48 protein-coding genes and 3 pseudogenes (1 of these 51 cut by a window edge) are annotated in these 55,375 nt (G+C 74.0%); 32 read left to right on the forward strand and 19 right to left on the reverse strand.

The annotated features are described in order from the left end of the window. Positions 1-93 precede the first annotated feature (93 nt). From ACZ4WV_RS23425 to ACZ4WV_RS23435, 3 genes and pseudogenes are all read right to left on the reverse strand, one after another. Positions 94-402, reverse strand: a complete 309-nt coding sequence (locus ACZ4WV_RS23425) for a cupin domain-containing protein (protein ID WP_465749737.1) — start codon at positions 400-402, stop codon at positions 94-96. Between the two features lie 69 nt (positions 403-471). Next, a complete protein-coding gene (locus ACZ4WV_RS23430; protein ID WP_465749739.1) occupies positions 472-1,347 on the reverse strand; it encodes an aminoglycoside phosphotransferase family protein in 876 nt (291 codons plus the stop codon). A gap of 60 nt (positions 1,348-1,407) precedes the next feature. After that, positions 1,408-2,144 (reverse strand): annotated as a pseudogene (locus ACZ4WV_RS23435) (SDR family NAD(P)-dependent oxidoreductase). A 69-nt stretch (positions 2,145-2,213) separates the two neighbouring features. Here ACZ4WV_RS23435 and ACZ4WV_RS23440 point away from each other — a divergent pair. Beyond that, positions 2,214-3,032, forward strand: a complete 819-nt coding sequence (locus ACZ4WV_RS23440; protein WP_465749741.1) for a LysR family transcriptional regulator — start codon at positions 2,214-2,216, stop codon at positions 3,030-3,032. A gap of 32 nt (positions 3,033-3,064) precedes the next feature. Here the strand turns inward: ACZ4WV_RS23440 and ACZ4WV_RS23445 are convergent, their stop codons facing one another. Next, the gene (locus tag ACZ4WV_RS23445) at positions 3,065-3,919 is read right to left on the reverse strand and encodes a helix-turn-helix transcriptional regulator (protein WP_465749743.1); all 855 of its coding nucleotides are present in this window, start codon (positions 3,917-3,919) and stop codon (positions 3,065-3,067) included. 102 nt (positions 3,920-4,021) lie between these two features. Between ACZ4WV_RS23445 and ACZ4WV_RS23450 the strand changes: the two genes are divergently transcribed. Then, positions 4,022-4,765 (forward strand): SDR family oxidoreductase, encoded by a 744-nt coding sequence (locus ACZ4WV_RS23450; RefSeq protein ID WP_465749745.1) that lies wholly within the window; start codon positions 4,022-4,024, stop codon positions 4,763-4,765. Here the strand turns inward: ACZ4WV_RS23450 and ACZ4WV_RS23455 are convergent. From ACZ4WV_RS23455 to ACZ4WV_RS23465, 3 genes and pseudogenes are all read right to left on the reverse strand, one after another. After that, entirely contained in the window at positions 4,753-5,409 is a 657-nt protein-coding gene (locus ACZ4WV_RS23455) for an HAD family hydrolase (RefSeq protein WP_465749747.1), read from the reverse strand. The two genes, ACZ4WV_RS23450 and ACZ4WV_RS23455, sit on opposite strands and share 13 nt — an antisense overlap. A gap of 91 nt (positions 5,410-5,500) precedes the next feature. Then, positions 5,501-6,235 (reverse strand): annotated as a pseudogene (locus ACZ4WV_RS23460) (Ig domain-containing protein); the annotation flags it as partial. Positions 6,236-6,433: 198 nt separating this feature from the next. After that, a pseudogene (locus tag ACZ4WV_RS23465) lies at positions 6,434-7,120 on the reverse strand (trypsin-like peptidase domain-containing protein); the annotation flags it as partial. Positions 7,121-7,374: 254 nt separating this feature from the next. Here ACZ4WV_RS23465 and ACZ4WV_RS23470 point away from each other — a divergent pair. Together ACZ4WV_RS23470 and ACZ4WV_RS23475 are read left to right on the forward strand one after the other, a co-directional pair. Further along, complete coding sequence (locus ACZ4WV_RS23470) at positions 7,375-8,496, forward strand: alpha/beta hydrolase (protein ID WP_465749749.1); 1,122 nt, start codon at positions 7,375-7,377, stop codon at positions 8,494-8,496. A 149-nt stretch (positions 8,497-8,645) separates the two neighbouring features. Continuing rightward, entirely contained in the window at positions 8,646-11,024 is a 2,379-nt protein-coding gene (locus ACZ4WV_RS23475; protein ID WP_465749751.1) for a glycosyltransferase family 39 protein, read from the forward strand. 59 nt (positions 11,025-11,083) lie between these two features. Here the strand turns inward: ACZ4WV_RS23475 and ACZ4WV_RS23480 are convergent, their stop codons facing one another. Further along, positions 11,084-12,658 carry an alpha/beta hydrolase gene (locus ACZ4WV_RS23480; protein WP_465749753.1) on the reverse strand — a complete coding sequence of 525 codons (1,575 nt, stop codon included), beginning with the start codon at positions 12,656-12,658 and terminating at the stop codon, positions 11,084-11,086. A 153-nt stretch (positions 12,659-12,811) separates the two neighbouring features. Then, positions 12,812-13,822: a GTP 3',8-cyclase MoaA gene (gene moaA, locus ACZ4WV_RS23485; protein WP_465749755.1), complete on the reverse strand. Its 1,011-nt coding sequence runs from the start codon at positions 13,820-13,822 to the stop codon at positions 12,812-12,814. Between the two features lie 141 nt (positions 13,823-13,963). Between moaA and ACZ4WV_RS23490 the strand changes: the two genes are divergently transcribed. From ACZ4WV_RS23490 to ACZ4WV_RS23510, 5 genes are all read left to right on the forward strand, one after another. Further along, a complete protein-coding gene (locus tag ACZ4WV_RS23490; protein WP_465749760.1) occupies positions 13,964-14,566 on the forward strand; it encodes a nucleotidyltransferase family protein in 603 nt (200 codons plus the stop codon). Between the two features lie 207 nt (positions 14,567-14,773). Continuing rightward, complete coding sequence (locus ACZ4WV_RS23495; RefSeq protein ID WP_465749762.1) at positions 14,774-15,652, forward strand: hypothetical protein; 879 nt, start codon at positions 14,774-14,776, stop codon at positions 15,650-15,652. Between the two features lie 247 nt (positions 15,653-15,899). Beyond that, positions 15,900-16,784: a hypothetical protein gene (locus tag ACZ4WV_RS23500; protein ID WP_465749764.1), complete on the forward strand. Its 885-nt coding sequence runs from the start codon at positions 15,900-15,902 to the stop codon at positions 16,782-16,784. Positions 16,785-16,942: 158 nt separating this feature from the next. Then, entirely contained in the window at positions 16,943-17,965 is a 1,023-nt protein-coding gene (locus ACZ4WV_RS23505) for a (2Fe-2S)-binding protein (protein ID WP_465749766.1), read from the forward strand. 247 nt (positions 17,966-18,212) lie between these two features. Then, a complete protein-coding gene (locus ACZ4WV_RS23510) occupies positions 18,213-19,271 on the forward strand; it encodes a DUF2637 domain-containing protein (protein ID WP_465749768.1) in 1,059 nt (352 codons plus the stop codon). A 21-nt stretch (positions 19,272-19,292) separates the two neighbouring features. Here ACZ4WV_RS23510 and ACZ4WV_RS23515 read toward each other — a convergent pair whose 3' ends face one another. From ACZ4WV_RS23515 to ACZ4WV_RS23525, 3 genes are all read right to left on the reverse strand, one after another. Then, positions 19,293-20,927 carry an esterase/lipase family protein gene (locus tag ACZ4WV_RS23515; protein ID WP_465749770.1) on the reverse strand — a complete coding sequence of 545 codons (1,635 nt, stop codon included), beginning with the start codon at positions 20,925-20,927 and terminating at the stop codon, positions 19,293-19,295. A 274-nt stretch (positions 20,928-21,201) separates the two neighbouring features. Then, complete coding sequence (locus tag ACZ4WV_RS23520; RefSeq protein ID WP_465749772.1) at positions 21,202-23,454, reverse strand: SpoIIE family protein phosphatase; 2,253 nt, start codon at positions 23,452-23,454, stop codon at positions 21,202-21,204. A gap of 381 nt (positions 23,455-23,835) precedes the next feature. Beyond that, complete coding sequence (locus tag ACZ4WV_RS23525; RefSeq protein ID WP_465749774.1) at positions 23,836-24,252, reverse strand: ATP-binding protein; 417 nt, start codon at positions 24,250-24,252, stop codon at positions 23,836-23,838. Between the two features lie 667 nt (positions 24,253-24,919). On the opposite strand from ACZ4WV_RS23525, the gene ureA reads away from it, so the two are divergent. From ureA to ACZ4WV_RS23545, 4 genes are all read left to right on the forward strand, one after another. Next, positions 24,920-25,630: an urease subunit gamma gene (gene ureA, locus ACZ4WV_RS23530; RefSeq protein WP_465749776.1), complete on the forward strand. Its 711-nt coding sequence runs from the start codon at positions 24,920-24,922 to the stop codon at positions 25,628-25,630. Beyond that, positions 25,627-27,348: an urease subunit alpha gene (locus ACZ4WV_RS23535; protein WP_465749778.1), complete on the forward strand. Its 1,722-nt coding sequence runs from the start codon at positions 25,627-25,629 to the stop codon at positions 27,346-27,348. Before ureA ends, ACZ4WV_RS23535 begins: the two co-directional genes overlap by 4 nt. Positions 27,349-27,383: 35 nt before the next feature. After that, complete coding sequence (locus ACZ4WV_RS23540) at positions 27,384-28,430, forward strand: agmatine deiminase family protein (RefSeq protein ID WP_465749780.1); 1,047 nt, start codon at positions 27,384-27,386, stop codon at positions 28,428-28,430. Between the two features lie 89 nt (positions 28,431-28,519). After that, the gene (locus tag ACZ4WV_RS23545; protein WP_465749782.1) at positions 28,520-29,119 is read left to right on the forward strand and encodes a TetR/AcrR family transcriptional regulator; all 600 of its coding nucleotides are present in this window, start codon (positions 28,520-28,522) and stop codon (positions 29,117-29,119) included. Positions 29,120-29,517: 398 nt separating this feature from the next. On the opposite strand, the gene ACZ4WV_RS23550 is transcribed toward ACZ4WV_RS23545, so the two are convergent. Then, a complete protein-coding gene (locus ACZ4WV_RS23550; protein WP_465749784.1) occupies positions 29,518-31,140 on the reverse strand; it encodes a protein phosphatase 2C domain-containing protein in 1,623 nt (540 codons plus the stop codon). A gap of 383 nt (positions 31,141-31,523) precedes the next feature. Here ACZ4WV_RS23550 and ACZ4WV_RS23555 point away from each other — a divergent pair, with 383 nt between their 5' ends. From ACZ4WV_RS23555 to ACZ4WV_RS23575, 5 genes are all read left to right on the forward strand, one after another. Next, positions 31,524-32,039, forward strand: coding sequence for a hypothetical protein (locus ACZ4WV_RS23555; protein WP_465749786.1), 516 nt, complete (start codon positions 31,524-31,526; stop codon positions 32,037-32,039). A 103-nt stretch (positions 32,040-32,142) separates the two neighbouring features. After that, positions 32,143-32,793 (forward strand): DUF3105 domain-containing protein, encoded by a 651-nt coding sequence (locus ACZ4WV_RS23560; protein WP_465749788.1) that lies wholly within the window; start codon positions 32,143-32,145, stop codon positions 32,791-32,793. A gap of 128 nt (positions 32,794-32,921) precedes the next feature. Continuing rightward, the gene (locus ACZ4WV_RS23565; RefSeq protein WP_465749900.1) at positions 32,922-33,554 is read left to right on the forward strand and encodes a DUF305 domain-containing protein; all 633 of its coding nucleotides are present in this window, start codon (positions 32,922-32,924) and stop codon (positions 33,552-33,554) included. A 96-nt stretch (positions 33,555-33,650) separates the two neighbouring features. Then, positions 33,651-33,980, forward strand: a complete 330-nt coding sequence (locus ACZ4WV_RS23570) for a hypothetical protein (RefSeq protein ID WP_465749789.1) — start codon at positions 33,651-33,653, stop codon at positions 33,978-33,980. Beyond that, entirely contained in the window at positions 33,887-34,204 is a 318-nt protein-coding gene (locus ACZ4WV_RS23575; RefSeq protein WP_465749790.1) for an aminoacyl-tRNA hydrolase family protein, read from the forward strand. The genes ACZ4WV_RS23570 and ACZ4WV_RS23575 overlap by 94 nt, the downstream gene beginning before the upstream one ends. Before the next feature lie 24 nt (positions 34,205-34,228). Here ACZ4WV_RS23575 and ACZ4WV_RS23580 read toward each other — a convergent pair whose 3' ends face one another. Further along, positions 34,229-35,737 carry an MFS transporter gene (locus tag ACZ4WV_RS23580; protein WP_465749792.1) on the reverse strand — a complete coding sequence of 503 codons (1,509 nt, stop codon included), beginning with the start codon at positions 35,735-35,737 and terminating at the stop codon, positions 34,229-34,231. A 170-nt stretch (positions 35,738-35,907) separates the two neighbouring features. Between ACZ4WV_RS23580 and ACZ4WV_RS23585 the strand changes: the two genes are divergently transcribed. After that, positions 35,908-36,435 carry a MarR family winged helix-turn-helix transcriptional regulator gene (locus tag ACZ4WV_RS23585; protein ID WP_465749794.1) on the forward strand — a complete coding sequence of 176 codons (528 nt, stop codon included), beginning with the start codon at positions 35,908-35,910 and terminating at the stop codon, positions 36,433-36,435. A 67-nt stretch (positions 36,436-36,502) separates the two neighbouring features. Then, the gene (locus ACZ4WV_RS23590; protein WP_465749796.1) at positions 36,503-37,012 is read left to right on the forward strand and encodes a GNAT family N-acetyltransferase; all 510 of its coding nucleotides are present in this window, start codon (positions 36,503-36,505) and stop codon (positions 37,010-37,012) included. A gap of 19 nt (positions 37,013-37,031) precedes the next feature. On the opposite strand, the gene ACZ4WV_RS23595 is transcribed toward ACZ4WV_RS23590, so the two are convergent. The 4 genes from ACZ4WV_RS23595 to ACZ4WV_RS23610 all read right to left on the reverse strand — a co-directional run bounded on the left by ACZ4WV_RS23595 (position 37,032) and on the right by ACZ4WV_RS23610 (position 41,913). Beyond that, positions 37,032-37,541, reverse strand: a complete 510-nt coding sequence (locus ACZ4WV_RS23595; RefSeq protein ID WP_465749798.1) for a methylated-DNA--[protein]-cysteine S-methyltransferase — start codon at positions 37,539-37,541, stop codon at positions 37,032-37,034. Beyond that, positions 37,538-39,151 carry a DNA-3-methyladenine glycosylase 2 family protein gene (locus tag ACZ4WV_RS23600; RefSeq protein WP_465749800.1) on the reverse strand — a complete coding sequence of 538 codons (1,614 nt, stop codon included), beginning with the start codon at positions 39,149-39,151 and terminating at the stop codon, positions 37,538-37,540. The genes ACZ4WV_RS23595 and ACZ4WV_RS23600 overlap by 4 nt, the downstream gene beginning before the upstream one ends. Positions 39,152-39,450: 299 nt before the next feature. Further along, positions 39,451-40,593: a ribosome small subunit-dependent GTPase A gene (gene rsgA, locus ACZ4WV_RS23605; RefSeq protein WP_465749802.1), complete on the reverse strand. Its 1,143-nt coding sequence runs from the start codon at positions 40,591-40,593 to the stop codon at positions 39,451-39,453. 321 nt (positions 40,594-40,914) lie between these two features. Continuing rightward, positions 40,915-41,913 (reverse strand): cytochrome c oxidase assembly protein, encoded by a 999-nt coding sequence (locus ACZ4WV_RS23610; protein ID WP_465749804.1) that lies wholly within the window; start codon positions 41,911-41,913, stop codon positions 40,915-40,917. Positions 41,914-42,243: 330 nt separating this feature from the next. On the opposite strand from ACZ4WV_RS23610, the gene ACZ4WV_RS23615 reads away from it, so the two are divergent. Beyond that, positions 42,244-43,932 (forward strand): FtsW/RodA/SpoVE family cell cycle protein, encoded by a 1,689-nt coding sequence (locus ACZ4WV_RS23615; RefSeq protein WP_465749806.1) that lies wholly within the window; start codon positions 42,244-42,246, stop codon positions 43,930-43,932. A 193-nt stretch (positions 43,933-44,125) separates the two neighbouring features. Here the strand turns inward: ACZ4WV_RS23615 and ACZ4WV_RS23620 are convergent, their stop codons facing one another. Continuing rightward, on the reverse strand, positions 44,126-45,427 hold the full coding sequence (locus tag ACZ4WV_RS23620) for a YihY/virulence factor BrkB family protein (protein WP_465749808.1): 1,302 nt from the start codon (positions 45,425-45,427) through the stop codon (positions 44,126-44,128). A gap of 177 nt (positions 45,428-45,604) precedes the next feature. Here ACZ4WV_RS23620 and ACZ4WV_RS23625 point away from each other — a divergent pair, with 177 nt between their 5' ends. The 11 genes from ACZ4WV_RS23625 to ACZ4WV_RS23675 all read left to right on the forward strand — a co-directional run. Continuing rightward, positions 45,605-45,688, forward strand: coding sequence for a putative leader peptide (locus ACZ4WV_RS23625; RefSeq protein ID WP_317621159.1), 84 nt, complete (start codon positions 45,605-45,607; stop codon positions 45,686-45,688). Positions 45,689-45,884: 196 nt separating this feature from the next. Next, the gene (locus tag ACZ4WV_RS23630; protein ID WP_465749810.1) at positions 45,885-47,609 is read left to right on the forward strand and encodes a nitrite/sulfite reductase; all 1,725 of its coding nucleotides are present in this window, start codon (positions 45,885-45,887) and stop codon (positions 47,607-47,609) included. A 76-nt stretch (positions 47,610-47,685) separates the two neighbouring features. Beyond that, the gene (locus ACZ4WV_RS23635) at positions 47,686-47,874 is read left to right on the forward strand and encodes a hypothetical protein (RefSeq protein ID WP_465749812.1); all 189 of its coding nucleotides are present in this window, start codon (positions 47,686-47,688) and stop codon (positions 47,872-47,874) included. Beyond that, on the forward strand, positions 47,855-48,556 hold the full coding sequence (locus tag ACZ4WV_RS23640) for a phosphoadenylyl-sulfate reductase (RefSeq protein ID WP_465749814.1): 702 nt from the start codon (positions 47,855-47,857) through the stop codon (positions 48,554-48,556). The genes ACZ4WV_RS23635 and ACZ4WV_RS23640 overlap by 20 nt, the downstream gene beginning before the upstream one ends. A 55-nt stretch (positions 48,557-48,611) precedes the next feature. Further along, positions 48,612-49,208: an adenylyl-sulfate kinase gene (gene cysC / locus ACZ4WV_RS23645; protein ID WP_465749816.1), complete on the forward strand. Its 597-nt coding sequence runs from the start codon at positions 48,612-48,614 to the stop codon at positions 49,206-49,208. After that, entirely contained in the window at positions 49,205-50,143 is a 939-nt protein-coding gene (cysD, locus tag ACZ4WV_RS23650) for a sulfate adenylyltransferase subunit CysD (protein WP_465749818.1), read from the forward strand. Before cysC ends, cysD begins: the two co-directional genes overlap by 4 nt. Further along, a complete protein-coding gene (locus tag ACZ4WV_RS23655; protein ID WP_465749820.1) occupies positions 50,143-51,480 on the forward strand; it encodes a sulfate adenylyltransferase subunit 1 in 1,338 nt (445 codons plus the stop codon). The genes cysD and ACZ4WV_RS23655 overlap by 1 nt, the downstream gene beginning before the upstream one ends. A 247-nt stretch (positions 51,481-51,727) precedes the next feature. Beyond that, a complete protein-coding gene (locus ACZ4WV_RS23660; RefSeq protein WP_465749822.1) occupies positions 51,728-52,888 on the forward strand; it encodes an aliphatic sulfonate ABC transporter substrate-binding protein in 1,161 nt (386 codons plus the stop codon). Between the two features lie 170 nt (positions 52,889-53,058). Continuing rightward, on the forward strand, positions 53,059-53,865 hold the full coding sequence (locus ACZ4WV_RS23665; protein WP_465749902.1) for an ABC transporter ATP-binding protein: 807 nt from the start codon (positions 53,059-53,061) through the stop codon (positions 53,863-53,865). Next, positions 53,852-54,760, forward strand: a complete 909-nt coding sequence (locus ACZ4WV_RS23670; protein WP_465749824.1) for an ABC transporter permease — start codon at positions 53,852-53,854, stop codon at positions 54,758-54,760. The genes ACZ4WV_RS23665 and ACZ4WV_RS23670 overlap by 14 nt, the downstream gene beginning before the upstream one ends. Positions 54,761-54,770: 10 nt before the next feature. Beyond that, on the forward strand, positions 54,771-55,375 hold the 5' portion of the coding sequence (locus ACZ4WV_RS23675; protein WP_465749826.1) for a sirohydrochlorin chelatase. 154 nt of this gene lie beyond the right edge of the window; 605 of the gene's 759 nt are visible here — the first part of the coding sequence; it begins with the start codon at positions 54,771-54,773; its stop codon lies beyond the right edge, outside the window.

Consider the following 55,375-nt stretch of genomic DNA (forward strand, 5'->3'; position numbering starts at 1 on the left):
CCCCCCCCCCCCCCCCCCCCCCCCCCCCCCCCCCCCCCCCCCCCCCCCCCCCCCCCCCCCCCCCCCCCCCCCCCCCCCCCCCCCCCCCCCCCGCTACGACTCGTCCGGCACCTCCACGATCAGCAGCGTCCCCCGGCTCCCGGCCCGCACCGAGTGCCGCATGCCCGCCGCAACGTGGCACAACTCGCCGGCGCGGACCGTCGATGCCTCGCCCGCCAACTCCAGTTCGAGGCGCCCCTCGGCGACGAACAGCACCTCCGCCGTCCCGTGGACCTCCGGAGCCAGCTCCCGGCCGTCCATCCGCAGCACCTTCACGGCTGCCGTCCCGACCCGCCCCAGCATGACCGACTGCCAGGCGCGGGATAGTTCAGCCGCGTACTCGTTCACGTCCACCAAGCTCATGACCTGGGACGCTATCCGGCCTCGTCCGCTCATTGGTTGACCGGAGGGTAAAACCTGCCGGGATCGCCGTCACCCGTCCTGATCCGCCAGCACCTCGGCAATCACATGTCGGGCGATGCCCGCCATCCGCCGGTTGGTGTCGCGGTAGTAGTCCAGCTCCATCAGGGCGACGGACAGGGCCCAGCCCCTCCCCCGCGCCCAGGCGGCGGGGTCGGCGCCGACCGCCGCACGGAAGGTGTCGCGGGCGGCGGCCTCGAGCACGTACCAAGCCGGGATGAGGTCCACCGCCGGGTCACCGAGGCCCGCGCAGCCGAAGTCGATGACGGCGCTGAGCCGGCCCGAGCCGTCGACCAGGAGGTTGCCGGGCTGGAGGTCCGCATGGATCCAGACCGGCGGCCCGGGGTGGGCCGGGACGCGAAGTGACGCCTCCCAGAGCGAGGTTGCCACCTCCGCATCCATCGCATGCGCCAGTGCCCCGATCGCACGCCGGACGGCGCCGTGCCTGTCCGCCAGCGACTCGCTGCGGTACGACGCCGGGCCGCCGGCCGGGTCGATCCGGCGCAGGGCGGTGATGAAGGACGCCAAGTCCGCCGCCAGCGCGTCGGATCCGCTGCCGGCGGCCGGGTTGGTGCCGTCCAGCCAGCGGAGGACGGACCAGGGCCAGGGGCAGCCGTCGACCGGCGCGCCCAGGCCGACGGGTGCGGGTACGGCGACGGGCAGTTCGGGTGCCAGCCGACCCAGCCAGGCGTGTTCCTTCTCGATGTCCTCGGCCGCGCCCGGGATGCGCGGGATCCGTACGACCAGGTCCGTGCCCAGCCGGTACATGGCGTTGCTGGTGCCGGCCGCATCCACCGGCTCCACTCTCCGCGCGGCCCACTGCGGGAACCGCTCGGCCACCATCCGGCGGACCAGCGCCTCGTCGATGTCGAGTTCGTTCGCATGCATGGTGGGAGAAGCCGACATGGGGCCCGACCCTGCCAGCACCGGCCGTACCCGGCAAGCGGATTACCAGGGCACCACCTGGCCCAGGTGGTCGACGAAGTGGAGGCCGGACTTTCCCCGGTGCCGCTCGATCGTGTCCGCCACGCCGGGGACGCTCTCCTCGACGCTGAGTTCGGCCTCGAACCCGCCGAGTTCGGTGCGGACCCAGCCCGGGTCCATCAGCAGCAGCGTCCGCCGGTCGTCCGCCCAGCGGGCGGCGTAGCAGCGCATCAGCTGGTTCAGCGCCGACTTGCTGGCCCGGTACAGGTCCTGGCCGCCGCCGGTGTTGCGGCTGATGCTCCCCTGTCGGAGGACATCACGCCGATGGTTCCGCTCGGTGCGACGAGCGGGCCGAGCCACTCCACGACGCGCATCGCGCTGAGCGCGTTGGTCACCATCACCTCGGTGAACATGTCCGTCGCGACCTCGCCGATCGGCAGGTCGCCCCGGGTGATGGCGGCGTTGACGAAGAGCAGGTCGAGGGGGGTGCGGTGGGAGAGCCGGTCGCGCAGGGCGGTGATCTGCTGCGGGTCGGTCATCTCCAGCGCCTCGACGGCCAGCCGCCCGCCGGAGGAGTCGGCCAGGTCGTGCAGGCCGGTGCGGCGGCTGCCGCGTACGGTGCCGATGACGTCCCAGTCGCGGCGGAGGAGTTCGGCTGCGAGGCCGAGGCCGAGGGTGCGGGAGGCGCCGATGACCAGCGCGGTGCTGCGGGCGGCATCGCGGGCGGCATCGCGGCCGGTGCTACGGGTGGTGTCGGTCATGCGGCCAGTCTTCGAGGGAGCCGCCCGGGGCGTCCAATACTCTCCCGCGCCCGTTGATACCGTGCGGGCATGGATCTGGACCTGCGCAAGCTCCGTTACTTCGTCGCGGTGGCCGAGCACGGCCGGTTCGGCCGCGCGGCGGAGGCGCTGTTCATCGCCCAGCCGGTGCTCAGCCGGCAGATCCAGGCGCTCGAACGCGAGTTGGGCTGCGCCCTGTTCACCCGGACCACGCGCAGCGTCGAACTGACCGCCGCCGGGCAGAAGTTGTACGAGGAGGCCCAGCGGATCACCGCGACCGTGGACGCCGCCCTCCAGCGCGTGTGGGACGCCGCGCGGGGCGAACAGCGGCTGGTCGTGGCGTTCTCCCCCGGCCTGCACGTGTCGGAGGCGATCCGGGCGTTCACGGCGCGCCGCCCGGAGGTCGGGATCGACGTGCTCCCGCTGCGCTGGTGGGAGCAGGACGCACCGCTGCGCGACGGCCGGGCGCACGTCGGCTTCCTGCGGCGCCCCTTCGACGCCACCGGGCTGCACACCGTGCCGATCGGGCGGGACACGAAGGTCGCGTGCCTGCCCGTGACGCACCCGCTGGCCGGCCGTCGCAGCCTCACCTCGGCCGATCTCGACGGTGAGCCGGTCCTCGACTCCCGGACTCGCCGTACTTCCTCCCTGGAGGAGAAGTTCGAGCTGGTCGCCTCCGGGCAGGGCATCGCGCTGGTGCCGGTCAGCATCGCGGGCTCGTACTCCCGCCCCGACCTCGTCTATCTGCCGGTCACCGACTCCCGGCCCGTGGAGACCTGCCTGGCGGTGCCGGAGGGCGCCGACCGAGCGGGTGTCGTACGGGACTTCCTCGACACCGCCGTCGCCACCCTCCGCCCGCTCAATGCCTGACCGCGAGGCGCTGGCTGCTCGGCCCTGACCGTTCAGCGCCTGACCGCGAGGTCCTGGCTCCCCACCACCTTGAGCAACCGCAGCGCCGAGTGCGAGGGGCTGCCGGGCGCGGCGGTGTAGAAGATCGTCCACTGGTCGCGGTGCGGGTCGTGCAGCGCCTCGCAGTCGAGGTCGAGCGGGCCGACCACGGGGTGGTTGATGCGTTTGCGGGTGGAGCGGCGCACCTCGACGTCCTGCCGGGCCCACAGCGCCCGGAACTCCTCACTGCCCGCGAGCAGCCGGTCGACCAGTCGGCGGATCCCGCTGTCCGCGGGGTAGCGGGCGGCGGCGGAGCGCAGGTCGGCGACCGCGCGGCGGGCGGCCTGTGCCTGGCCGATGGGGTCGTGGCGGGCGCGGGTGTCCGGGTCGGTGAAGAGGCGCCAGATGATGTTCCGCTCGCCGGGCGGCAGGGCGGAGAAGTCGCCGAGCAGCGCGGCCGCCATGGCGTTCCAGGCGAGTACGTCGCGGGCGGCGCTGCAGACCATGGCCGGGGTGTCGTCCAGCCGGTCGAGCAGGTGCAGGATGCCGGGCCGGACGTCCCGGGGGACGTCGCTCGGGGGAAGTGGCGGCTCGCCGACGAGGTGGTGCAGGTGGGCGGTCTCGTCCTCGGACAGCCGCAGGGCCCGGCTGATCGCGCCGATCATCTGACGGGACGGGCGCGGCCCTCGGCCCTGTTCGAGCCGGATGTAGTACTCCACCGACATGCCCGCGAGCTGCGCGACCTCCTGGCGGCGCAGGCCAGGGGTGCGGCGCCTGCCGCCGGCCGGCAGGCCGACGTCGGAGGGCTGGATGCGGGCGCGCCAGCGCCGCAGGAAGGCGGCCAGCTCCGCCCGGTCCACGTGTTCCACGCCTCCAGTCTGGCCCGGCCGGCGCGCGGCGACCATGGGACCGCCGGTACCACCCTCGACGGTGCTCTCCCGCCCGGCGCCCGGCCCGGCCACGGTGGAGCCATGACCACCACAGCGCAGAACCGCATCGTCCTGATCACCGGCGCCAACAAGGGCATCGGCCTGGCCACCGCCCGGGAGCTCGCCCGCGCCGGGCACACCGTACTGATCGGCGCCCGCGACCCGGAGCGCGGCGCCGCGGCCGCCGCCGAACTCACCGCCGAGGGCCTGGACGCCCGCTTCGTCCGCCTGGACGTGACCGACCCGGCCACCATCGCCGCCGCGGCCGAGCTGATCGCCGCCGAGTACGGCCGGCTCGACACCCTGGTCAACAACGCGGGCGTCGCCCGGGACTGGCAGCGCGCCCCGGAGGAGCTGCCGGTCGAGGCGATGCGCGAGACCTACGAGACCAACGTGTTCGGCGTCGTCGCCGTCACCAACGCCATGCTGCCGCTGCTGCACAAGTCCCCCGCCGGGCTGATCGGCAACGTCTCCAGCGGCCTCGGCAGCTTCTCCTTCCTGGCCGACCCGGACAGCCCGGTCTGGGAACACGCGACGCTGCTCGCCTACAACTCCTCCAAGGCCGCGCTGAACGCCGTCACCCTGGTGTACGCCCGGGCGCTGCGCGCCTCCGGCATCAAGGTCAGCTCGCTGGAGCCGGGGTACTGCGCGACCGACCTCAACCACCACAGCGGCCCGGCGACGTCGGAGGAGGGCGGCCGCAGCATCGCCCGCCAGCTCGGCGAGGCCGCGGCCGGGGCGACCGGCCGGTTCTTCCACCCGGAGGGCGGCAGCTACCCCTGGTGAGCCGCCAGGAGCCCGGGCAGTTCGCGCATGGAGTCGAAGACGACCGTGCCCGGCCCGGCCAGCCGCTCCGCCGCCGTGACGCCGCCCGCGTAGCCGAGCGCGCGCATCCCGGCGGCGCGGGCGGCCCGCACGCCCGGCTCGCTGTCCTCGACGACGACGCAGGCGGCCGGGTCGACGCCGATGGTCCGCGCGGCGTGCAGGAAGAGGTCGGGCGCGGGCTTGCCGCGCCCGACCTCGGTGGCACTGAAGATCCGGCCTTCGAACCGCCCGTAGAGCCCGGTCCGGCCCAGGGTGTGGCGCATCTTCTCGTGGGTGCCGCTGGACGCCACGCAGGTGGGCAGCGCGATCGCGTCCAGCGCCTCCGGCAGGCCGTCCACCGGCGCCAACTCCGCGTCGACCGCCTCGGCGTGGAGTTCGCGGAACCGCTTGCCCCACACCGCCGCCACCTCCACCCCGAGCCGCTCGGCGACCAGCGCGTTGTTGGCCGCCTCCGACCGCCCGACGAACCGCTCGATCGCCTCGGCCTCGCTCAGCGGCCAGCCGTACTCCGCCCCGAGCCGCACCAGCACCCGGACGGCGATCACCTCGCTGTCCACCAGCACGCCGTCGCAGTCGAATATCACCAGCTCTATCGGCTTGATCATCGAGCCAGCATAGGGCGCGCCGCCCCCGTCACCGGTCCGAGCGAGCGCCCGGCGGGTGGAGCCGCCGGGCGCTCAAGGGGCGGGTGCGGGGTCAGCCGGTCTGGATGGAGGTGTCGTCGATCACGAAGCTGGTCTGCAGCGAGGAGTCCTCGACGCCGTTGAACTTCAGGGTGACCGTCTGGCCCGCGTAGGCCGACAGGTCGAAGGTCCGCTGCTGGTAGCCGGCCGCGGCGTCCGCGTTGGAGTAGGTCTTCAGCGCGGTGCCGTTGACCGACACGGTCAGCTTGTCGTACGCCGTGGTCCCCGTCTCGGCGGTGTCGATGTGCAGCCAGAAGCTCAGCGTCGCCTTGCAGCCCGCCGGGATCGCCACCGTCTGGGACAGCGAGTCGGTGTGGGCACTGCCGTACCCGTTCAGCCACGCCTTCCAGCTGCCACCGTGCGCCGCCTGCGAGGAACTGTTGTCCACCACGCCCGAACTGGCCGTCCACGGCGCCGCCGTGCCCGTCTCGAAGCCCTGGTTGCCCAGCAGCTGCGCCGGGGTGCAGGTACCACCGCCACCACCGGTGACCGTCCAGGTGAAGCTGGTCGAACCGGACTTGCCCGCCGAGTCCTTCACCGTGACCGTCACGTTCGAGCTGCCCGCGGCGGTCGGGGAGCCGGTGATCAGACCGGTGGTGGAGTCGATCGACAGCCCGGCGGGCAGTCCGCTCGCGCTGTACGACAGCGGGGCGGTGCCACCCGAGGCGCTGATCTGCAGTCGCACCGAGCCGCCCACCGCGGTGGACTGGTCACCGGGGCTGCCGACCGTCACGGAGCCGGTACCGCCCGGCTTGGTGAGCAGGCAGCCGGGGACGGTGAGGTCGACGGCGCGGGCGGAGTTCAGGCAGGTGGTGAACCAGTAGGTCTCCTCGCCGTAGCTCTGGCCCTTGGTGACGGTGGTGGTGCCGTCGGCGGCGACCTCGCAGGGGTTGTTGAGGGTGCACATGGCGCCGTCATCGTTGCCGGTGTTGTTGATGCCGATGATCCGCCCGCTCGCGGAGTCGATGATCGGCGAACCGGAGGTGCCGTGGGTGGTGTTGCAGCCGGAGTTGTAGCGCAGCGAGTCGTGCCAGGTCCACTGGTCCTCGCGCAGGGTCGGCACGAACCCGTTGACGGAGCAGTTCCAGACCTGCTTCCAGTAGGAGGACGGGATGTACATCGCGGCGCCGTCGGCCGGGTGGGTGTCGCTGACGGTCAGCGCGGTCACGCCGTACTTGGAGCTGAGCGACCCGAAGGTGTCGGTGAGGCGGTAGAGCGCGACGTCGGTGCCGGTCATGGTGGCGTAGATCACCTGGTCGGCGCGGACGGTGCCGAGGGTGGTGCCCGCACCGTCCAGCAGCGTGCCGCTGCGGCTGGCGCTCACGTTCTGGATGACCTCGCCGGCCGAGGGCATGGTGGGCAGGCAGTGCCCGTTGGTGAGCATCATCGCCCGGTCGCCGTCCACCGAAGCGGGGAACCGGACCAGCGAGGCCGAGCAGTCGTCCAGGGCGATCGTCGATGTCAGATCGGCCGCCCGGACGGCGTGCGCGGGGGCGGCCGCCAGCACCAGCCCGCTCGCGACGACGGCACCCGTACCGGCCATCGCGACAAGTCTCTTGAACATGGCTCTCCTTGTGGGGGATCGCGGGGTGTACGACTGGTCGCCGAGGCCCGCGCCGCACGAAGGTGCCATGGCCACCTCAAAGGGTCAACCATTCCGGCCGAACTCGCCACCGGCTATCCGGTGTTGTGACATCGTCCGGCAACTTCCCGTCCCGGTATGCCCGTTACGGGCGGACCCGGCGGCACTACCCGGCGCCGGCCGTGCCCGCCGCAGCTGCCGACCGCCCGCCACGCCCGCAGCCCGCAGCCCGCCGTACCGGCCGGCGGACGACCACCGACGGGGGCCCTCCGGGCCTGCGACCGGGGTCAACTACGATCGGGCCCGTGCTCAGTCTCACCGGCCTCCCCCTGCAGATCGCCGCCTCCGTCATCGCGATCCTCGTCTTCGCCGCCACCATGTGGCTCTGGCCGCGGTTCGGCGGGAAGGGCTGGAAGGCCTGGCTGGGCCGGATCGGGACGTTCCTGGCCACCCAGGTGTCGGTACTGGCCGCGATGGGCCTGATCGCCAACAGCTACTTCGGGTTCTACAGCTCCTGGACGGACCTGCTCGGCACCAGCGGCGGGCTGGGCACGGTCGTGGACCACTCGCCCAACGCCGCCGGCGTGGCCGTCACCGGCCAGCAGAGCTTCTACTCGGCGCAGGGCTCGGAGCCCGAGCGCTCCGGGCTGATCCAGAAGGTCGACGTCAAAGGAGCAGGCAGCGGCCTGACCACCGAGGCGTACGTCTACCTGCCGCCGCAGTACTTCCAGCCGGACTACGCCAAGCAGCGCTTCCCGATGGCCCTGGTGCTCACCGGCTACCCGGGCACGCCGGAGAAGCTGATCTCGCTGATGCAGTACCCGGCCTCCACCCTCGACGCGATCGAGCGGAAGAAGCTGCCGCCCACGATCCTGGTGATGACCCGCCCCACCCTCGTCGGCGACCGGGACACCGAGTGCGTGGACGTGCCGAACGGCCCGCAGGCGGAGACCTTCTTCACCACCGACCTGCCCAAGGCCCTGGCGACCGCCTACCGGATCGGCACCGACCCGGCCAACCGGGCCGTGATCGGCAACTCCACCGGCGGCTACTGCGCGCTCAAGTTCGCGCTGCGCAAGCCCGACTCCTACCCCTCGGCGATCGCCCTGTCCGGCTACTACAGCGCGGCCCACGACCCGACCACCGGCGACCTGTTCGGCGGCAGCGACAAGCTGAAGCAGGAGAACGATCTGCTGTGGCGGCTGAAGAACCAGCCGCCCGTCCCGGTCAACCTGCTGCTGACCACCGCCAACGACGAGAACAACTACGCCGAGACCCAGGCCATGGTCGGCGCCTTCAAGGCGCCCACGAAGATGTCCACCATCACCCTGGACACCGCCGGCCACAACTTCCACACCTGGACCCGGGAGATCCCCCCGGCCCTGGAGTGGCTGGGCCGGCACCTCACCATGCCGCCCGCAGCGTGACCACCGCGTGACCGCCGCGTGAGCGCCGGATGAGCGCAGAGTGAGGACCGTCCGAGGGCCACGCCCGTCCGGGTGAAACCGGACAGATCCCACGTGTCTCACAGCCCCGTCTCACGGTTCTCTCAGCCGCGCCACGCACGGTATGGCGCATGACCACGAGCAGCTACTCCCCTCCAGCCGGCGACCCGTGGCCCGAGGCCGCGAACTACCCGCCACCGGAGGTGCCGCAGCCGCGCGCCGACCGGCCGGACCCGGCCCCGCTCTTCCCCGAGCAGCCCCTGCCGCCCGCCGGCCCCAAGGGCACCGCCTCCTGGTCCGGACGGCTGCGCACCCTCCCGGCCCGCGCCTGGCGCGGCCGCCCGGACGACCCGCGCTGGGTGCGCCCGGCCCTCCTGGCACTGCTGGCCGCGACCGCCGTCCTCTACCTGTGGGGCCTGGGCGCCTCCGGGTGGGCCAACGCCTTCTACTCGGCCGCCGTCCAGGCCGGCAGCCAGAGCTGGAAGGCCTTCTTCTTCGGCTCCTCCGACGCCGCCAACTTCATCACCGTCGACAAGCCCCCGGCGTCGCTGTGGCCGATGGCGCTGTCGGCCCGGCTCTTCGGCCTCTCCTCCTGGTCGATCCTCGCCCCGCAGGCGCTGATGGGCGCCGCCACCGTCGGCGTGCTGTACGCGACGGTGCGCCGCCGCTTCTCCCCGCTCGGCGGCCTGCTGGCCGGCGCCGCGCTGGCGCTGACCCCGGTCGCCGCGCTGATGTTCCGCTTCAACAACCCGGACGCGCTCCTGGTGCTGCTGCTCACCCTGTCCGCGTACGGGCTGGTGCGGGCGATCGAGACGGCGAGCACCCGGTGGCTGCTGTTCACCGGGGTGATGTTCGGGTTCGCCTTCCTCACCAAGACCCTGGCGGCGTTCCTGATCCTGCCCGCCTTCGCGGTGATCTACCTGGTCGTGGCGCCCACCGGCTTCTGGCGGCGGGTCAGGCAGACCCTGCTCGCGGGCGTGGCGCTCGTCGTCTCCGGCGGCTGGTGGGTGGCGATCGTCGAGCTGCTGCCCACCTCGGCCCGCCCGTACGTCGGCGGCTCGCAGGACAACGACTTCCTGTCGCTCACCTTCGGCTACAACGGCCTGGGCCGGGTCGACGGCAACGAGCGCGGCAGCGTGGGCGGCGGCGGGCGCTCCTTCGCCGGAGCCAACCTGCCCGCGGGGCTCGACCTGCCGGGCGGGGCGATGCGGGGCGGCGGCCGCGGCTGGGGCCAGACCGGCATCACCCGCCTGTTCGGCTCGGACATCGGCGGGCAGATCGCCTGGCTGCTGCCGGCCGCGCTGATCCTGCTGGTGGTCGGCCTCTGGGCGACCCGCCGCTACGCCCGGCCGGACACCGCCCGCGCGGCCTTCCTGGTCTGGGGCGGCTGGCTGGTCTCCACCGCGCTGATCTTCAGCTTCATGTCCGGGATCTTCCACCAGTACTACACGGTGGCGCTCGCCCCGGCGGTCGCGGCGCTGGTCGGCATGGGTGCGGACGGGCTGTGGCGGGCCCGGCACCGGCTGCCGTACGCGCTGCTGCTGGCGGGCGTGCTCGCGGTGACGGCGGGATGGGCGTTCGTCCTGCTCGGGCGCAGCTCCGACTTCCTGCCGTGGCTGCGCTGGGCGGTGCTGGCGGGCGGCCTGGCCGCGGCGGTGGCGCTGGTGGCCGGGCAGTTCGCCGGGCGGGTGTCCGGACGGACGGGTGCCCGGATCGCCTCGGTGGCGGGCCTGGTGGGCCTGGCGGCGGCGCTCGGCGGTCCGGCGGCGTACGCGGTGGACACGGTGGACACCGCGCACAACGGCTCGATCATCACCGCCGGGCCCGCGGTGAAGGGCGCCTTCGGGCCGGGCGGCGGCGGGCGCAAGGGCGGCCAGGGCTTCCCGGGCAACGGCCGGATGTTCGGCCAGGGCGGTCAGGGCGGTCAGGGTGCCCCGGGCGGTCAGGGCGGCTTCGGCGGCCAGGGCACGCGCGGGCGGGGCGGCTTCCCCGGTGGCTTCCCCGACTTCCCCGGCGCGCAGGACCCGGAGGGCACGGGCGGCGCTCTCGGCGCTCCCGGCGGCCCCTCCGGCGGCCCGGGCGGGGGCATGGGCGGGGGCATGGGCGGTCTGCTCGGCGGCACCAAGGTCAGCGACGACGCCGCGGCCCTGCTCTCCCAGGACGCCGACCACTACACCTGGGCGGCCGCCACCACCGGCTCGCAGAACGCCGCCAGCTACCAACTGGCCACCGGCCAGCCGGTGATGGCGCTCGGCGGCTTCAACGGGACGGACCCCTCGCTCAGCCTGGCCGGTTTCCAGAAGTACGTCCAGGAGGGCAAGGTGCACTGGTTCATCGGCGGCGGCTCCCACCGCGGCTTCGGTGCCGGTGCCGGTACCGGTTCCGGTGAGGGCGACGAGGGCGGCCAGGAGACCGAGTCCGCCCAGATCGAGGCCTGGGTGACCAGCCACTTCACCGCCAAGACGGTCGGCGGCGCGACCTTCTACGACCTGACGGCACCGACGTCCTGATCCCGACTCCCCCCGGGGGCGTACCGCGTTCGCGCGGTGCGCCCCCGTCCCGTTCCCGCTCAGTCGGAGGGGCAGCGGGCGCCGGCCGCCGGCATCCGGCCGTCCACCAGGAAGGCGGTCACGGCGTCGCGCACGCACCCGCTCTTGTCGTACGCGGTGTGCCCGTCGCCGTCCCGGGTGAGCAACACGGCGTGCGGCAGTCCGGCCGCCATCCGCTGCGCCCACGCGTAGGGGGTGACCGGGTCGCCGGTGGAGCCGACCACCAGGACCGGGGCGCTGCCGGGCGCAGTCACGGTGTGCGGCTGCTCGGACGAGCGGTACGGCCAGGGGCGGCAGTCCGGGAGGAACAGGGTGGCGCCGGGGTCGTGGCGGGTGGTCAGCGGCGCCTTGGCGGCGAGGTCGGCGACGGCCTCCTCCACCTCCCGCGGGCTGGGCGCCATCGGGGCGTCCGCGCAGTGGATGGCCGCGAAGGCGTCCGCCGCGGTGAGGTAACGCCCGTCCCCTGTACGGCCATTGGCGCCGTCGGCGAGCCCGAGCAGTTCGTCGGCGTCGCCGTGGGTGAGGGCCGGCTCCAGGGCGCCGCGCAGTCGCGGCCAGGAGCGGCTGCCGTCGCTCAGCGCGTCGAGGACGCCGGCCCAGCCGAGCGCGGCGGTGACGGTGCGGCCGTCGGAGGCGGGCCGTGGGTGGCCCTTGAGGCCGTCGAGGAAGTCGGCGAGCCGGTTCGGGGCGGTGGCCGGGTCGTCGCCGAGCGGGCACGGGTCGGCATCGGCGGCGCAGTCGGCGGCGAAGGCCCGGAACTCGGCCTCCGTGGCGACGGCCTGTTCGCCGTTGAGGTGCACCAGGTCGGTGCTGCGCTCGACGGCGCCGTCGAGGACGAGCCGACCGGTGCGGTCGGGGAACTCCTCGGCGTAGAGGGCGCCGAGGTAGGTGCCGTAGGACAGGCCGAGGAAGTCGAGCTTGCGCTCGCCGAGGGCGCCGCGCAGCACGTCCAGGTCGCGGGCGCTGTCGCGGGTGCCGAGGTGCGGGAGGAGGTCGGCGTACCGGGCCGCGCAGGCGTCGGCGAGGATCCGGCCGTGGTCGTAGGCCGGGTCGTCGGTGCTCGTCCACTCCTCGCGGGTGCGGTCGTCCAGACAGTGCACGGGGATGGTGTCGCCGGCGCCGCGCGGGTCGAAGCCGACCAGGTCGTAGCGGTCGTGCAGTTCGCCGTAGCCCCTCCAGCGCCCGCGGACCATGCCGACGCCGGAGCCGCCGGGGCCGCCGGGGTTGAGCAGCAGGGAGCCGATCCGCTCCCCGGGGTCGGCGGCGGGGACCCGGGCGACGGCGACGGCGACGGTGCGGCCGCCGGGGTCGGCGTAGTCCAGCGGGACCGTGAGGGTGGCGCACTGCACGACGGGGCCGTCCTGGTCGCCGTCGCCCTGGTCGGGGCAGGGCGCCCAGTCGATCCGCTGGTCGTAGAAGCCCGCCAGCGCCGGGGAGGTGCCGGCGGCGACCCGCTCGGCGAGCGGCGGGCGGCTCGCCGGGGCGGCCGGGGCGTGCCGGCCGGCCGGGCCACTGCAAGCGGCCGGGAGGGCGAGCAGGAGGGCGGCGAGCGCGGGCAGGGCGCGCCGCGGGATGCGGAGGGTCGTCGGGGCCACCGCCCACGAATACCACCCGCCCCGCGCCCGGGGCACACCGCACCCGGATCGCGCGGCCCGCGGGGGCCTGGTGGGTTCCTCCCGCGCTCCGGCGGTCGTGAACCACCGGTCGTCGACCACCGGTCGTCAAGCGCCGGTCGTCAAGGCCGGTCGTCAGCCGCCGATCGCGGACATCGGGCGCTCCGGCCGGACGAAGTCGGCGCTGTTGACGGCGTGTCCGGGGCCCTTGCCGGCCACCGACAGCCGCCAGGCCGCCTCGATCCGGTCGTCGTCCGCGCCGCCGCGCAGCAGGGCCCGCAGGTCCGACTCCTCGGTGGCGAACAGGCAGTTGCGCAACTGCCCGTCGGCGGTCAGCCGCACCCGGTCGCAGCCGCCGCAGAACGGGCGGGTGACGGAGGCGATCACCCCGACCACGGCCTCCGTGCCGGCGATCCGCCACTCCTCCGCCGGGGCGTTGCCGTGCCGCCCGACGGGCACCAGGTCGAAGCGCTCGCCGAGGCGCGCCAGGATCTCGTCCGCCGTCACCATCGTCTCCCGCTGCCAAGCGCCCTGGGCGTCCAGCGGCATGGACTCGATGAAGCGCATCCGGTAGCCGTGCCGGACGGCGAACTCGACCAGCGGGACGATCTCGTCCTCGTTGGCGCCGCGCACCGGCACCGCGTTGATCTTCACCGGGTCCAGTCCGGCGGCCTTCGCGGCGGCCAGCCCCGCGAACACGTCGTCGATCCGGTCCCGCCGGGTGAGCGCCGCGAATCGCTCCGGCCGCAGCGTGTCCAGGCTGACGTTGACCCGCCGCAGCCCGGCCTCCCGCAACGGGGCGGCGGTGCGGGCCAGGCCGATCCCGTTGGTCGTCAGCGACAACTCGACCCCCAGCGCCGCGAGCCGCCCGACCAGCCCCACCACGCCCCGCCGCAGCAGCGGCTCCCCGCCCGTCAGCCGCACCGAGCGCATCCCCAGCCGCTCGACGGCGATCCGCACCAGCCGCAGCACCTCGTCGTCGTCCAGCACCGAGTCCCGGGTGAGCCACTCCAGCCCCTCCGCCGGCATGCAGTAGGTGCAGCGCAGGTTGCAGCGGTCGGTCAGCGAGACCCGCAGATCGGTGTGGACCCGGCCGAAGCGGTCCACCAGCGGGCGCCGCGGCTCGGAGTGCGGTGCGGTGTTCATCGACCCAGTACAGAGCGCGGACGGCCGCGCGGCCAGCGGCCGAACCACCGGGGAGCGCCCACGACCTGCGCCTTCGCCTTGTGCGTTCGTACAACCCGGGGGGTGCTGCGCGGCCCCGTCCCGACCGGGCAGGCTGGGTGCATGCAGACCACAGCAGCCGCCGTCCCGGCCCTCGTCCTCGCCGCCGGGGGCGGGCGCCGGCTCGGCGGGCGGCCCAAGGCGCTGATCCGGTACGCGGGCCGGCCGTTGGTGGAGCACGCGGTGGCCACCGTACGGGCCGGCGGCTGCCCGGACGTCACGGTGGTGCTGGGCGCCGACGCCGAGCGGGTCCGCGCCACCGCGCACCTGCCGGGCTGCCGGCTGGTGGCCAACCCCGACTGGGCCGAGGGCATGGGCTCCTCGCTGCGCGCCGGACTGGCCGCGCTGCCGCCCGGCGCCCCGGCGGTGCTGGTGATGCTGGTGGACACCCCGGGCGTCACCCCGGCCGCCGTGGCCCGGCTGCTGGCCGCGCACCGGGCGGGCGCCGACCTGGCCGCGGCGGCCTACGGCGGGCGGCGCGGGCACCCGGTGCTGATCGGCGCCCGGCACGTCGCCGAAGCGGCCGCGGGGGCGCGCGGCGACGCCGGGGCCCGCGCCCTGCTGGCGGCGCACGCCGGGGAACTCGTCCTGGTCGAGTGCGCGGACGTGGCCGTCCCGGACGACCTGGACACCCCCGCCGACCTGGAACGCTGGTCCGCGCGCTGACCGTCCTCGGAACACCGTCGCGGGCCCATCGGAACGCGCTCGGGACGCCGGCGCACATCCTCCCTACGGTGGGTGTCGGGATCGCCCTCACCGGGCACCATCCCCTGATCCACCCCTGAGGATTGCCCCATTCCGCGCCCAGAACCGGGCGTTTCGGGGAGCATGGGAACCGCCCCACCTCCCCGACACCGACGGACGGAGCCCGCGATGGCCGGATTGCCCGACGACTTCACCGGACACGACCCCGCGCTGCCAGGGCCGGGGACAGGCGGTGGCGCCCGGGCGATCCGCTGCCCCGCCTGCCGCCGGGAGCACCTGTACGAGCCGCCCTCGCTGCCGTGCCCGTGCGGCGCCTCGCTGAAGGTGCCGCTGCTGCGCGGCGGGGTGCCGGTGCAGGTGCGGTTCCGCTCCTGGGAGGACTCCTGGCTGAGCATGCGCTGCCCGCACTGCGGCCGCTCCGACCAGTGGCCGCAGCCCGAGTTCACCTGCAACTGCGGCGCCACCGTCCGGCTCCCGGTGGACCGCACCACCCGGCTGGGCAGCGGCACGGCCGGCCCGCTCGCCACGCCCGGCCCGCTGGCCACCCCCGGCCCGCAGGCCTCCCGCCCGCACCCGGCGCACCCGATGAGCGCCCCGGCGCCCGCCCCGCCCGCACCGCCCGGCGGCTCGGCCGGGCGCGCCCGCCCGTTCCGCCACCGCGCGCCGTTCCGCCCCCACCCGGTGCGGACCTCGCAGGACGCGGTGTTCACCGCCGCCCGCTACCTGGAGTGGCTGGGCTTCGACGACCTGGAGCTGACGGAGGCCCAGGAGCGCGACGGCGTCACCCTGCTGGGCAGCCGGATGGTCGCCCAGGTGGACACCTGGACGGAGCCGGCCGACGTGAAGTCGGTCGAGTGCCTGTGGCTGCAGACCCTGCACGCCGAGGAGATGGCCGCCGCCATGTTCACCCTGGCCGGCTACTCGCACCAGGCCACCGTGCGCGGGGAGCAGCTGCTGGTCGCCCTGTTCAGCCTGGACCTGGCCGGCGTCCCGCAGCCCGCCAACGGCGCCGCCGAGGCCCTGATGGAGACCGGCTGGACGTCCTGACCGCGTACGGAACACCGCCGGGACGCCTGCGGGCCGGCCGGGGACCGTCTGCGGCCGCCCGCGGTCGCCCGCGAGCCGCCGACCTCGATCCACTAGATCATCCGCTCGGCAAAAGCAACAACCTCGGCTCGTGATCTGGTGCACAAGCTCACCCCCGTGTTGAATTGCCGCCACAGCGTGGACCTTCCGCCCTGCCGTCACCATGCGAACGGACCGTGGCGGCGGGCCTCAGGGCAGGTTCGCGCCCATGCCGGATGGCGCACACAAGGAGGTGGCGTTGTCGGAGCACGGATGGGGCCCGGACGATCCGTACGGGCGGGGGCGGGCGGCAGCGGGGGAACCGGGCGACACCGTGTGGCGGCTACGCTCCCGGGGTTGCTGGCAGGAGGCCGCCGAACTGCTGCGCCCGGGCGCCGAACACGACCCCACGGCCGCCCTCGCGCGCGCCGAACTCCTCATCGAACAGTGCCTGTTCACCGCCGCCCACTGGCCCCAGGCGGAACAGGCATTACGACTGGCCGAGGCCCTCGCGCAGGGCACCGAGCAGCGCGCGGCCGCCGCCTGCGCCCGCGGCTTCCTGGCGTACCTGGCGAGCGTGCTCGGCCCGCGCGACCGGCTGGACGAGGCACAGGCCGCGCTCGGCCGCACCTCGGCGCTGCTGCCGCCGGACGCACCGGGCCGCCCGCTGCTGGACTTCCGGCGCGGGCTGGTCGCCGAGAACCTGCTGCGCGACCGCGGCGCCGCCTGGATCGCCTACCGCCGGGCGCACGAGGGTGCCGGGGAGCGCGGGGACGAACTGCTGCGCTCCTACACCTGGCGGCACCTGGCGGCGCTGGCGCTCTCGCGCGGGGAGCGCGGGAACGCCCGGGAGGGGTTCGACGCTTCCCTGCGGCTGCGCGAGCAACTCGGCTTCACGGTGGGGGTGGCGCCGGCGCTCGCGGCGCTCGCCGAGGTGTCCGAGCCGGCCGAGGCCGCCCGGCTGCGAGCGGAGGCCACCCGACTGGTGCACGCCCTGGGCGGGGTGCCGGTCTGGCTCGCGCGCCAGCTGGGCACCGTCCCTGGCGCCGCGCCCGCTCCGGAGGCTCCTCCGGACGGGCGCATCACCGACGAGACCCGGGGGGTGATCAGCTAAGGTGAGGCTAACCTGTCCGGAGCGAGCAGTGCCCCGGACAGGTCGCCTTGCCGTACCCCGGGCACCGCCCTGCCCCGGTCCGGCGGACCCGGCCGTCGCGGCGGCCGGGCCCGCCGATGCGCCGCCCGGCGGGCCCGGTCGACCCGATGGGGCCGCCCATGACCGCGAGCAGCACCCGGCCCGGCCCCGCGCCGCGCGCCCCCCGCACCACCGAGGCGCACGCCCACGGCCCCGCGCCCGACTCCCCCGCCCCCTGCGCGCCCTCGTACCACCGGCTGACCGTGCTCGACCCGGTCGTCCAGGTGCACTGCGCACCGCCCCGACGCGGCGACGGCTGGCTGACCGCCGCCGACCTGGCCGCGGAGCCCGCGGCGGTGCGCGCGTGGGTCGCCCACGACGCCCGGCAGGGCCTCACCCGCTATGGACAGCCGCTGCGCCCGGACGTGGCGGCGGGCTTCGGACTGCACCGCTTCGTCTGGCCGGTCTCGCTGCTGTTCACCGTGCCGTGGCTCCTGGAGCGGCGCGTCCCGTTGCTCGACCCCGGCGACGTCTCGGTGCGCCGGGGCCCGGGCTCGGGCACAGGTTCGGGCTCGGGCTCGGGCTCGGTCGAGCTGACGGCCCGACCGGACGCCTTCGTCTGCCTGCCGGACGATCCGGCGGCCGAGTCGCCGCAGGCCCGCACCGTCCCGGACGAGGACGCGCTGGCCGCCGAACTGCGCCGTCTGCTGGGCGAGTTCCTCGAACCGGTGCTGGCCGCCTTCGGTCCGGCGGTGCGGCGCGGGCCGCGGGTGCTGTGGGCGATGGCCACCGACGCGGTGGTGGAGGGGCTCGGGTACGCGGGCGGGCTGCTCGGGGAGCGGGAGCGGGCGCGCGCCGAGCTGACCGCGCTGCTGGCACCCGGGGAGCCCTCCGCGTGCGCTCCCGGCGCGGGGCCGTGCCCCGCTCCCGCCCCGGCCCCCTTCGCCCCGGGCGCCGGGTTCGCGGACCCGGCGCCCGGCCGCGCGAGCGCTCCATGCGGCCCGCACGGCGGCGTGAACCGCCCGACGGACCCCGCGGACGGCCCATCGGAGGGCGCGGCCGGCGCTTCGGACACCGACCGAGCCCGGGCCAGCTGCTGCCTCGTCTACACCGTGGAGCCCGCGGACATGTGCGGCGGCTGCCCCCGGATCCGCCGCCGCTGAGCGGCGCCGCCGCCCCCTGTCACACGAAGTTGACGAAAACCTGTCCGATAATGAATCGGAAAAGCCCGGGATTTCGGGAGAAATCCGCTTCGAATTCATATGACGATTCGATTGACACCAGGCCGGAGGTCCCTCTCCCCAGCGCATTGACGACGAATCAGCCGTTCCCCCGCCGAGCATCCGCCATGATGGTCCCCGCCATCACGACGCAGGAACGCGACGCAGGAAAGCGAGGCTGGTTCCGGCGATGAAATTGTCCGACATACCGCTCGGCTGGGCCGTCACCGGAGTTGCGGGGCTGCTGGTCAGCGCGCTCCTGGTGGCCCTGGCCCGGAGCCGGGGATCCGCTACCGGCGGCGGTGCGGATTCCTGGGAGCGTTCCGAGGAACGGCGCCGCTACAAGGAATCCCTCTACGGCGGGGCCTCGTACACGCTGCTGTTCTGCTGCGCCGGCGTCGCGGCCGCACTGTCCTTCCACGGGCTGGTCGGCTTCGGCGTGCAGAACCTCGGCCTCTCCGGCGGCTGGGAGTACCTCGTCCCGTTCGGGCTCGACGGCGCCGCGATGTTCTGCTCGGTGCTCGCCGTCCGGGAGGCCAGCCACGGCGACGCCGCGCTCGGCTCCCGGCTGCTGGTCTGGCTGTTCGCCGGCGCCTCCGCCTGGTTCAACTGGGTGCACGCCCCGCGCGGCTTCGGCCACGCGGGCGCCCCCCAGTTCTTCTCCGGCATGTCGCTGTCCGCGGCGATCCTGTTCGACCGCGCGCTCAAGCAGACCCGCCGGGCCGCACTGCGCGAACAGGGCCTGGTGCCCCGCCCGTTGCCGCAGATCCGCATCGTCCGCTGGCTGCGCGCCCCGCGCGAGACCTACGCGGCCTGGTCGCTGATGCTGCTGGAGGGCGTGCGCAGCCTCGACGAGGCGGTGGAGGAGGTGCGCGAGGACAAGCGCGAGCGGACTCTGGAGAAGGAGCGCCGCAGGCTCGCGGGCCGCCGCGAGCGGGCCGAGATCCGAGCGCTCAACCGGGGCGGCCACTGGCGCGGACGCGGCGCCGCGCGGGAGTTGGAGTCCGGCTCGGAGCCTGCCATAGCCGGCGGGCCCGGCTCGGAGCGGCCCGAGGTGACGGCCGCCGGTCCCCGCGGGGGCGGCCCGCGCGAGGTCGGCGCGGCCGAGGGCACCGTCGTCCAGCCGGGCCTGCCGGCCCGCCCGGAGCGGCGCACCATCGACCTCACCATGGACGAGGACACCGTCACGCTGCCCCGACTGGACTCGCTGGAGCGCAAACTCAAGGACTTGGAGCAGCAGTTCGGCTAGTCCCCGGGGCCGGCTCCGGGGTCAGTTCCAGAGCCCGGGTGTGAGGACCACCTCGGCACGGGCACCGAGGAGTCGGCCGGCGCCCGGCGGCAGCGGGACGCGGATCGCATCCTGGTCGGGGCCGAGCGGCCCGGCGCCGAGCCGGTCCCGGTCGGCGATCGCCCCGGGCAGCTCGGAGTTCCAGGCCGCCCAGATCCGCAACTCGCCCTTGGGGTCGTCACTCTCGTGCCCCACGTCGACGATCAGCGTGTCGTCCCAGTCCGCCGTCTGGGCGAGCTGGTCGCGCCAGAACAGCAGTCCGTGCTCCTCGGTCAGCCGGGAGACCCTCAGGTGCAGGGCGTAGCGCGACGGCGGTGAGACCGGCTCCCGGGTGCCGTCGGTGGGCGCGGTGAGCGGATCGAGCAGGAAGACGGTGGTGAGCTGGACGGGGCCGCCGTCGGGGCCGGGCTCCAGCGCGACGGGGCAGTAGTGCGCTGCCAGCTGCTGGTGCACCACCACGGGCAGTCCGCGGATGGAGAGCTGGAGTTCGCCCTGCCGGAACGTCCGGCGGCCGTCGGTCACGGTCGGCCCGGGGTCCAGGCCGGCGAGCGCGACCGCCACCCGCTTGCGGCCGAACAGGAAGCGGCGCAGGTTCTGGTAGCCCTCCTCGGAGTTGACCAGACCGTAGCGGCCGGAGTGCGAGCGGTGGACGTAGGCGCGGTGCGCGCCGTCGACACAGGCGTTGCCGATCGCCACCAGGCCGTCGCTCTGCGGGCCGACCACCTTCCGCGCCGGCCCGTAGTCGCCGGCGTCGGTGCCGATCACGCAGAACACCCGGTCGGTGTCGAAGGCCTCGGGCGGGATCCGCTGGGCCCGCCAGCCGTCCGGGGCCTCGGTGCCGTACTCGACGCCGGGCACCAGATAGCCGTACATCCTCTCGGGCGAGAACACGTCGGACCCGACCGGGCCGAGGTCCTCCATGAGTTCGTCGAGCAGACCGGCGCCGACGGCGAAGCCGATCCCGCCGTGCGGGGTGCCGTAGGTGAAGAACTTGTCGACCAGGTCCTTGCCGGGGACGGTCGGCCGGAAGTCCCCGGCGCTGTCGTAGGACCACTTCTGGAGCATGCTGCGGCAGATCAGGCCGCCCATCGAGTGGGCGATCAGGTGGACCTTGTCCGCGCCGGTCTTCTCCCGGACCAGTTGGACGAGTTCGTACAGGTCGCGGGCCGACGCCTCGATGTCGAAGTCGGCGGCCCGCTTGCCGAAGGTGTCGGCGGAGTCGTCGTAGAAGCGGTGGATCCAGACGGTCGCCGGGTCCACCGACCCGGCCTCGCAGGAGCGCAGGTACGCCTTCGGGTCACCTGCCGTCAGCGGGTGGTAGCCGTCGTCGGCGAACAGCCGCAGCAGCGGACTCTCGAACTGGTAGTACTGGGCGGTGCCGTCGCCGCCGACCCGGATGTGGGTCGAGCCGGCGTTGAACCCGTAGAAGGGGTCGTCCACCTGCCTGTCGATGCCGGAGGTACCGCCGGCGAAGCCGCGGACGTAGATCAGCGGCAGCCGGGCGGCGCCGTCGACGGCATACGGGGGTGCGGCCGGCTCCGGGCGCGGCGGCGGCAGCGGGATGGTGGGGGAATCGACGGCGTCCGCGTCCGGGTGGTGGTGGAAGACCGGCACCATGGCGTGATCCTCGGTACGGCAGTGGTCGGGGCCGCCCGCCTGGAGTCGGCGAGCCGAGCCACACACCTCGTCGGCTGCCGGGACGCGCCGCGGCGCGTGACCTGGTTTCAGACTCGCAGACGGGACCGCCGTGCGCACCCATTGCGCTGACGCACGAACAATTGCCGCCTCACTGCGACCGGGCGACTCCGCACGGCGACGGCCGGGCGGACCGCTTTCAGGCTGCGACGGACGAGGGCCCGCGTTCAGGCGACGATGGTCGGGCCGCCCGCGCTCAGGCGGCGCCCGCCCCGCTGAGTTCGAACCACATCCGCTTGCCGGAGCCGCGCGGCTCCACGCCCCAGGCGTCCGCCAGGGCCTCGACCAGCATCAGTCCGCGCCCGGAGGAGGCCTGCTCGCCGGGCGTGCGGCGGGTCGGCCACAGGTCGGACTCGTCCTCCACCTCGACCCGCAGCCGGGCCCGGCCGCCGTCCGCGTCCGGCTCCCGGTAGAGCCGGGCGGTGAACATGGCGTCCCGGTCGGTGTGCCGGATGGCGTTGGTGACCAGCTCGGAGGAGAGCAGCTCGGCGGTGTCGATGAACTCGGCGACGCCCCAGCGGCGCAGCGCGTCGCGCAGTTCGGCGCGGACCTCGGCGATCCGCGCGAGGTCGGCCTGACCGATCCGGCGGCGCAGCTGCTGGGTGGTGAGCCCACCTTCCGGGCCGTCCCAGCGCAGGAGCAGCAGCGCTATGTCGTCCTCGCGCTCGCTGGAGTCGGCGGCCTGGGAGGCGATCCGGTCGGCCAGGTCCTCCAGCGGGTCGCGGGCGGCTTCCCGGGCGACCGGCAGCGGCCGGGCGAGTGCGCGGGTGAGCCGGTCGATGCCCTCGTCCAGGTCCATGCCGCGGGCCTCGACCAGGCCGTCGGTGCACAGCAGCACCGTCTCGCCCGGGTCCAGACTGAACCGGGTGACCCGGTACTCCTGGTCGGGGTCGATGCCCAGCGGCAGTCCGCCGGCCACCGGCACGACGGCGGCGGTGCCGTCGGCGCGGCGCACCACCGGGTCGAGGTGGCCGGCCCGCACCGCGTAGACCACGCCATAGTCCACGTTGACCTCGGCGTAGGCGCAGGTGGCGAAGTGGTCGGTGTCCAAGTCGGCGAGGAAGCGGGAGGCCCGGGCCATCACCGCGGCGGGCGGGTGGCCCTCGGCGGCGTAGGCGCGCAGCGCGATCCGCAGCTGGCCCATGATGCCGGCGGCGTGCACGTCGTGGCCCTGGACGTCGCCGATCACCAGGCCGACGTGCCCGCCGGGCAGCGGCACCACGTCGTACCAGTCGCCGCCGATCTGCAGGCCGGAGCCCGCCGCGAGGTAGCGCACCGCGGTGGTCACCCCGGGCACGGAGGGGACGGTGCGCGGCAGCATCACCCGCTGCAGACCGGCCGCCAGCTCGTGCTCGGCGTCGTGCAGCCGGGCCCGGGCCAGCGACTGGGCGACCAGCCCGCCCAGGGTGGTCAGCAGGGTGCGCTCGTCGGCGTCCAGTTCCCGCTCGTCGTCGAAGCTGACCACGCACACGCCGATCGCCCGGCCGCTGGCCACCAGCGGCAGGTAGGCCCAGGAGCCGCGGCCGGTGCGGTTGGTCTGCTCCCAGACGCCGGCGTAGCGCTCGCGGAACTCCCCGCGGTTGGAGACGAACACCGGCGTCCGGTGCTTGAGCGCCTCGGCGGCCGGGTGGGCGGCCGGCAGCACGGCGCGGTCCCAGACCGCGAGCGACTCCGAGCGGTAGCCGGAGGCGCCGAGGATCTGCGTCCGGCCGGCCTCGAAGGAGGCGAGCACCAGGCCGTCCGGTGGCAGTCCGGGCAGCGGCAGCTCGGTGAAGACCCGGGCCACGTCCCGGACGGTGACGGCCTCGGAGAGCGCGCGGGCGGCCTCCTTGATGAACCGGGAGCGCTCCTCGCGTAGCTGGGCGAGCCGGTCGGCGCGGTCGCGTTTGTGCAGTTCGACGGTGGCGTCCCAGACGAAGCCCACCATCCGGGAGGCGCGGCCGAAGGCGTCCGCGAGGACCCGGCCGCGGAAGCGCACCGCCCGCATCGTGCCGTTCGGCCCGACGGTGCGGTAGTAGGCGCCGCACTGGCCCAGTTCGGCCACCGCGCGCTCGACCCGGCGGCGCACCACGGGCGCGTCCTCGGGGTGCAGCAGGGACATGAAGGAGGCGGCGGTGCGGTCGAAGCGGCTGCGCTCGACGTCGTCCAGGCCGATGATCGCGCAGGCGCGCTGGTCGCCCTCCAGGACGTCGCGGCGGATGTCCCAGTCGAAGGAGCCGATGCCGTTGGCGGCCATCGCGGGCTCCAGCCAGTCCGGCATGGAGTCGGCGGAGGAGGGCGGCAGCCCGCCGGGCAGCACGGGCGCCAGCCGTCCGGCGGCGAGTGCGGGGGGCGTGCGCAGCCGGCTCCGGCGGGAGGCCTGCGCGGGCGGGCGGGTGGCTCGCGGCGGCTCCACGGCGGGCGCGCCGGGAGGAAGGGCCGGCCCCGGCGACTCGGGCTCAGTGGGCATGCTGCTCCTGCCGCTGCCGTGGCGGACCGCGCCGACCGTCCGGACGGGCCGCGTGGCGGTGTGATGGGTCGTGCTGGGTCGGACGGTGCCGACGGGCGGTGCTCAGTCGAGGTTCGGTCTCCCCGCTGCTTGCCGCACGTGGGCACACATTCCCACCATCCTGGCCAATGTTCGGCCGAGCGGCAATGGCAACGGCCCGGAAATCTTGGGCTCCGCCTTTTGTTCAGGGCTTGCTTCGGGGACGGATCGATCGACCGCGAACGGGTGCGCGGGCGGTGGGTAAGAGTCGCGGCGCAGCGCGGCGGCTCGGGGCGGGCGGCGGCTGGGAGCGGGGCGGGGCGGCGGCTGGGAGCGGGACGGCGACTCGGGGCGGGCCCCGGCTCAGGACAGGGCGAGCTCGAACCAGGTGATCTTGCCGTCGCCCTTCAGCTGCACGCCCCAGGCATCTGCGAGCGCCTCCACCAGCAGCAGCCCGCGCCCCGAGGTCGCGTACTCGGGCTCCGGATCGCGCCGGCGCCCGGGCAGTCGGCTGGCGCCGTCCTGCACTTCGATCCGCAGCCGGCTGTCCGAGCCGAGCACGGCCTCGAAGACCGCGCCCTTGCCGGTGTGCAGCAGCGCGTTGGTGACCAGCTCGGAGGAGAGCAGTTCGGCGGTGTCGGACAGCTCCGGCACGCCCCAGTGGCTCAGTGCCGCGCGGAGCCGGTGCCGGACCGCGCCGACCGCGACCAGGTCGGCCGGGTCGATCGTCAGGTGCAGCCGGCGGTGCACCGCGCAGCCGGGCGCCGACGCGCCGGACACGGTCGTCCCGGCGCCGACGCCGGCGGCAGGGCCCGGGGCCGTTCCGGCCCGGTAGGCGTCGCCCGAACTCGTCCGTTGCCGCGGGAATCGCGACTGACCGTCCATCAACACATGCCCCCGCCCTCGAGTCCGGGCCCCCGCCTCCGGATCCCCCGCCGGCCGGGTGGCCCCCGCGTTCTGACCACCCATCCTCATGCCCAGTTGACGACGTTTGCAACAGTGTGCGTCCGATCACGTGGGGTGAAAGGGGCACGGGGAGGTTCACGTGATCCAACTGCCCGCGCCGGACAGGTTTGCGAAGCGCAGTGGCGGTTTTCGAAGCCGCCCCCGTCCGATCCCGCGCACACCCGGCGCCCGTACGGACCGTGCGCCCGGCCGCGTGCCCCGCCTTCGCGACGCCCGCGCCGGGCGCGCGAATGCGGCCCCACCCCGGCCGGCCGTCCGACGGGCCTGACCCGGCCGGAGCCGCCAGGCTGGACACGGCGGTGGACGCGGAGGGTCGAGACACAGGGGACACGGAGGTGGACGCGGAGGCTGGACACGACGCCCCGGGCCGGGTTCAATGACCCCGAGATGTTTGAACGACGTTCTAAACGATGGTCCGAACATCACCCCGGAAGCCCGGCCCCGGCCACCCCCTCCCCGGCCGACGAGCGAGCGAGGAACCGTGCGACTGACCCCCACCGAGCGGGACCGGCTGCTGATCTTCACAGCAGCCGAGCTGGCCCGCGCCCGCCGCGCCCGGGGCGTGCGCCTCAACATTCCCGAGGCCACCGCCCTGATCGCGGACACCGTCTGCGAGGCCGCCCGCGACGGCCTGCGCCTGGCCGAGGCCATCGAGGCCGGCCGCTCCGTGCTGACCGCCGACGACGTGCTGCCCGGCGTGCCGGACGTGGTCACCGTCGTCCAGGTCGAGGCCGTGTTCGAGGACGGCACCCGCCTCGCGGTCGTCAACGACCCGTTCAAGGGCGCCGGCTCGCTCGGCGACGACGCCCCCGGCAGCGCCCTGATCGGCGACGGCGCCGGCTACGACCCGGTCGAGGAGACACTGCTGATCCCCGTCCACAACACCGCCGGGGTGCCGATCTCCGTCACCTCCCACTTCCACTTCTTCGAGGCCAACCCGCGCCTGGCCTTCGACCGCGCCGCCGCCTACGGCACCCACCTCGCCGTCCCGGCCGGCTCCTCGGTCCGCTTCGACCCGGGCGCCACCGTCGAGGTCGGCCTGGTGCCGATCGGCGGCGAGCGGGTCGCGATCGGATTCGCGGGGCTCGTGGACGGCCCCCTGGACGCGCCCGGCGCGAAGGAGGCGGCCCTCGCGAAGGCCCGCGCCACCGGCTACCTGACCAGCTTCGACGACGCGGAGGTGCCGTCATGACGTCGATCACTCCCCACGACTACATCGCCGTGCACGGCCCCCGCGCCGGAGACCGCATCCGGCTCGGCGACAGCGGCCTGATCGTCCGCGTCGAGTCCGACTCCCAGGCGCCCGGCGACGAGTTCCTGGCCGGCTTCGGCAAGACCGCCCGCGACGGCCTGCACCTCAAGCCCGCCGCCGTCCGCGACACCTGCGACGTGGTGATCAGCAACGTCCTGGTCATCGACGCGATCCAGGGCATCCGCAAGACGTCCATCGGTCTGATCGGCGGCCGGATCGCCTCCATCGGCCGGGCCGGCAACCCGGACACCCTGGACGGCGTGGACGTGGTGGTCGGCACCGGCACGACGATCGTCTCCGGCGAGGGCATGATCGCCACCGCCGGCGCCATCGACACCCACGTCCACCTGCTCTCGCCGCGGATCATGGAGGCCTCGCTCGCCTCCGGGGTCACCACCATCATCGGCCAGGAGTTCGGCCCGGTCTGGGGCGTCGGCGTCAACTCCCCCTGGGCGCTGCGCCACGCGTTCAACGCCTTCGACGCCTGGCCCGTCAACATCGGCTTCCTCGGCCGCGGTTCGTCCTCCGACGAGGCCCCACTGATCGAGGCCCTGGCCGAGGGCGGCGCCTCCGGCTTCAAGGTGCACGAGGACATGGGCGCCCACACCCGCGCCCTGGACACCGCGCTGCGGGTCGCCGAGGAGTACGACGTCCAGGTCGCCCTGCACACCGACGGCCTGAACGAGTGCCTCTCCGTCGAGGACACCCTGAAGGTGCTGGAGGGCCGGACCATCCACGCCTTCCACATCGAGGGCTGCGGCGGCGGGCACGTCCCCAACGTGCTGAAGATGGCGGGCGTGCCGAACGTCATCGGCTCCTCCACCAACCCCACCCTGCCCTTCGGCCGCGACGCGCTCGGCGAGCACTTCGGCATGATCGTCTCCGCGCACGACCTCAAGGTCGACCTGCCCGGCGACGCCGCCATGGCCCGCGACCGCATCCGGGCCGGCACCATGGGCGCCGAGGACGTGCTGCACGACCTCGGAGTCATCGGCATCACCTCCTCCGACGCCCAGGGCATGGGCCGGGCCGGCGAGACCGTGCGCCGCACCTTCGCCATGGCCGGCAAGATGAAGGCCGAACTCGGCCCCATGGACGGCGCCGGCTCCTACGGGACGACCGAGAACGGCGACGACAACGAGCGCGTGCTGCGCTACATCGCCAAGCTCACGATCAACCCGGCCATCGCCCACGGCCTCTCCCACGAGGTCGGCTCGATCGAGGTCGGCAAGCTCGCCGACATCGTGCTGTGGCGCCCGGACCACTTCGGGGCCAAGCCGCAGCTCGTCCTCAAGTCCGGCTTCCCCGCGTACGGTGTCGTCGGCGACCCCAACGCCTCCACCGACCGCTGCGAACCGCTCGTCCTCGGGCCGCAGTTCGGCGCCCACGGCGCCACCGCCGCCGACATCTCGGTGGCCTTCGTCGCCCAGGCCGCCGCCGACGGCGCCTACCTCGACCGCCCCGCCGACGGGCTGCCCACCCGCCGCCGCCGCGTCGGCGTCCGGGGCACCCGCGGCATCGGCCCGCGCGACATGGTGCGCAACGCCCGGATCGGCCAGGTCGAGGTCACCGAAACCGGCCTGGTCTCCCTGGACGGCTCGCCGCTGCGCTCCGAACCCGCCGACAGCGTCTCCCTCAGCCGCCTCTACTTCCTCTGATCTCCTCCTCCGATCCTCCCCTCAAGGACTCGACGATGACCACCCCCACGCCTGCCTCCCTCGGCTACCGGATGCCCGCCGAGTGGCACCCCCACGACCGCACCTGGATGGCCTTCCCGACCACCAACCCCACCTTCGACGGCCCCGAGCAGCTGGACGCGGCACGCCGGGCCTGGGCCGCCGTCGCCGACACCATCGTCAGGTACGAGCCGGTCACGCTGATCGTCAACACCGGCGAGACCGAGGCCGCCCGCCGCTACGTCTCCGAGCAGGTCGAGATCGTCGAGCGCCCGCTCAACGACGCCTGGATGCGCGACATCGGTCCGTCCTTCCTGATCGACGGCAAGGGCTCGGTGGCCGCCGCGGACTGGATCTTCAACGGCTGGGGCGCGCAGTCCTGGGCCCGCTGGGACAAGGACCAGCACATCGCCGAACACATCGGCGACCTCACCGGCGTCCAGCGCTTCGCCTCCCGGCTGATCAACGAGGGCGGCGGCATCCACGTCGACGGCGAGGGCACGGTGCTGGTCACCGAGACCGTCCAGCTCGGCGAGGGCCGCAACGCCGACTGGACCAAGAAGGAGGTCGAGGCCGAGCTGCACGCCTTCCTCGGCACCACCAAGGCCATCTGGCTGCCGCGCGGACTCACCCGCGACTACGACGAGTTCGGCACCCGCGGCCACATCGACATCGTCGCCTCCTTCGTGCGCCCCGGCGTCGTGGTCGCCCACGTCCAGCCGGACCCGGCCCACCCGGACCACGAGGTCTGCAAGGAACTGGTCGCCATTCTGCGCGCCTCCACCGACGCCCAGGGCCGCCCGCTGGAGGTCATCGAACTGCCCGCCCCCACCGTCCTGCTGGACGAGGACGGCGGGCCGGTCGACTACTCCTACATCAACCACTACGTGGCCAACGGCGCGGTCGTGCTGTGCGCCTTCGCCGACCCGCGCGACCAGGAAGCCGCCGACATCCTCGCCAAGGCCTACCCCGGCCGCACCGTCGAACTCGTCGACGCCCGCGAAATCTTCGCCAACGGCGGCGGCATCCACTGCATCACCCAGCAGCAGCCCAAGGCCCTCTGACCCGCTGAGACGATCCACCCGGGTGGGAGCGGTGCGCTCCCACCCGGCCGGCCTTCCGAACTCCGCACCACCGAGGGAGAGCACAGCACATGGCGGACGCCCGCCCGCGCCGTCCGGCGCGCCCCCGCGAGGAGGTCTTCGCCACCGCCCGGGCCGCGATCGCCGAACACGGGCTCGCCAAGCTCACCATGGCCGGCCTCGGCAAGCAGCTCCAGATGAGCGCCGGGCACCTGCTCTACTACTTCGGCAGCAAGGACCAACTGCTGCTGGAGACCCTCCGCTGGAGCGAGGACCAGCTCGGCGCCCGCCGCCACGAAGCCCTCACCGACCACACCGCCGACCCCTGGCAGCGCCTCGACGCCTACCTCCGGCTCTACCTCCCCGAGGGACCGGGCGACCCGCGCTGGATCCTCTGGGTCGAGGTGTGGGGCCGCTCCCCCGCCAGCGCCGAGATCCGCCAGGGCCAGCAGGAGATCGAAGCCCCCTGGCAGGCCGACCTGGTCACCCTCCTCGAAGAGGGCGCCACCACCGGCCATTTCACCCCTGGCCCAGCCGCCGACCGCGCCACCCAACTCCGCGCCCTCCTGGACGGCCTGGCCGTCCCCATCGCCATCGGCCTCCCCGACGCCAACCACCCCGCCGCCCTCGCCCAGGCCACAGCAGTCGCCAAGATCCTCCTCCACACCTGAGCCCGCGGGCGAGCGCAGCCCCCAACCGCCCCCCAAACCCGCCCCCGAAGCCCGCCCACTCGACCCCTGCCGCCACGGCGCGCGCCCGCGCGCCGTACGCATCAGAAGTCGACCCCGCCGACTTCCTACACACGCGTTCCTCTCGGAAAAATATGTGGATCGGTCTACTGATTCATCCCTATCGAGCCAGCCGCGCACGAAAAGTCGAACCCGCCGACTTTTCGTGCAGGGTGGTGGCTCCGCGGGAGTTGGCGTGGCTCTCGGGGCGGCGTGCCAGGGGTCGGGGCTGGAGAGCCGAAGCGTGGTGTCGGGAGGTCGGTAGGTGAGCGCAGGCCCGTCTGCTCCTCAACCGCCGGAAGTCGGCGGGGCCGACTTCCGGGGGCGGCGGGGCCGTTCCGTTACTCGGTCCAGACGGCGGCGGCTGTGCGGTCGTCGGCGTAGCCCTTTGCGCGGACTTGGACCTGGCGGAGGAAGTCGACTGTTCCCGGGGGGTGGGGGTGGGCCCAGTGGGAGGAGAGGAAGTGGGCGACGGCCGGCTCTTCGGCGATCGGCACGGACAGGCCCGGGGCGCAGAGCAGCAGGATGTCGCCGGGGGTGGCCGGGACGAGGCGGAAGCGGAACGGGCGCGGGTCCGCCGTGGGGGCGTCCGGCAGTGGGGGTTGGCCGTCCGGGTGGTGGAGCAGCCGGGCGGCGTAGGCGTCGATCCAGTGGCCGGAACGCAGGAGGTACAGGCCGCCTGGTCCGACGCCGAAGGCCGCGCGGTAGCCCGCCGACGGGTCCAGCGAGACCATCAGGCAGTGCAGCGCGGCCGGGGAGGGTGCCCCCTCTCCCTCGGCCTGGGGTGCCAGTGCGCGCAATGGTGCGGCGGCGCTGGTCGCCAGGCGCTGGAGGCCGTACCGCAGCCGGTCCCGGGCGCCGTCGCGCAGATCGGTGGCCAGGCCGGACCGGCTGCGGCCGATCGCGGCGGCGAGTTGACGGCAGGCTTCGCCGGTGGCGGTGGCCGCGGCCTGCGCGGTGAGCACCCCGTCGTCGGCTGCACCCGTGCGGTCGAAGCCCGCGAGGACGGCGAGCAGCAGTCCGTCGGGACCGTCGCCGAACCTGGTCACCAGCAGGCTGTCGCGGCGCGGTTCGCCCCGGTAGCGGGCGGAGTCGCCCCGGACGGAGACGGCGCGCAGCACGGTGCTCCCGTACTGGGCGCCCTCCAGGGCGGTGTCGGGGACGACCGCGGCGAGTGAGCCCGGATCCGCCTCCGGTACGGCGGTCGGTTCGGGGCCGTAGGTCGGGGGGCGCTCGCCGACGTGCGGGACGGTGGGGCCGGTGCCGGCGAGCGGGCCGCGGAGGGCCAGCCGGGGGTCGGGGGCGGCGGGCGCCGGCTCGGGGTCGGGCTGGGGGGCGTGGTCGGGCTCGGGTTCGGGTTCGGGTTCGAGTTCCGGGGTTGGGGTGGGCGTGGGGGTTTCGGTGGTGGCCGGGGGTTGCGGGGCCGCCGGGTCGGTTTCGGGCTTCGGCTCGGGAGCCGCTTCAGGCGTCGGCTCGGCGGCGGGGGCCGGGGCGGCGGGCTTGTCCAGCGAGATCGGGAGGGACGGTGCCTCGGGCTCGGGCTCGGGCTCGGGCTCCGGCTCTGGCGCAGGCGTGGGCGCAGGCGTGGGCGTGGGGTCCGCCGGAGGCTCATCGACGGCGAAGGAGGGGGCGGGGAACTGGTGGGTCTCCGTCGAGGTGCGTTGGCGCCCGATCCCTTCGGTCCCCTCGCTCGCGCCGGTCCCCCCGATCACGCCGATCGCGGTGTCGAACCAGTCGTCGATGCTGTCCCTCGCGGGCGGTTCCGCGACGGCCTCCGGCTCCGGCTCCGCCGTGCGCTGCTGCCCGATCAGTCCGACCGCCGTGTCGAACCAGTCGTCCACGCTGCCGTCGCCCGGGTCGGCGTGCGGGGTGTCGGGGAGGGTGCTCGCCGGGCCGTCGTAGACCGTGTCCCACCAGCCGTCGCCCGGCCGGGGCGGCTGTGCGGGTGCACCCTGCTTGCTCATCTGGCGGCTCCTGGTGGGTCCGTGGTCGCGCCGCCCCCGACGGGGCCGAACTGGCGTCATTGTCTCCGAGTGCAACGACGCTGTCCGGGTTTCGGCGACAACCGGTCACCCACCGGATCATCCCGGCCACCGCGTCCCACCAGCCACTTCGCCGGAGCGTGACCGGGGCGCCGCCGGGCGGGCGTAGAGGCCGCGGAGCGGAGGCGAAGAGGTGGTGACGGGCCTGCGGCAGGCCCGTCACCACGGCTTTCGCTTCCGTTCCGTCCGTGCTTGCCGGCTCTGCCCCGAGCAGGGTGTTTCCTGGACATTGCAGGGCAGAGGCCGCCGAAAATGGGGGCCGAGGAGGGGCATCGCTTCACCCGTTCGGCTGATTAAATGTCCGCATGACCGCGTCGGCCCCCAGCTCGCCCCGACCGGGGAGGGCCGCACCGACGGGCCGCCCGGCGGGTGCGCTGTTGGTCCTGCTGCTGGTCGCCCTGCTGACCGCGCTGCCCTGCGCGGGCCAGTCGAGCGCGGCCGACGGCCCCGCCCGCCCCGCGCCGGCCCCGGCGGTCGCCGTCTCGGTGGTCAGCGCCGCGCAGGCCACCGCGCCCGCTCCGCACACCGGACGGACCGGCCACACCGCCAGGGCGTCCGAGCGGCAGCAGCTCGCCGCGGAGCAGGACCACTGGATCCTGTGCACCGCCGACGGCCAGCCGCCACGCAACAACGGCTGCTCCAGCCACCCGTTCTGCCCGCAGGACGCGCAGCTGCCGAACCCGCCGCCGCATCCGGAGCCCGCCGTCTCACCGCTCGCCGCTCCGGCGCCCGAGGCGCTGCCCCGAGTGGTGCCCGCGGGACTGCTGGACGGCCCGCACCCGGCGCCCGATCTGCACGAACTCCAGGTCCACCGGTCCTGAGCGGAACCCGCCGCCGACGGCTCCCGTCGGCGGATCCGCCTCCCCACTCCACCTCAGCCGTCCGCCGCCACGACCGTGCGCGGCGGGGACAAGGACAACCGTCATGGGTTCCGCCTCCAAGCAGTCCAACAAGGGCACCGCCGACCGCCGCACCCGGATCGCCGAACTGCGCGCCGCCGAGCAGCGCCGCGACCGCCGCAACAAGATCGTCGCCTCGGTGGCGGCCGGCGTGCTGGTGATCGGCGCGATCGCCACCGGCACCTGGATCGTCATGGACCAGAACCAGAAGAAGAAGGACAAGGAGGCCGCCGCCAACGCGGACATCCCGGGTGTGAAGACCTTCGGCGACCTGAGCCGCAACCACGTCAAGGACAAGGTCAACTACCCGATGACCCCGCCGGTGGGCGGCGACCACAACGCGGTCTGGCTGGACTGCATGGGCCACGTCTACGACCAGCCGGTCGAGAACGAGCGCGCCGTCCACTCGCTGGAGCACGGCGCGGTCTGGGTGACGTACAACGGCAAGGCCACCCCGGACGACATCAAGATCCTCTCCGACAAGGTCAAGACCACCCCGTACTCGCTGATGAGCCCGTACCCGGACGAGCAGGGCACCATCACCCTGAACGCCTGGAGCACCCAGCTGATCGTGGACAGTGCCACCGACCCGCGGGTGAACCAGTTCTTCACCAAGTACGTCCAGGGCAAGCAGACCCAGGAGCCGGGCGCCTCCTGCACCATGGGGCAGATGTGACCGCCGACGCGGCCAGCCCCGAGGAGTCCTCGGCGGCGGACCTGCCGGCGAACGACGCGGCGGACCCGGGCATCCCGCAGGACGCGGGCACCCTGGACGAGCCGGCCGCCCGGCCCGGCCGCCGGCGGCTGTGGTGGCCCGCCGCGCTGGCCGCCGCGGTGGCGCTGGCGCTCGGGGTGCCGGCCCTGGTGGCGAGCGGGACGTCGGCCTCCGGCACCTCCTCGGTGGCCGTCCCGGCGGACGACTCGCCCGAGGCCGGGTTCGCCCGCGACATGGCGACCCACCACCAGCAGGCGGTGGACCTGTCGTTCATCGTCCGGGACCGCACCGCCGACGAGCCGACCCGCACCCTGGCCTTCGACATCATCAACACCCAGGCCAACCAGCGCGGCATGATGACGGGCTGGCTCGACCAGTGGGGGCTGTCGCAGCACTCGACCGCCAAGCCGATGGCGTGGATGAAGATGGACCACGACTACACGGCCCACGACGGTTCGCTGATGCCCGGTATGGCCACCAACGCCCAGATCGCGAAGCTGCGCACGCTCACTGGGCGGGACGCCGAGGTGTACTACCTGCAGCTGATGATCGAGCACCACAAGGGCGGCGTCGAGATGGCCCAGGGCTACGTGGACCTGGCCAAGAACGACGTCGAGAAGCGGCTCGCCCAGTCGATGGTGGTCGCCCAGACCTCCGAGCTGGAGCTGATGACCGACATGCTCAAGGAGCGCGGCGCCGCCCCCGGCGTGCCCGCGTCCTGACACCAGGGCCCCCGGACGGCCGGGGCGCGGCGGCGGTCCCGTACGCGACCCCCGCACCGCGCTCCGGCCGTCCGCCGTCCCGCCTCCTGAACCCGTATGGCCGCTGACGCCCCCTGGCTGATCGCCGGCCTCGGCAACCCCGGCCGGTGGTTCCGGCTGCCCCGGCACAACGCGGGCTTCCTGACCGTGGACCGGTCGGCCGAGCGGCACGGCGCCCGGTTCCGCCGGCGCGGGATCGCCACCCTGGTCGCGGAGATCGAGGTGGACGGCCGCCGGGTGCTGCCGGCCTACCTGCTCTGCCGCTCTGGTTCATCAACTGGTCCGGCCGCCCGGTGGCCGCCCTGCTGCGCTGTCACGGCGTGCCGGTCGGGCACCTGGTGGTCGTCCAGGACGACCTGGACTTCGCGTACGGCGCCGGCAAGGTGAAGCGCGGCGGCGGGCCGGGCGGGCACAACGGGGTGCGCTCGGTGGGCGAGGCGCTCGGCACCCGCGACTTCGTCCGGCTGCGGTTCGGCATCGGGCGCCCGCCGAAGGGGCAGAGCGTCGGCGACCACGCGCTGCTGAAGTTCTCGGACGGAGAACTGGCCATGGTGCCGGGGTGTTGGACCGCTGCGCCGACGCCCCGGAGGCGCTGGCCCGGCTCGGCCTGAACCGGGCCCAGGACACCCTGAACATCAGCCGGTCCTGAGGCGCTCGCGGGCCGGGGCCGGGGTCTGGCTGGTCAGCGCGGCGGCCGCCACCGCGACCACCGCGAGGACGACCAGCACCGTCCGCCCACCGGACGCCGCGCCCGCCAGGTGGACGCCGAGGACGGACAGCGCCATGCCGAGCGCGGTGCCGAGGCTGCGGGCCATGTTCACCATGCCGCCGCCGACCGCCGAGCACTCCGCCGGGATCGCCCGCATCACCAGCGCGTTGTTGGCGGGCAGCAGCAGGCCCAGTCCGTACCCGGCGATCAGCAGCGGGGCCGCCACCGCCGCACCGGAGACCGGCAGCAGGGCGAACAGCAGCAGTCCGGCGCCCGCCAGTCCCGCGCCGAAGCGGCACCGGGCGGCGTCCGACCAGCCCCGGGGCAACAGCCCGCCGCCGACCGTCGCCGCCACCGCGAAGGCCGCCGGCAGCAGGGTCACCACCAGGCCGGCGGCGGCCGTCGACATGCCCGCGCCGGTGAGCAGCACCGGACCCAGCACCAGCGGGCAGAACAGCAGCAGGTAGCCGATCAGCGCGACCACCAGCCCGGACCGCACGCCCGGGGTGTTCACCAGCCCCGGGGCCAGGATCGGCCGGGCGGCCCGCCGCTCCTGGCGCACCAGGGCCAGCGCGAGGACGGCGGCGGCGAGCAGCAGGGCGGCGACGGCCCAGCCGGGCAGCGGCAGGCCCGAGGCGGTGGACAGGGCGAGCAGCAGTGCGGTGGTCGCGCCGGTGAGCAGCAGCATGCCGGGCAGGTCGAAGCGGGGCGTCCGCGGTTCGCCGGCCCCGGCGGTTGCAGCGGTGGCAGCGGTGGCAACGGTTGCGGCGGGGGTGCTGCGCGGCCGTAGGGCAGCGGTCGGTCCGCAGGCCCGGGTGCGCGGCAGCAGGTACCAGCCGGCCAGGATGCCGAACACCGCGATCGGCACGTTCGCCCAGAACACCCACCGCCAGGAGGCGTGCTCCACCAGCAGCCCGCCGAGGCTGGGGCCGAGCGCCAGCCCGAGGCCCTGGGCGGCGGCCTGGATGCCGAGCGCGCGGCGCATCGCGTGCTCCGGGACGCCCCGGGCCACCAGGGCGACGCTGTTGGCCTGCATCATCGCGGCGCCGACGGCCTGGACCGCTCGGCAGGCGACCAGGACCCACAGGCCGGCGGCGAAGCCGGCGCCCAGCGAGGACAGTCCGAACACCGCGAAGCCGCCGATGTACATCGTCTTGCGGCCGACCAGGTCGGAGAGCCGGCCGATCGGGGCCAGCAGGGCGACCAGGACGAGCAGGTAGGCGAGCGCGACCCACTCGACGGCGGCGAAGCCCGCGTGGAAGTGGCGGCCAAGGGCGGGGAAGACCAGGGCGATCACGCTGGCGTCGAGCTGGCCGAGGAAGGCGCCGAGACAGACCGTGCCGACGGCCAGCCAGTGGGCGTGGCGCCAGCCGGCGATGCCGCGGGGCCGGGGCCGCTCGGTGAGCAGGCGCGCGGCAAGGGCGGTGGCGTTCATACGGCCAATATATCGGATGCAGATATGTTCCTTCTGCGAGTTGATCGCCCTGCGATACGAAGCGTGCCACCCTGCCCGGGTCTGCCCGGCGTCCGCACGGCGTCCGCGCCGCGTCCGAGGGGCGGACGGCGCCCCGGAAACGCCCCGTACCAGGCGATACGCTGTCCGCCATGCCGTCGTCACCGCACGTTCCCGAGCCCGCCGCCGAAGCCCCCGACCCGGCGGTCGAGCACGCCCGGCGGCTGACCGACACCGTCACCCGGCTGCGCCGCGCGCTGCGCAGCAGCATCCGCACCGAGTACCCGTGGGAGTCCCTGCCGATGGCGCAGGTCGAACTCCTCCAGACGCTCGCCGCCGCCCCGCTACGGGTCGGCGAACTCGCCGCCCGGCAGCGGCTCGCCCCCAACACCGTCAGCGGGCTGGTCGGCAAGCTGCTGGAGGCCGGCTTCGTGGACCGCCAGGCCGACCCCGGCGACCGGCGCACCGCCCGGATCGCGCTCACCCCGGCCGGGCGGCGCCAGCTGGACGACTGGCAGCACGCCCACGAGCGGCGGATCGCCACCGCCCTGGGCACCCTCGCCGCGGCCGACCGCGAGGCGGTCGTCCACGCCCTGCCCGCACTGGAACAGCTGGCCCGCGCCCTGGCACAGCCGGGCGGTCCGGGCGAGCAGCCGCCACCGGCCGGCCCCGGCGACTGAAACCGCTGGTCACCGGCGCCCGAAAAGAACTGGTCCCCGGCGGCCGGCGACCACTAGCGTCCCCCGCATGAGCACCGCTGAGATCCAGCTCCAGCCCTGGACGGACGCCGACCTCGCGCTGCTGCGCCGGGTCAACACCCCGAAGATGAAGGAACACGTCGGCGGGCCGGAGACCGAGGAACAACTGCTCCACCGGCACCGGCGCTACCTGGACTTCGTCCCGTCCGGGCTGGGTTGCATGTACCGGATCGTGCTGCTGCCCGAGGGCGAGGCGGTCGGGACGGTCGGCTACGGCACCCGAACGTGGGAGGGCGAGACCGTGCATGAGATGGGGTGGAACGTACTGCCCGGCCACCAGGGACGGGGCATCGCCGTCGCCGCCGCCCGGGCCGCCGTCGAGGCCGCCCGGCGCGAGGCCGCGCACCGCCACCTGCACGCGTTCCCGTCGGTGGACAACCCCGCCTCCAACGCGGTGTGCGCGAGGGCCGGATTCACCCTGCTCGGCCGGACGGACTTCGAGTTCCCGCCCGGGCGGTTCATGCTCAGCAACAACTGGCGGGTGGATCTGCGCGGTTGAGCCCGCCGGGGAGCGAGGTTCAGAACAGCGTGCCGCTCTCCAGTTCCAGCAGCCAACGCTTGCGGTCCACGCCCGCGGCGAAGCCGGTGAGCGCACCGCTCGCGCCCAGCACCCGGTGGCAGGGGCGGACGATCAGCAGCGGATTGGCGCCGACCGCGCCGCCGACCGCCCGGACCATCCGCGGCGACTGCCCGGCCAGCTCGGCGAGTTGGCCGTAGGTGACGGTCCTGCCGTACGGGATCGCGTCCAGTGCGGCCCAGATCCGGCGGCGGAACTCGGTGCCCACCGGGGCGAGCGGCAGGTCGAAGGTGGTGCGCTCGCCGGCGAAGTAGGCGCTCAGCTGGGCCACCGGTTCGGCGAGGGCCTCGGGGTCGGGCTCCCAGCCGTCGGCGGGCTCGGCCAGCGCGTACTTCTGGCCGGGCGCGGTGACGGTGGCCAGGGCCGCCGGACCGCCGTCCTCGGGCAGCACGCCGCTGAGCAGCAGCCGGCCCAAGGGGCTCTCCATGGTGGTGTAGACGGTGGTGCTCATGCCGGGTCGTTCTCCGTTCCGGTGCTGATGCTAGTGCTGGGGCCGGGGCCGGGGCTGGCGCTGGAGCCGGGGCTGGCGCTGGAGCCGGCGCTGATGCTGGCGCTGGGGCTGAGGCTGGGGCTGGGGCTTGCCGCCCCGGCCCACAGCCGGTGGACGGCGTAGGACCGCCACGGGGCCCAGGCCTCGGCCGCGCGGCCGGCGGACTTCGGCTCCCCGTCGGCGCCGAGCCGCAGGAGGCCGTGCCTGACGCCGAGGTCGCCGGGGAGGAAGACGTCGGGATCGGCGAGGGCCCGCATCCGCAGGTAGCCGACCGTCCAGGGGCCGATGCCGGGCAGGGCCAGCAGCTGGGTCGCGGCCTCCTCCCGGTCCACGCCGCTGTCGAGGCGGACGGTGCCCTCCGCCAGCGCGGCGCACAGGCCGGTGAGCGCACGGCGGCGGGCGGCCGGCATCGCGAAGTCCTCCGGGTCGGCGGTGGCCAGGGCCGCCGCCGTGGGGAAGAGCAGCCGCAGGCCGCCGCTCGGCTCGGGCAGTGCGGTGCCGTACTTCTCGGCGAGCCGGCCCGCCAGGGTGCGGGCGGCGCCGACGGTGATCTGCTGGCCGAGGACGGCGCGCACGGCCAGTTCGTGCGGATCCACGTGTCCGGGCGAGCGCACGCCGGGGCGCTCGCGCACCAGCTGGCCGAGGACCGGGTCGGCGCCGAGCTGCTCGTCGACGGCGTCCGGGTCGGCGTCCAGGTCGAAGAGGATGCGCAGGCGCTGTACGGCGGTCGGCAGGTCGCGCAGGTCGGCGAGGAACAGGCGGCAGTCGAGCCAGCCGCGGGTGCGGGGCTCGCCCGGCGCGAGGCCGTCGACCTCGGCGATGCCGTGCCCGTACGGGAGCGCGAGGGTGCGCCGGTAGGTGCGCACGCCGGAGCGCGGGCCGAGCACGACCTCCTCCACGCCGGGGACGGCGCGCAGGGCGAGGAAGTCGATCACGTGGTCGCTGTCGATCGCGCCGCGGTAGGCGAGGCGCAGGGTCAGGCCACCGGCCGGGGTCGCGGTGCGGCGCCCGGCCGCGACCTCGGCGCGCAGGGCGGTGGGGGTGCGGTCGTAGACCTCGCGGACGGTGTCGTTGAACTGGCGGACGGAGGCGAAGCCGGCCGCGAACGCGATGTCGGTGACGGGTAGCTCGGTGGTCTGCAGCAGCAGGCGGGCGGTCTGGGCGCGGCGGGCGCGGGCCAGGGCGATCGGGCCGGCGCCGAGCTCGGCGGTGAGCTGGCGTTGCAACTGGCGGGCGCTGTAGCCGAGCCGGTCGGCCAGACCCGCGACGCCCTCGCGGTCCACCACGCCGTCACCGATCAGGCGCATCGCGCGGCCGACCAGGTCGGCGCGGTGGTTCCACTCCGGGGAGCCCGGTACGGAGTCGGGGCGGCAGCGGCGGCAGGCGCGGAAGCCCGCGCCCTGGGCGGCGGCGGCGCTGGGGTAGAAGCGACAGTTGGTGCGCTTGGGCGTCACGGCGGGGCAGCTCGGTCGGCAGTAGATGCCGGTGGAGGTGACCGCCGTGAAGAACACCCCGTCGAAGCGGGCGTCGCGGCTGTCCACGGCTCGGTACCGGATGTCGTCGTCGATCACGCTGTCCAGTCTGCGGCACTGGGCGGGGGGTGACTGGCGGGAATCGGACATCGCCGTTCGGGGGCCCGAAGACGTCCCGACCGCTCCCACAGCTCCGACCGGCACCGATCGGTGGGGAGGGTCGGTGGGGAGGGGGGGGGGGGGGGGGGGGGGGGGGGGGGGGGGGGGGGGGGGGGGGGGGGGGGGGGGGGGGGGGGGGGGGGGGGGGTGGGGGGGGGGGGGGGTGGGGGGTGGGGTGGTGTGTTGCCTCCCCCCCCCCCCCCCCCCCCCCCCCCCCCCCCCCCCCCCGCCCCGCTCGGTCAGCGCTTCACCGGACCTCCCGCGGCTCGCATCGACTTGGTGATCGCCTTCCACTTGTTCAACCGGGCCTTGGCCACCCGGGCGTCCGAACGCGAGGCGATCCACTCGTTCTCGCGCTGGAGCTTCAGGTAGCTGTCCATCCGGCGCTGCGGCAGGGTGCCGTCGTCCAGCGCTGCCCGGACCGCGCAGCCGGGCTCGGTGTGGTGGTTGCAGTCGTGGAAGCGGCATTCCTCGGCCAGCTCGGCGATGTCGGCGAAGGCCAGGTCCACGCCCTCGCCACCGTAGAGGCCGACCTCGCGCAGCCCCGGGGTGTCGATCAGCACCCCACCGCCGGGCAGGGCTATCAGCTCGCGGGTGGTCGTGGTGTGGCGGCCCTTCTGGTCGACCGACCGGGCCTCCTGCACGACCATCACGTCGTTTCCGACCAACGCGTTGGTGAGGGTGGACTTGCCGACGCCGGACTGGCCGATCACCACCGTGGTGCCGGGGGCGCAGGCACGGAGCACGTCGATGCCCTCGCCGGTCTCCGCGCTGACGACCAGCACCGTGACTCCGGGGGCGACCGCCTCGACGTCGGCGCGGATGAAGTCGGCGTCGTCGACCAGGTCGGCCTTGGTGAGGACGACCAGCGGCTCGGCGCCGGACTCCCAGGCCAGGGCGAGGAAGCGTTCGATCCGGCCGAGGTCGGGGTCGGCCGCGAGCGAGGCGGCGATCAGCACGGTGTCCACGTTGGCCGCGAGCACCTGGCCGTCGGAGCGCTTGCCGGCCACCTTGCGGATGATCGCGGTGGAGCGCGGCAGCAGCGCGGTGACGGCGGCCATCGGCTGGGCGTGCAGGTCGACGGCGGCCCAGTCGCCCGTGCACGGGCAGTTGATCATGTCGGCGTCACCCACCGGCCGGGTGTCGAGCCGGACGGTGCGCAGTTCGCCTGTCTCCGGGTCGGCCAGGACGGCGTCGCACTGACCGCGGTCGATCCGGACGATGCGGGCCGGGAGCAGCCCGACCTCGGCGAGCGGCTCGAAGAGCTCGTCGAGCTCGGGCGTCCATCCGTAGCGGGACAGCGGGGAGTCCTCGCCGGAGGAGGAGAAACCAGAAGAGGAAGACGAAGGAGAGTACGACGGAACGGAGGCAGCGTTGAACAACGCAGTGGCCCTTCGGGAGGAGATGGTCCCGGCGGGCTACGGCTGGCGCGGAAGGCTCAGCCGGCGGCCGGGACGAGGAGGTGAACGCGAGTGCTGCCCTGGGCAGCTATCGGGGCGACAACGACCACCGGGTTCACCTCCTGCTCTCTACTCCTCGGACGGCCCAACGGCCTCCGAACCGGACGCGTCACACGCTAGTGGAACGGCCGTGGACGGCCAACCCGTTTTTGACCTGCGGAAACGCCCCCGCGGCCCCCGCGGCGGGCGAAGACCACAAGTCCGCCCAGTCCGACGAGCGCCCGCCCCCCACCCCGTGCTCCGCTAGCCGCCGTACCGGTGCTTGAGGTTCGGGTCGTCCAGCCACCAGGGCCGCATCCCGGTCTCGTCCTCCTCCGGCAGCCCGGCCGCCCTGGCCTGCTCGGCCGCCGCCTCGAAGCGGGCGTCCAGCTCGGCGTCCACGGCCTTGGTCTCCTCCCGCCCCTGCACCACCATCCGCCGCACCAGCGCGGCGAGGAACGGCAGCCCGACGAAGTCCCCCAGCACCCAGAAGGCGTTGCCGCCCCAGGTCTGGTCCTGCGCCAGGCTCGGCCCCCAGGGCCGTCCGAGCGCCGCGTAGTAGTGCTCGGCGACGAGGTGGCCGCCGTAGATCAGCACGATCCCCAGGCCCGCGTCGAAGATCACCTCGGCGAAGGTGATGAACAGCCCCACCAGGTGCGGGTACTCGTGCCCGACCGGGTCGAGCTGCAGCCGCGGCCAGAAGTAGGCGAGGCCGAGCAGCACCAGCGCCAGGTGCAGCACCAGGTTGCCCAGCCCGCTGGAGAGCGACCACTCGTACCAGGGTGTGAAGTACAGCAGCCACGGCGGCGCCATCAGCAGCGCGGTGGAGACCGCCGGGAACATCAGCACCCTGGACGGCCGGCTGCGCAGCACCCGCAGGATCCGCTCGCGGCGGGGCGCCGGCGAGGCCTCGACCAGCAGCGACACCGGCGCCCCGAGGGCCAGCAGCAGCGGGACGACCATGAGCAGTAGCACGACCTGTACGGCGCGGTCGGTGAAGAGGATCCGCTCGTACACGCCGAGGCCGGAGCAGGTGCACCAGGCCCACAGCAGCAGCCCGCCGAGGAAGGCGGCGGTGCGGGTGGGCTGCCAGCGCCCGCCGGACCGGTGGACGGTGCGCACCGCGGCCAGGTACCAGCCGCCGAGCAGTACGGTGAGCGCCGCCACCAGCGGTTCGAAGGTCCAGGCGGTGATCAGGTCGGACCACTGCCACGCGGGCGGTCCGCCGTACGCAAGCGCCGAGCCGTCCATCCGTCCACCCATCCCGTCCGCACCCGTCGGCACCCATCGGTACCCGTCCGCACCAGCCGTAGCCGCCGCACTCGTCCGCACCGGCCGTAGCCGCCGCAGCCGCCGGGCGGTGGCCGCGGCGCACCGCCATGATGGCCTTCCGCACGGCGCCCGACGCGCGCGGGGCCCGCCTCTATACCCCGACGTGGACAAAGCTTTACCGATCCCCGGCAAAGCTTTGCCCAGGCAAAGTTCCGCGTCGACCGGCCCCCGGGCGCAACCGGCACGGAGCAGTGGTTCGTCTGGCAGGATGCACCGTCGGCGATACCGGCCAGGCGGCTGACAGCAAGGGGACGACAAGAGGTGCGAAGCACTGCACGCGGCGAGGGCCGCCGGCTGGCCGGGCGCCACCGCAACATCGAACTGGGCCTGCTGGCCCTCGCGGTGGCCGTCTGCCTGGCGGGGCACATCGACGCCTCGCTCGCGCTGACCGGCTCGCTGCCGCCGGGCCTGCTGGTGCACGGCCTGTCCCTCGGGGCGCTGGCCGCGGCGGCGCACCTGGCGGTGCGGCGGTTCGCGCCGTACGCGGACCCGCTGATCCTGCCGCTCGGGGTGTTCCTGACCGGCTTCGGCCTGGTGCTGCTGGACCGGCTGGACTTCAGCTACAAGGCCGCGCACGCCGCCAAGGGCGACTACCAGAAGCTCCCGGCCGCGCCGTCCCAGCTGATGTGGGTGTTCATCTCGGTGGCGGCGGCGATCGCGCTGATCGTCTTCGTCAAGCACCACCGCTTCTTCCAGCGGTACGTCTACCTGCTGATGGCGGGCGCGCTCATCCTGCTGGCCGCGCCGGTGTTCTCGCCGAGCGACAGCTTCGGCGCCAAGCGCTGGATCCGGCTGTTCGGGCTGTCCTTCGAGCCGGACGAGTTCGTGAAGGTCGCGATCACGATCTTCTTCGCGGGCTACCTGATGGCCTCCCGGGACGCGCTCGCGCTGGCGGGCCGGAAGGTCTGGGGGATGACCCTGCCGCGCGGGCGGCACGCCGGGCCGGTGCTGGCGATCTGGGCGGTCAGCCTGCTGGTGCTGATCTTCGAGCGTGACCTGGGCACCTCGCTGATCTTCTTCGGCGTCTTCATCGTGATGCTGTACGTGGCGACCGAGCGCACCAGCTGGGTGGTGCTGGGCCTGCTGATGGCGGTCGGCGGCGCGGCGGTGGTCGGCACCCTGGAGCCGCACGTGCACGGGCGCGTCGAGGCCTGGCTGCACCCGCTGGACTACTACAAGCCGGTGCACGACCCGGCGATCTCCGAGCAGCCCGCCGAGGCGCTGTTCAGCCTCGGCACCGGGCACATGACCGGCACCGGCCTGGGCTCCGGCCGGCCCTGGCTGATCGGCTTCGCGGGGCGCAGCGACTTCATCTTCACCACCATCGGGGAGGAGCTGGGCCTGGCCGGGGTGACGGCGGTGCTGCTGGTGTACGTGCTGTTGATCCAGCGCGGGTTGCGCACCGCGATCGGCCTGACCGACCCGTTCGGCAAGCTGCTGGCCGCCGGTCTGTCGTCGGCGCTGGCGCTCCAGGTGTTCGTGGTGGTCGGCGGTGTGAGCGGGCTGGTCCCGTTGACCGGCAAGGCGCTGCCGTTCCTGGCCGCCGGCGGCTCCTCCCTGCTGGCGAACTGGCTGATGGTCGCACTGCTGATCAAGCTCAGCGACTCCTCGGGTCGCACCGCCCTGGAGCCGGCCCCGCCGAGCCCGGAACCGCTTCCGGCGCAGGCCGGCCCGGCAGGCCGCCGCTCAGCGGCGGGCGCCGCCCGGACGGGCCCCGCCGCCGCCGCACCGGGCCCGAACCCGACCTCCGGTTCCGGCCCCGACCAGACCGCCGGGCCGGCCACGAGCGGCCCCGCCCCGGACGGCCTCTCCGACCCCGGCGCCCCGACCGAACTGCGCCCCGCGTTCGGCCACACCCCCGTCGGCCCGCTGACCGTCGGCCCGCGGCCCGGCGGCCCGCAGTCCTCGTACGGCTACCCCCCGGCCACCGGCCAGCCCACCCACGGCTAGCGGACGACGCTTCCGGCGGCCCCGCCCGTCCCGCCGGCCCCGCCTCCGGGACCGCCCCCGCCTCCGGGACCGGCGCGCCGCACACCGGATCGCCACCCGGCCGCCACACCCGGCCACAGGCACACACAGGGCCTCCCCCATTCCAGGGGAGGCCCTGCACGCATGATCCTGCCTGTGGCAGGCGTCCCGCCCGCTACCGCTGCTCCCACGGCGGCTGCGGCGGCCTCGGCGGGTAGCCCGGCCCCGGCCGTTCCGGCGGCGGCCCGGTCGGCCGGTCGCTGTCCGGCGGCGGTGGGGCGGGCCGGTGGTGCGGGCCGCCGCGCGAGGTGAGCCGGCCGCGCACGTTGTCGGCGGCCAGCACGTCGGCCCAGCGCTCGGGGTACTCGGCGGGCGCGTCGACGTCGTCGACCTCCTCCTCGCCCCACTCCTCCTCCGCGCCCTCGGCGAGGCCCAGTTCGCGAGCGCGCCGGGCCCGCTCGACGGCCCGCCGGGCGGCGACCTCGCGGACCACGGCGGCGGCCGCCTCCTCGTGGGCGCGCTCGTTCTCGGCGCGGGCGTCGGCGGTCTCCAGGGTGGGCCAGCGGCGGTCTATGGCGGCGTTCATGGCGGCGCCGATGAGCACCGCGAGGGCCACCACGAAGATCCACAGCAGTACGGCCACCGGCGCGGCCAGCGAGCTGTACACCGAGGGGCCCTCGACGGAGCTGACCAGGTAGAGCCGCAGGCCGACGCTGCAGAAGACCAGCACCACCAGGGCGACCAGGGCGCCGGGGATGTCCTCGCGCCAGGGCGTGGCGACCGGCACGGCCAGGTGGTAGAGGGTGGTCAGGGAGACGATCAGCAGCAGGATCGCGACCGGCCAGTAGGCGGCTCCGACGAGCCCGGCGATGCCCGGCACGGCGTTCTCGACCAGTCCGGGCCCGGCCATCAGCAGTGGCAGCACCAGCGAGCCGATCACCAGGGCGCCGAGGTAGAGGCCCAGCGACATCAGCCGGGTCTTGACGATGCCCCGCTTGCCGTCCAGCCCGTACATCACGGTGATGGTGTCGATGAAGATGTAGAGCGCCCGGGAGCCGGACCACAGCGAGAACAGGAAGCCGATCGAGATCAGGTCCGGCCGGGTGTGGTCGAAGACCTGGCTGAGCAGCGGTTTGACGACCTCGTTGACGGACGAGTCCGAGAGCACCGTTCCGGAGGCCGAGATGATGTCGTGCTTCAGCCGGTCGATGGTGCCCGCACCGAGGAACTCGTCGAGGTAGCCGAGGGTGGCGGCCAGGCCGAGCAGCAGCGGCGGGATCGACAGCAGAGTGAAGAACGCCGCCTCCGCGGCGAGGCCGGTGACCCGGTACTCGACGCAGGTGTTGGTGGTGTCCTTCACCAAGTCCCACGCGGTGCGGCGCCAGGTGGCCTGTTTGGCCGCGCGCCGGGAGCCCTTGCCCCGGCGCCGGGAGGGCCGCTCGGGGTTCGGCCTGCTGGTATCGCCTGCTGCTTGCACAGGGCTAACGGTATCGGGCCGGGGTGGCTCCGGTTGATCTCCCCGGGGTCCGGGCGCAGGAGCGGACACCGGGCGGGGACCGGCGGGAACCGTACGGCGTCCCGAAGTGTGAAACCCAGGCGTCCGCCATTCGGACGTTAGTGGACCGCGAGTCCCGCGCCGTGCCAATCTCTTGCCATGTCTAGCGCCGGAACCACCTTGGTAGGTCGACTCCACGTCGATCTGCTTCGCGTGTCCAGCGCCATCTGTCCGGTGATCTGAGCCCACCCCGCCGCACCACCGCACCCGGCGCCGACCCCACCGCCATCCCCTCGCGGAAGCGGATGCGCAGGCGCCCGCCCGGCCCGGTCACTGCTCTCCCGGCCCTGAGAAACCCGCAGGTCACAGCAGGACTGCACCGTCAGCACGCCCCGCGACCCACCCGGCGCCAGCGCCACCTGCCCAGAAGGACTTCACCATGGCCACCTCCCCCGAGACCGCCGAGCCCACGGCCGACCGCACCGCCGCGCGCCGCACCGCCGCGGCTCGCAAGGTCACCCGCCACCGCGGTGAGGGCCAGTGGGGCATGGGGCACTTCACTCCGCTGAACGCCAACGAGCAGGTCAAGAAGGACGACGACGGTCTCAACGTGCGGACACGCATTGAGACGATCTACGCGCACCGCGGCTTCGACTCGATCGACCCCGCCGACCTGCGCGGCCGGATGCGCTGGTGGGGTCTCTACACCCAGCGCAAGGAGGGGATCGACGGCGGCAAGACCGCGATCCTGGATCCGCACGAGCTGGACGCCGAGTACTTCATGCTGCGCGTGCGCATCGACGGCGGCCGGCTGACCGTCCCCCAGCTGCGGGCGATCGCCGAGGTCTCCGAGCAGTACGCCCGCGGCACCGCCGACCTGACCGACCGCCAGAACATCCAGTACCACTGGATCCGGATCGAGGACGTCCCGGCGATCTGGCGGAAGCTGGAGGCCGTCGGCCTGTCCACCACGGAGGCCTGCGGCGACACCCCGCGCGTCATCCTCGGCTCCCCGGTGGCCGGCGTCGCCGAGGACGAGATCATCGACGGCACCCCGGCCATCGAGGAGATCAACCGGCGCTTCATCGGCAACAAGGAATTCTCCAACCTGCCGCGCAAGTTCAAGAGCGCGATCTCCGGCTCCCCATTGCTGGACGTCGCGCACGAGATCAACGACGTCGCCTTCGTCGGCGTGGTCCACCCCGAGCACGGGGCCGGCTTCGACCTGTGGGTCGGCGGCGGCCTGTCCACCAACCCGCGGCTGGGCGTGCGCCTGGGCGCCTGGGTCCCGCTGGAGCAGGTGCCCGACGTCTTCGGCGGTGTCATCGGCATCTTCCGCGACTACGGCTACCGGCGCCTGCGCAACCGCGCCCGGCTGAAGTTCCTGGTCGCCGACTGGGGCACCGAGAAGTTCCGTCAGGTGTTGGAAGACGAGTACCTGGGCCGCAAGCTCGCCGACGGCCCCGCGCCCGTCGAGCCCGCCGCCCGCTGGCGCGACCACGTCGGCGTCCACCGCCAGAAGGACGGCAGGTACTACATCGGCTTCGCCCCGCGCGTCGGCCGGGTCGACGGCAAGCTGCTCGGCCGGATCGCCGACCTGGCCGCCGCCCACGGCAGCGACCGAGTCCGCACCACCGCCGAGCAGAAGATGCTGCTCCTCGACATCGCCGAGGAGCACGTCGAGTCCGTGGTGGCCGGCCTGGAGGCGCTCGACCTGCGCGTCAGCCCGTCGCCGTTCCGCCGCGGCACCATGGCCTGCACCGGCATCGAGTACTGCAAGCTCGCCATCGTCGAGACCAAGGAGCGCGGCCGCTCCCTGATCGACGAACTGGAGCAGCGCCTGCCGGACTTCGCCGAGCCGCTGACCATCAACATCAACGGCTGCCCGAACGCCTGCGCCCGCATCCAGGTCGCCGACATCGGCCTCAAGGGCCAGCTGGTCACCGACGAGCAGGGCCACCAGGTCGAGGGCTACCAGGTGCACCTGGGCGGCGCGCTCGGACTGGAGGCCGGCTTCGGCCGCAAGGTCCGCGGCCTCAAGGTCACCAGCGCCGGCCTGCCCGACTACGTCGAGCGGCTGCTGACCCGCTACCAGGCCGACCGCACCGAGGGCGAGCGCTTCGCCCAGTGGGCGGCCCGCGCGACCGAGGAGCAGCTGTCGTGACCGGGCGAAGCCGACGAAGCGAGCGAAGCCATCGAGGCGAGTGGAGCCGACGAAGCCAGCGAAGCAAGGACAGCGCATGAGTGAGCGAGCCGCGCCCTTCTTCTGCCCCTACTGCGGGGACGAGGACCTGCGCCCCTCCGAGGCCGGACACGGCGCCTGGGAATGCCACGGCTGCCGCCGCGCCTTCCAGTTGAAGTTCCTCGGCCTGCTGTCACCGACCCACGGGGGGACCTCCCATGAGCAGCATGAGCAGTACGACGACTGACTACGAGGAGATCGCCCTCCGGGCCGGCCGCGAGCTGGAGGAGGCCACCGCGCAGGAGATCCTGCGCTGGGCCGCCGACACCTTCGGCAAGCGGTTCTGCGTCACCTCCTCGATGGAGGACGCGGTGGTCGCCCACCTCGCCTCCTCGGTGTTCCCCGGCGTGGACGTGGTGTTCCTGGACACCGGCTACCACTTCCCGGAGACCATCGGCACCCGGGACGCGGTGGCCGCGACCATGCCGGTCAACGTCATCACGCTCACGCCGCTGAAGAGCGTCGCCGAGCAGGACGCCGAGTACGGGCCGAACCTCCACGACCGCGATCCGGACCTGTGCTGCTCGCTGCGCAAGGTCGAGCCGCTGAACCGCGGCCTGGGCGGCTACGACGCCTGGGCCACCGGACTGCGCCGCGACGAGTCGCCGAGCCGGGCGAACACCCCGGTGGTGGCTTGGGACGCCAAGCGCCGCAAGGTCAAGATCGCCCCGATCGCCCGGTGGACGCAGGAGGACGTGGACGCCTACGTCGCCGCCCACGGCGTGCTGCTCAACCCGCTGCTGTGGGAGGGCTACACCTCGGTCGGCTGCTCGCCGCTGTCCTGCACCCGCAAGCCCGCCGAGGGCGAGGACGCCCGGGCCGGCCGCTGGTCCGGCTCCGGCAAGACCGAGTGCGGCATCCACCTCTGACCACCCCGACCACCACCCCATGACCGATCGTCACTTCTCGCGTGAGGAAGACACCGTGACAGCTCCCACCCTGGCAGCCGACGGAGCCGCAGAGGCGGCCCGTGCGGCCGCCCCCTGCGAGCGCGGCGCCACCGTGTGGCTGACCGGACTGCCGAGCGCGGGCAAGACCACGCTGGCCTTCGCGCTGGCCGAGCGGCTGCGCGCCGAGGGCCACAAGGTCGAGGTCCTGGACGGCGACGAGATCCGCGAGTTCCTCTCCAAGGGCCTCGGCTTCTCCCGCGAGGACCGGCACACCAACGTCACCCGGATCGGCTTCGTCGCCGAGAAGCTGGCCGCCAACGGCGTCAAGGTGCTCGCCCCGGTGATCGCCCCGTTCGCCGACTCCCGGGCCGCGGTGCGCGAGCGGCACGCGGCGGCCGGCACCGAGTTCCTGGAGATCCACGTCGCCACCCCGGTCGAGCTGTGCGCCGAACGGGACGTCAAGGGCCTGTACGCCAAGCAGGCGGCCGGTGAGATCTCCGGCCTGACCGGCGTGGACGACCCGTACGAGGCCCCGCGGGCACCGGAGCTGCGCCTGCAGACGCAGGGCCGCGCGGTCGCCGAGTCCGCCGCCGAACTGCACGCCTTCCTGACCGAGAGGGGCCTCGCATGACCACCGCGACCCAGAGCCTGGTGCAGGCCGATGACACCCCCTTCGCGCTGTCCCACCTGGACGCGCTGGAGGCCGAGTCGGTGCACATCTTCCGCGAGGTCGCGGGGGAGTTCGAACGCCCGGTGATCCTCTTCTCCGGCGGCAAGGACTCCATCGTCATGCTGCACCTGGCACTCAAGGCCTTCGCGCCCGCGCCGGTGCCCTTCTCCCTGCTGCACGTCGACACCGGCCACAACTTCCCCGAGGTCATCGCCTACCGCGACCGCGTCGTGGCCGAGCACAACCTGCGCCTGCACGTCGCCCACGTCCAGGACTTCATCGACCGCGGCGTGCTGCGCGAGCGCCCCGACGGCACCCGCAACCCGCTGCAGACCGTCCCGCTGCTGGACGCCATCGAGAAGAACCGCTTCGACGCCGTCTTCGGCGGCGGCCGCCGCGACGAGGAGAAGGCCCGCGCCAAGGAACGCGTCTTCTCCCTGCGCGACGAGTTCGGCGCCTGGGACCCACGCCGCCAGCGCCCCGAACTGTGGTCCCTCTACAACGGCCGCCACGCGGTCGGCGAACACGTGCGCGTCTTCCCGCTCTCCAACTGGACCGAGCTGGACGTCTGGCAGTACATCGAGCGCGAGGGCATCGACCTCCCACAGATCTACTACGCCCACCAGCGCGACGTCTTCGCCCGCGGCGGCATGTGGCTGACCGCCGGCGCCTGGGGCGGCCCCAAGGACGGCGAGCCCGTCCAGCGGCGCCTGGTCCGCTACCGCACCGTCGGCGACATGTCCTGCACCGGCGCCGTCGACTCCGACGCCACCACCATCGAAGCCGTGATCGCCGAGATCGCCGCCAGCCGCCTCACCGAGCGCGGCGCCACCCGCGCCGACGACAAACTGTCCGAGGCCGCGATGGAAGACCGCAAGCGCGAGGGATACTTCTAATGACCACCGTCCAGGAAACCACCGCCACCTCGCTGCTGCGCTTCGCCACCGCCGGCTCCGTCGACGACGGCAAGTCCACCCTCGTCGGCCGCCTCCTGCACGACTCCAAGTCCGTGCTCGCCGACCAGTTGGAAGCCGTCGAACGGGTCTCCCTGGGCCGCGGCCAGGAGACGCCCGACCTCGCACTGCTCACCGACGGCCTGCGCGCCGAACGCGAGCAGGGCATCACCATCGACGTCGCCTACCGCTACTTCGCCACCCCCCGACGCCGCTTCATCCTCGCCGACACCCCCGGGCACGTGCAGTACACCCGCAACATGGTCACCGGCGCATCCACCGCCGAACTGGCCGTCGTCCTGGTCGACGCCCGCAACGGCGTGGTCGAGCAGACCCGCCGCCACGCCGCCGTCGCCGCACTGCTGCGCGTGCCGCACGTCGTCCTGGCCGTCAACAAGATGGACCTCGTCGACTACGCCGAACCCGTCTTCGCCGCCATCGCCGCCGAGTTCACCGCCTACGCCGCCTCCCTCGGCGTCACCGACGTGCTGGCCGTCCCGATCTCCGCCCTCGCCGGGGACAACGTCGTCGAACCCTCCGCCCACATGGACTGGTACGGCGGCCCGACCCTGCTGGAACACCTGGAGACCGTCCCCGTGGGCAGCGACCCCAGCGCCGAACCGGCCCGCTTCCCCGTCCAGTACGTGATCCGCCCCCAGACCGAGGAACACCCCGACTACCGCGGCTACGCCGGCCAACTGGCCTCCGGAGTCCTGCGCGTCGGTGACCCGGTCACGGTCCTGCCCTCCGGCCACACCACCACCATCGCCGCCATCGACGCCCTCGGCCGGCACACCGACGTCGCCTGGGCCCCCCAGTCCGTCACCGTCCGACTCGCCCACGACCTCGACATCTCCCGCGGCGACCTCATCGCCACCGGGGCGGCCCCCGCCCCCACCAAGGACATCGAGGCCACCGTCAGCCACCTCAACGAGCGGCCGCTGCGCGCCGGGGACAAGGTGCTGCTCAAGCACACCACCCGCACGGTGCGCGCGCTGGTCAAGGAGATCTCCTACCGGATCGACATCGACACGCTCGAACACCGTTGCGGCGCCGAGGGATTGAACGTCAACGACATCGGCCACGTGAAGCTGCGCACCGCCGAGCCGCTGGCCCTCGACGACTACTCCGACAACCGCCGCACCGGCTCGTTCCTCCTGATCGACCCGGCCGACGGCACCACCCTCACCGCCGGCATGGCGGGCGAGGCCTTCGAGACCGTACGCGCCGACGACGCACCGGGCGCACCCGACGCACCCGACGAGGAGGACTGGGTCTGATGCCCAGCGAGGCGTTCTCGGGCATGGACAAGGAAGGCGGCCGCATCGGCAGCGGCGCCCTCGGCAGCGGCCAGGGCGGCTTGACCCGATGTGTGGGCCGACAGGGCTGAGAACGCCCTGTCACCGGGCTGTCTTCCCCCCACAGCCGCCCGGCTTGCCCCGGCACCCCGCTGCCGCGCGCACCACCTTCCGACCGTCCGCCCGGGACCGCCCGCCGCCGGTTCCGTCCACGAAACAGGACTCGCCCATGGCACCGAACCCGTCCTCCCATACCCGCACCCACCCCGATGCCGGCCGGATCAGACGCTCCGCCGCGGCCGCCGCGGCCGGTCTGACCGCCGTGGCGCTGCTGTCGGCGTGCGGCTACGGCTCCAAGGCCGGCGACACGTCCTCCGATACCAAGGCCAACGCCGCCGCCACCGCCGGGGATCCGGGCGCGAAGCTCTCCGCCGACACCGTGAGGATCGGCTACTTCGCCAACCTCACCCACGGCACCCCGCTGGTCGGCCTCCAGGAGGGCGTCTTCCAGAAGGAGTTGGGCGCCACCCAGGTCAAGGCCCAGGTCTTCAACGCCGGTCCGGCCGAGATCGAGGCGCTCAACGCCGGGTCCATCGACATCGGGTGGATCGGCCCCTCCCCCGCGATCAACGGCTACACCAGGTCCGACGGCAAGTCGCTGAAGATCATCGGCGGTTCGGCCTCCGGCGGGGTCAAGCTGGTGGTCAACCCGGCCAAGGTCAACTCCCTGGACGACCTCAGGGGCAAGAAGATCGCCACCCCTCAGCTCGGCAACACCCAGGACGTGGCGCTGCTCAACTACCTGGCGGGTAAGGGCTACAAGGTCGACGCGGCGTCCGGCGCGGGCGACGTCTCGGTGGTGCGCACCGACAACAAGGTCACCCCCGACGCCTACAAGTCCGGCTCCGTCGACGGCGCGTGGGTGCCCGAGCCGACGGCCTCCAAGCTGGTCACCCTCGGTGCGAAGGTCCTGCTCGACGAGAAGGACGTGTGGCCGGACAAGCAGTTCGTGATCACCAACATCATCGTCTCGCAAAAGTTCCTCAAGGAGCACCCGGACGTGGTGGAGGCCGTGCTGCGCGGCTCGGTGAAGACCAACGCCTTCATCAAGGCCGACCCCGACAAGGCCAAGGCCGACGCCAACGAGGCGATCAGGAAGGAGTCCGGCAACGCCCTGGAGCCGGCCGTCCTCGACCCCGCCTGGGCCGACATCGACTTCCTGGACGACCCGCTGGCGAACACCCTGCAGGCCGAGGCCGACCACGCGGTGACCGCCGGTCTCCTCAAGAAGCCGAACCTGAACGGCATCTACGACCTCACCCTGCTGAACAAGGTTCTCGCGGCCCAGGGCCGGCCCCCGGTGGCGGACGCCGGACTCGGCACCAAGTAGCGCCGCCGCCCCTCCAGTTCCGCGGTCCGGCCCCCGCCCGTCCGGTCGATCCCCGATCGATGCCCACCGGGACGGGCGGGGCCGGGCCCCGGCCCCGCCCCGCAGCCCCCTCCCTCCTCGCCCGCCGACCGGCGGGAGGGACCATGACCACTCACGCAGGAGGTGCCCGGATGACCCCGGCACTGACGACCACCGAGGCCGACACCCCCGCCGTCGACGCCCCCGACGGCCCGCCCGCCGTCCGCATCTCGCACGTGCACAAGTCCTTCGGCCGTCCGGGCGCGCAAACCCACGTCCTGGACGACATCACCCTCGACGTCGCGCCCGGCGAGTTCGTCACCCTGCTGGGCGCCTCCGGCTGCGGCAAGTCCACCCTGCTCAATCTGGTCGCCGGCCTGGACGAGCCCAGCCGCGGCAGCATCGAAGTGCCCGGCGGCCGGCCCGCGCTGATGTTCCAGGAGCACGCGCTGTTCCCCTGGCTCACCGCCGGCAAGAACATCGAGCTGGCCCTCAAGCTGGCCGGCCGCCCCCGCGCCGAGCGCCGCGCCGAGGCCGAGCGCCTCCTCGAACTCGTCCGCCTGAACGGCTCGTACGGCAAGCGGGTGCACGAGCTGTCCGGCGGCATGCGCCAGCGCGTGGCGATGGCCCGCGCGCTCGCCCAGGGCAGCAGGGTGCTTCTGATGGACGAGCCGTTCGCCGCGCTCGACGCCATCACCCGGGACGTGCTGCACGACGAGATCACCCGGATCTGGGCCGAACGGCGGCTGACCGTCCTGTTCGTCACCCACAACGTGCGCGAGGCGGTGCGCCTCGCCCAGCGCGTCGTGCTGCTCTCCTCCCGCCCCGGCCGGGTCGCCCGCGAGTGGCGGATCGACCTGCCGCAGCCGCGCCGCATCGAGTCCACCGGCGTCGCCGACCTGTCCATCGAGATCACCGAAGAACTGCGTGGGGAGATCCGTCGCCATGTCCAGCACTGACACCACGCTCACCCGCCCCGGCGGCGGCACCCCCGGCAGCGACACCGCCGACGTCGGCGCCGGCCTGGACGCCCTCGACGCGGTCTCCGCGCAGCGCAGTTCGCTCGGCGAGGTGCTGCGCGGCAAGGCGCTGCCGCCGCTGATCGGCGTGCTGGTGGTGCTGGCGCTGTGGCAGGGCGCCTACAGCCTGCACCTCACCTCCTCGTACAAGCTGCCCAGCCCGGCGGACGTGTGGCACTCCGCGCAGGACCTCTGGTACCAGGGCGCGCTGTTCTCGATCATCTGGACCAGTGTTTGGCGCGGTCTGTCCGGCTTCCTGCTCGCCGTCGTCATCGGCACCCCGATCGGCCTCGTGGTCGCCCGCGTGCGGCCGGTGCGCACCGCGATCGGCCCGGTGCTGCAGGGTCTGCAGTCGCTGCCCTCGGTCGCCTGGGTGCCGGCCGCGGTGATCTGGCTCGGCATCAACGACTCGATGATGTACGCGGTGATCCTGCTCGGCGCCGTCCCGTCGATCGCCAACGGCCTGGTCGCCGGCATCGACCAGGTGCCGCCGCTGTTCCTGCGGGCCGGGCGCACCATCGGCGCCAGCGGCCTGTCCGGCGCCCGGCACGTGCTGATCCCGGCGGCGCTGCCCGGCTACCTGGCCGGGCTCAAGCAGGGCTGGGCGTTCTCCTGGCGCTCGCTGATGGCCGCCGAGCTGGTCGCCTCCTCCCCCGACCTCGGCCGGGGCCTGGGCCGGTTCCTGGAGGACCAGCGCGAGTTCTCCGACATGTCCGGGGTGCTGCTCGGCATCCTCCTCATCCTGTTCGTCGGCATCGCCATCGAGCTGCTGGTGTTCACCCCGGTCGAGCGCCGGGTGCTGCGCAACCGCGGCCTGCTGGCCGCCGCCAAGTGAGGCCCCGCCGATGCCCGCCCCGCTGATGCCCGCCCCTGCGATGCCCGCCCTGCTCCTCATCGCCCACGGCAGCCGCGACCCGCGGCACGCCGCGACCGTCGCCGCCCTGGTGCGGCAGGTGCGCGCGCGGCGGCCCGGGCTGGAGGTCGCCACCGCCTACCTGGACCACTGCGCGCCGCGGATCCCCCAGGTGGTCGGGCGGCTGGCCGAGGCGGTGGCCGTCCCGCTGCTGCTCAACCGGGCCTTCCACGCCAAGCACGACATCCCCGCCGCGCTGCGGGCCGCCGGCGCCCGGCTGCCGGTCGCGGGGGTGCTCGGCCCGTCGCCGCTGCTGCTCGCCGCGCTGGAGCGCCGCCTCGCCGAGGCCGGGCTCGACGTCGCCTCCGCCGCCGTACGGGCTCGGACGGGTGTGGTGCTGGCCGCCGCGGGCTCCTCCGATCCGGCGGCCGACGCCGCCACCCGCGCCGTCGCCGCCGAGTGGCGGCGCACCCGCGGCTGGGCCGCCGTCGAGGTCGCCTACGCCTCGGCGGGCGGCCCGCGCGTGCCCGAGGCCCTCGGGGCCCTGCGCGCGGCGGGCGCCGCCCGCACCGCGGTCGCCCCGTACCTGCTGGCCCC

The organism is Kitasatospora sp. NPDC029312 (assembly GCF_055569215.1).

What these genes read in the sequence shown, in the direction of transcription:
- ACZ4WV_RS23550 (WP_465749784.1), bottom strand. Translation starts at nt 31,140, where the DNA reads ATGAGCAAGCAGGGTGCACCCGCACAGCCGCCCCGGCCGGGCGACGGC.
- ACZ4WV_RS23635 (WP_465749812.1), top strand. Translation starts at nt 47,686, where the DNA reads ATGAGTGAGCGAGCCGCGCCCTTCTTCTGCCCCTACTGCGGGGACGAG.
- ACZ4WV_RS23640 (WP_465749814.1), top strand. Translation starts at nt 47,855, where the DNA reads ATGAGCAGTACGACGACTGACTACGAGGAGATCGCCCTCCGGGCCGGC.
- ACZ4WV_RS23560 (WP_465749788.1), top strand. Translation starts at nt 32,143, where the DNA reads ATGGGTTCCGCCTCCAAGCAGTCCAACAAGGGCACCGCCGACCGCCGC.
- ACZ4WV_RS23670 (WP_465749824.1), top strand. Translation starts at nt 53,852, where the DNA reads ATGTCCAGCACTGACACCACGCTCACCCGCCCCGGCGGCGGCACCCCC.
- ACZ4WV_RS23515 (WP_465749770.1), bottom strand. Translation starts at nt 20,927, where the DNA reads ATGGTGCCGGTCTTCCACCACCACCCGGACGCGGACGCCGTCGATTCC.
- ACZ4WV_RS23505 (WP_465749766.1), top strand. Translation starts at nt 16,943, where the DNA reads ATGACCGCGAGCAGCACCCGGCCCGGCCCCGCGCCGCGCGCCCCCCGC.
- ACZ4WV_RS23665 (WP_465749902.1), top strand. Translation starts at nt 53,059, where the DNA reads ATGACCCCGGCACTGACGACCACCGAGGCCGACACCCCCGCCGTCGAC.
- ACZ4WV_RS23610 (WP_465749804.1), bottom strand. Translation starts at nt 41,913, where the DNA reads ATGGGTGGACGGATGGACGGCTCGGCGCTTGCGTACGGCGGACCGCCC.
- ACZ4WV_RS23570 (WP_465749789.1), top strand. Translation starts at nt 33,651, where the DNA reads ATGGCCGCTGACGCCCCCTGGCTGATCGCCGGCCTCGGCAACCCCGGC.
- ACZ4WV_RS23625 (WP_317621159.1), top strand. Translation starts at nt 45,605, where the DNA reads ATGTCTAGCGCCGGAACCACCTTGGTAGGTCGACTCCACGTCGATCTG.
- ACZ4WV_RS23455 (WP_465749747.1), bottom strand. Translation starts at nt 5,409, where the DNA reads ATGATCAAGCCGATAGAGCTGGTGATATTCGACTGCGACGGCGTGCTG.
- ACZ4WV_RS23440 (WP_465749741.1), top strand. Translation starts at nt 2,214, where the DNA reads ATGGATCTGGACCTGCGCAAGCTCCGTTACTTCGTCGCGGTGGCCGAG.
- ACZ4WV_RS23545 (WP_465749782.1), top strand. Translation starts at nt 28,520, where the DNA reads ATGGCGGACGCCCGCCCGCGCCGTCCGGCGCGCCCCCGCGAGGAGGTC.
- ACZ4WV_RS23655 (WP_465749820.1), top strand. Translation starts at nt 50,143, where the DNA reads ATGACCACCGTCCAGGAAACCACCGCCACCTCGCTGCTGCGCTTCGCC.
- ACZ4WV_RS23535 (WP_465749778.1), top strand. Translation starts at nt 25,627, where the DNA reads ATGACGTCGATCACTCCCCACGACTACATCGCCGTGCACGGCCCCCGC.
- ACZ4WV_RS23590 (WP_465749796.1), top strand. Translation starts at nt 36,503, where the DNA reads ATGAGCACCGCTGAGATCCAGCTCCAGCCCTGGACGGACGCCGACCTC.
- ACZ4WV_RS23630 (WP_465749810.1), top strand. Translation starts at nt 45,885, where the DNA reads ATGGCCACCTCCCCCGAGACCGCCGAGCCCACGGCCGACCGCACCGCC.
- ACZ4WV_RS23580 (WP_465749792.1), bottom strand. Translation starts at nt 35,737, where the DNA reads ATGAACGCCACCGCCCTTGCCGCGCGCCTGCTCACCGAGCGGCCCCGG.
- ACZ4WV_RS23500 (WP_465749764.1), top strand. Translation starts at nt 15,900, where the DNA reads ATGCCGGATGGCGCACACAAGGAGGTGGCGTTGTCGGAGCACGGATGG.
- moaA (WP_465749755.1), bottom strand. Translation starts at nt 13,822, where the DNA reads ATGAACACCGCACCGCACTCCGAGCCGCGGCGCCCGCTGGTGGACCGC.
- ACZ4WV_RS23490 (WP_465749760.1), top strand. Translation starts at nt 13,964, where the DNA reads ATGCAGACCACAGCAGCCGCCGTCCCGGCCCTCGTCCTCGCCGCCGGG.
- ACZ4WV_RS23555 (WP_465749786.1), top strand. Translation starts at nt 31,524, where the DNA reads ATGACCGCGTCGGCCCCCAGCTCGCCCCGACCGGGGAGGGCCGCACCG.
- ACZ4WV_RS23520 (WP_465749772.1), bottom strand. Translation starts at nt 23,454, where the DNA reads ATGCCCACTGAGCCCGAGTCGCCGGGGCCGGCCCTTCCTCCCGGCGCG.
- cysD (WP_465749818.1), top strand. Translation starts at nt 49,205, where the DNA reads ATGACCACCGCGACCCAGAGCCTGGTGCAGGCCGATGACACCCCCTTC.
- ACZ4WV_RS23430 (WP_465749739.1), bottom strand. Translation starts at nt 1,347, where the DNA reads ATGCATGCGAACGAACTCGACATCGACGAGGCGCTGGTCCGCCGGATG.
- ACZ4WV_RS23450 (WP_465749745.1), top strand. Translation starts at nt 4,022, where the DNA reads ATGACCACCACAGCGCAGAACCGCATCGTCCTGATCACCGGCGCCAAC.
- ACZ4WV_RS23425 (WP_465749737.1), bottom strand. Translation starts at nt 402, where the DNA reads ATGAGCTTGGTGGACGTGAACGAGTACGCGGCTGAACTATCCCGCGCC.
- ACZ4WV_RS23510 (WP_465749768.1), top strand. Translation starts at nt 18,213, where the DNA reads ATGAAATTGTCCGACATACCGCTCGGCTGGGCCGTCACCGGAGTTGCG.
- ACZ4WV_RS23495 (WP_465749762.1), top strand. Translation starts at nt 14,774, where the DNA reads ATGGCCGGATTGCCCGACGACTTCACCGGACACGACCCCGCGCTGCCA.
- ACZ4WV_RS23585 (WP_465749794.1), top strand. Translation starts at nt 35,908, where the DNA reads ATGCCGTCGTCACCGCACGTTCCCGAGCCCGCCGCCGAAGCCCCCGAC.
- ACZ4WV_RS23540 (WP_465749780.1), top strand. Translation starts at nt 27,384, where the DNA reads ATGACCACCCCCACGCCTGCCTCCCTCGGCTACCGGATGCCCGCCGAG.
- ACZ4WV_RS23660 (WP_465749822.1), top strand. Translation starts at nt 51,728, where the DNA reads ATGGCACCGAACCCGTCCTCCCATACCCGCACCCACCCCGATGCCGGC.
- ACZ4WV_RS23595 (WP_465749798.1), bottom strand. Translation starts at nt 37,541, where the DNA reads ATGAGCACCACCGTCTACACCACCATGGAGAGCCCCTTGGGCCGGCTG.
- ACZ4WV_RS23475 (WP_465749751.1), top strand. Translation starts at nt 8,646, where the DNA reads ATGACCACGAGCAGCTACTCCCCTCCAGCCGGCGACCCGTGGCCCGAG.